The following is a 56,823-nucleotide window of genomic DNA, read 5'->3' on the forward strand; positions in this document are numbered from 1 at the left end:
TCCCGGCATTGAACTCCGAATCTTCCATCCACGATCCGATCTCGTCGAGATTTCGCATCGCATGCACGACAAACTGTTCCTGGTTGGCGACACGGCCGTGATCGGCAGTACCTCGATCTGGGATGCGAGCTTCCGTAACTGGCTCAGCGAGCGCGATCTGATGGTGTCGGGCGACGCCGGCCAGGATGCTTCCTCCCTGCACGCCATGTACCAGCATTTCGCCCTGTTCTGGAATAGCCCGGAAGTGGTTCGCCCCGAGCCGGAAAAATTCCTCAAAGTCGCAAGTCCTTATCGCGTCTCCGAGGGTTATGCGACGCTGGACCCGGCGCGCATCCATTATTGGCGCGAATGGCTGCTGGCTCCGCTCGATGCTGCAGCCCGGGCGACAGACCTGGACGTTACCGATACACCAACTGCCTCCGATACGCCCAATGATCCCGCCGCTCCGCCCGTTCCCGGGGCGTATTTTGATCCCGCCTGGATGCCGATCGCCTGCGAGCGCCTGCACTATGTCCACGACTGGCCCGACAAGCGCTCGCCAGGCACGTTGCAGGACATGCTACAAGCATTCGATACGGCGCAGCACGAAATCCTGATCATCAACCCCTACCTGATCCTGGTGCCGGAACTGCGCGAGGCGCTTGAGCGCAAGCGGCGCGAAGGTGTCCACGTGATCCTGGTGAGCGCCTCGCTGGCGAGCATCACGCAGGAATTCCCCGCAGTCGGGCGCGCCTATGCCGACGATCTGCCCGGCTTGGTGAATGCCGGGATCGAGGTGCGCGAATATTCCGACCAGGAGAACCGCATGATGCACGCCAAGCTGGTCCTCATCGACGGCCATCGATATTATCTCGGCAGTTTCAATTTCGATTCGCTGTCGGCCCGCCTGAATACCGAAAACGGCCTGTGGATAGATATCCCTGAGGACGGGCTCGATCCCTTGCAAGACAGCGTGGCGTACTTCCTGCGCAACTCAAGTTCGGTGAGCGACGCCAATGGCCGCCTTCTGGCGGATCCCGATGCGCGCTGCCGGGTCGCTGGCTGCGGCGGCGCCTGGTGGTGGGCGACGATGCTATTCAGGAACTTCCTCTGAGCGCGGCGTGCCCTGTTGCTAAACTACGTGGCCAGCTCGGGTCGCCGTCCGTACTGTGTCGCGCGCAGTAGTCGGCCACAACCGGTCCGCCACGCCAGCGAGCCGACAGTCACTCGACCGTCCGGTTTTGGCCTTTAAAGCGGACGCCACCTGGTCCAGCGGACAATCGGCGGCTCTGTTCTTCTGCGACGGCTCGTTGTCCGCTTCGGACATTTGACCAATATCCACGAAGCTTTCCTGAAGCTGGTCTGCTACGTCATAGAGTGGAAGCACATGTACACTCATTTTGGTAACGGCTGTTGATTCGCAGGACTGTCCAGATCCTGGAACAACTCATGCACCAGAACTCGCAACCAACGCACCGCAGCGTCGTCGTGAAAGCGCTTGTGCCAGTGTTGACGAAGTCGGAATGTCGGCGAATCGAACGGCAGAGCGTGCACTGCGACACCTCGAGCATTCCGGAATAACTCGCCTGTTTCCCGCGGCACGATGGCGATGAGATCCGACTGCGAGACAATCTCGAGCAGGCTCAGGAAGCGGGAAACCTGTAGCGGCACGTTGCGCACGATTTTCTTTTCCACCATGTGTCGCAGGATGATCTCTTGACTCCGGCCCGGAGTGGCCACGTCGACATGCGGGGCCTGCAGGAATCGGGTCATCGTCAGCTTGCCCTTCACATGGCGATTGTCCTTCGCCGCGATCGCAACAAAGTGACTCGTGAAAAGGCCTTGCTGATAAAAGTCTGCGCCGACGAGGTCGGGATAGTACCCAACAGCAAGGTCGACATCGCCAGACTCCAGCTGTTGCTCCAGCGCCGACGGTGTCAGTGAAAAAACCCGAAGCTGCAAATGTTGCCCGTGGCTCCGTAGTGCGCGCATCAACGGTGGCGTAAAGAAGCTTTCGCCCACATCGCTCGTAGCGATCCGGAATTCCCGATTCGAACTCGCTGGGTCGAACATCGCCGGGCTGAGCAAGCCGGACTGGATGCGTTGCAGGACGTCACGCACGGTGTCCACCATGGCTAGCGCCCGCGGTGTAGGCTGCATGCCCGACTTGACGCGCACAAACAGCGGATCATCAAAGGCCGCACGCATCTTTAGCAATGCATAGCTCATCGCAGGCTGGCTCAGCCCAAGCTCGCGCCCGGCAACCGTCACATTGCGGTGCCGGAACATCGCATCGAAGACAACCAGCAGGTTCAGATCTAGATTACCAAAATCCATAATTTGGATTGCGACTATTGAAGTTGCCTGATTGACGAATAATGGTCAGAAATCGATCATTCTGTCAACGGGTCATGGCGGAGCAGCCAGACCCCAAGTCAATCGCAGAAATACTGGAGACAGGCGTGGCGAACGCAAACCTTCCCCTCATCGTGGTCGGCGGCGGCCTCGGCGGACTGAGCCTTGCCCTGGCGCTGGGCCAGAACGGGCGCCGGGTGCATGTCCTCGAGCAGGCAGCCCAGATCTCGCCGATCGGCTATGGCATTCAGCTCGGACCGAACGTTTTCAAGGCCTTTGACCGGCTGGGGCTTTCGGAGACAGTTAAAGCCTCCGCAGATTTCCCGGTCTCTCTGGCCATGCCGGACGCGGACAGCGGTCAAACCCTTGTGCAGGTGCCTTTGACCTCGGAAAAATTCTACCGGCGGTTCAAGAATCCGTACATCGTCATCCACCGGGCTGACATTCACAACATCCTGCTGGAAGCCTGTCGTCGCACACCGGGCGTTGAACTGATAGTCAACGCTACAGCGGTGAACTTCGAAGACCGCGGCAGCGACGGTGTGCGCGTCACTTGCGCGGACGGGCGAACTTTCGAGGGTGCCGCGCTGATCGGTGCCGATGGCATCAAGAGCAAGGTACGGGAATATGTTGCTGGCGAGGAGCCTGCTCGTTCGGTCGGCTATGTCGCGCACCGCACCATCATCGACATGAAAGATGTTCCCGCTGATCTGCCTCATCAGCAGAACGTCGTGCTATGGGCCGGGCCTGGTTATCACGTCGTGCACTATCCGCTTCGAAACCGGACCATTTTTAACATCGTGGCAGTCTTCAAGGATCCTGCTCCCGGCCACGGTGATCTGCGGGTCACGCACGAGGAAGACGTCAAGCATGTGTACGCCAACGCACACCCTGCTCTAAAGAAGCTCCTGTCGATGATGGATCTCGAACGCCGCTGGGTTCTGGCCGACCAGGATCCGATCCGGCAATGGACGCGCGGACGCGTGGCACTGCTGGGCGACGCCGTGCATCCGACCCTGCAGTCATTGGCGCAGGGTGCCGGCATGGCAATCGAGGACGCCGTGTGCCTCGCGGACCTTCTGAACAGCACGGACTACGACTATGAGCGCGCGTTCAGCGAGTACCCGCGGCGCCGTCTCGTTCGCAGCGCGCGCATCCAGCTGGGCTCGCGCGAGCTCTGGGAGTTCTATCACGCCGAGGGCATCGCGCGCGAAGTGCGGGATGCGGGGTTGAAAGAACGCCGCGAGGACGACTACTACGACTGCCTCGAATGGATCTGGAAGGGCGACCCCTCCATCGTCGGGGCCTGACGGTCGCGTTACTGCTGTTTCAGTTTCCACCGATAAGGAACATATCATGAGCGCACAAGCCGAAGTCGCTGAGCAAAACAATCATGCAAACAATGCCGCCGCGTATCGCGAACAACTGGCGGCACTGAACGTCGCCCCATTGTGGGACGTACTGAAGGGGCTTGTCCCGAACGAGCCACGCCCGAAAGCCACGCCTCACAACTGGCAGTGGGCCGTGATGCGTGATCGGCTGATCGAGTCCGGTACCGTCGTGAGCGCCGAAGAAGCGGAGCGACGCGTTCTGATGCTGGAGAACCCCGGTTTGGGCGGTTTGCCGAATGCCACCGATACGATCTACGCGGGCTTGCAACTGATTCTTCCTGGCGAAATCGCACGCGCACATCGCCACACCCAGTCTGCATTGCGTTTTGTGCTTGAAGGCGTCGGAGGCTATACGTCTGTCGACGGCGTTCGCACCGAGATGCTTCGAGGCGATTTTATCGTGACGCCTGCGTGGACCTGGCACGACCACGGTAATGACGGCAACGGCCCCGTCATGTGGCTCGACGGGCTGGACGTGCCGCTCGTGACTTTCCTGCGCGCCGGATTCCGGGAGGAGTACGAAGCTGCCACGCAATTTCCTCGCAAAGGAGACTCCGATCAGGTGCTCGTGCGGTACGCCGACGCGCTGCTGCCGCTGGAGAGCAAGCATACGGGGTTGACCTCCCCGATCTTCAATTACCCGTATGTCCGGACCCGGGAAGTCCTCGATGAGCTTGCACGTAATTCGGACATCGATGCATGCCACGGTGTCAATGTTCGCTACGCCAATCCGCTGACCGGTGGTTGGGCGATGCCGACCATTGCTGCCTCGATGCGCCTCATCCCGCGCGGCTATACCACCGAATTCTTCCAGTCGGTGGAAGGCACGGTCCTCGTCGGCGTCGAAGGTTCCCCTTCGGTCGAGATTGAAGGTGTCGGCAGCTTCGACATCTCGGACAACGATGTATTCGTGGTGCCCGGCTGGAGCCGCTGGCGCATGAGCGCCGATGCGAGCGAAGACGCAGTGCTGTTCGTCTATTCCGATCGACCGGTCTACGAGAAACTCGGCCTTTACCGCGAAAAGCGCGGTTGACCCCCACCTTGACGCAGGATTAAGCCATGAAGATTTGCCGCTTTAACGATAACCGTATCGGAGTCATCCGCGGCGATGCGGTCTACGACATCACGCCCCTGTTCAAGTCGCTCGGCGAACCCGGCTGGCCGTATCCGTCTTACGACTGGATCATCGGGAATTTTCCCCGCGTCCAGGCACAGATCGAGCCGTTCCTGGCTCGTGCGACGACCCGCGCCCTGTCGGAGGTGACGCTTCAAGCACCCGTTGCGAACCCGGGCAAGATGATCGGTGCGCCGATCAACTACCGTGATCACATCGACGAGGCCAATGCCGATCAAGAGATTGCTAACGGCAAAACGTTCACGACGCTTGAACAGTTCGGTCTGTTTATCAAGGCGCCGACTGCGCTGAACGGCCCGGACGGCATTGTCGAGTTTCCGTTTCCGGAGCGCCGCACTGACCACGAGGTCGAACTGGGCGTGATCATCGGTAAACAGGCGAAGCGGGTACCGCGCGAGTGCGCTCTCGAGTACGTCTTCGGTTACTGCGTCGCGCTGGACATGACTGTGCGCGGCCCCGAATTCGCGGGATTCCGCAAGTCGGCCGACACGTTCGCGGTCATCGGGCCGTGGATCACGACTGCCGACGAGATTGCGGACCCGAACGCGCTTGATCTCGAACTGACGGTCAATGGCGAGCCGCGCCAGAAGTCCAATACTAAGTATCTGATCTACAACGTTCAGCACCTGATTGAATATGCGTCGGCGATGTACACGCTGCAGCCAGGCGATGTGATCATGACCGGAACCCCGGCAGGGGTTGGCCCTGTGAAGCCGGGGGATGTGATCAATGCCCGCGTGGCGAGCCTGGGCGAACTGACAGTGCGGATGGCACAGTCATGAAGGACAAGCCGACTCACCAGGCGAGCGAACCCACAGCGGATGCAATGCCGCTCGTGGGCGTCAAGGTGCTCGAACTCGGCTCGCTGATCGCGGGGCCAACCTCGCAATCCTTCGCATGACGCCGACGCAGTCGCTGGCCCAGTTCGCCGATATTGCTGTCGAATCTAACACTACGGGTCAAGGGAGCGCGTGATGGGAACGACTCTGGTCGAGAAACTTTGGCAACGCCATGTCGTGCACGAAGCGGTAGACGGGCCGGCATTGTTGTACGTCGATCGTCACCTGGTTTATGAGGTAACCAGCCCACAGGCGTTCGAAGGCCTGAGGTTGAGTGGACGCAAGCCGTGGCGCGCGCAGACAGTACTCGCCACCGCGGACCACAATGTGCCGACGACCGCGCGTTCCCAGGGGATCGCGGATCCGCTTTCGCGCATCCAGGTGGAACAGCTGAGCCGCAACTGCAAGGAGTTCGGCATCACCGAGTTCGGCCTGACGGATACGCGCCAGGGGATCATCCATGTGATAGGTCCCGAGCAGGGCGCGACGCTCCCTGGTATGACAGTAGTCGCGGGAGATTCGCATACGAGTACGCACGGTGCATTTGGCGCGTTGGCATTCGGTGTCGGCACGTCGGAGGTGGAGCACGTGCTTGCCACTCAATGCCTTTCGGTTGGACGGATGACGCCGATGCTGGTGCGTGTCGAAGGTGAATTGCCATCAGGCGTCACGGCAAAAGACCTGATACTGCACATCATTGGCGTGATAGGCACTTCCGGCGGCACGGGCTACGCCATCGAGTTTGGCGGCAATGCCATCAGGGCGCTGTCGATGGAGGGGCGGATGACGTTGTGCAACATGGCGATCGAGGCCGGTGCACGCGTTGGTCTGGTTGGTGTGGACCAGAAGACGATCGACTACCTCAAAGGGCGGCCCTTCGCTCCGCGCGGTGAGCAATGGGATCAGGCGGTCGCGTACTGGCGCACCCTGGTTAGTGATGAAGGCGCGAAATTCGACAGGACAGTCCAGATCGATGCGGCTGACGTGAAGCCCATGGTGACCTGGGGCACTTCGCCGGAAATGGTGCTGCCCATCGACGGGCAGGTGCCCGATCCCGCGCTCGAGCCGGATCCCGTGAAACGCGCCGGCATTCAGGCCGCACTCGCGTACATGGGACTCGAGCCGGGTACCGCCATCGAGTCAATCCAGCCCGCCAAGATATTCATCGGCTCGTGCACCAACGCCCGCATCGAGGATCTGCGCGCGGCGGCCGCCGTGCTTAAGGGGCGGCGCATTGCGCCGACGATCAAACTGGCGCTGGCCGTTCCAGGTTCGGGGCTTGTGAAGGCGCAGGCCGAAGCCGAAGGACTCGACCGCGTGTTCACTGACGCGGGTTTCGAGTGGCGCGAGCCGGGCTGCTCCATGTGCCTCGGCATGAACGAGGACAGACTCTCGCCAGGCGAGCGTTGCGCTTCGACCTCGAATCGTAACTTCGAAGGCCGCCAAGGCTCGGGTGGCCGAAGTCATCTCGTCAGTCCTGCCATGGCGGCGGCCGCAGCTATAGCCGGCCATTTCACCGATGTTCACCTGGAGTCGCACTGATGCAGCCCTTCACCACGCTGGATGGCCTCGTTGTGCCGCTTGACCGGGCCAATGTTGACACCGACGCGATCATCCCAAAGCAGTTCATGAAGTCGATCCGGCGTACCGGCTTCGGTGAGAACCTGTTCGACGAGTGGCGTTATCTCGATCGCGGCGAGCCGGGACAGGACTGCTCTGTGCGGCCACGCAACCCGGATTTCGTCTTGAACGAGGCACCCTATCAAGGGGCTTCGATCCTGCTGACGCGTGCCAACTTCGGCTGTGGCTCAAGCCGCGAGCACGCTCCCTGGGCGTTGCACGACTACGGTATTCGCGTGCTGATTGCACCGAGCTTTGCGGACATCTTCTACGGCAATTGCTTCAAGAACGGCATGCTGCCGATTATCCTGCCGGACCTGGAGGTGCAGTGCTTGTTTGAGCAGGTTACGGTGGTCCCGGGTTACCGACTCAGCGTCGACCTCCATACCCAGACCATTACCGGTCCGGACGGCTGGGTCATCGACTTCAATGTCGATCCGTCTCGCAGGCACTGTCTTCTCAACGGCCTGGATGACATCTCCTTGACCCTTGAACGGCAGGCTGATATTCGCCGCTATGAGGACTCCCGTCGTACGCTCGAACCCTGGATTTTCGACGCAAGCTGAAAGAGTGATCAGGATCATATTAAGGAGACTCCTAACAATATTAAGTATACCGAAGTAAATGGGTATAGCTGCCGGAAGACCGTTCGAAGAAACGTGTCGGCAGCATCTACTCTTAAAAAGGGTGACCGAGAAACGCCTTAGCCTATCGACGGACTAACCATACCGGAAGTCCGACTGCGCTACGCAACGTGTCTCATACATCACTGCGAAGCGCGCAGCCATACTGGAGGAAGACAATGAAGCAGGATCTCAAAGAGGCTATTAACGAGAGCCCAATGAGCTCGTTCCAGAAATTCGTGTTAGCCGTCTGCATTGCACTGAATATGCTGGACGGCTTCGATGTGCTTGCAGTCGCATTTTCCGCACCGCACCTTGCCGCAGACTGGCATCTGAGTGGGAAGGAACTCGGAACATTGCTCAGCGCAGGGCTGTTTGGTATGGCAGCAGGTGGGCTTTTCATTGCCCCATTCGCTGACCGCATCGGCCGACGGTTACTGGTATTGCTTTGTCTGTTCGCGATCGCGGCAGGAATGCTGGCATCTGCATTCGCCCAAACCCTGGACCAGCTTGTCGCCCTGCGTGTTGCCACGGGACTTGGGATCGGGGGCATGCTGGCTAGCATTTCCGTTATTGCTGCAGAGTACGCGTCGAACAAATGGCGAAGCGGCGCAATCAGCATGCTGTCGACTGGCTACACACTCGGCGCGACGATCGGTGGCGCTATAACCGGCCTGCTGTTGACGCATTACAGTTGGAGAAGCGCATTTCTGTTCGGCGGAGTCTGCACGTTGCTGATTATTCCCCTTGCGCTCTACGGGCTCCCGGAATCGCTAGATTTCCTCATCGCGAAACGCCCCAAGGCAGCGCTGTCCAGGGTCAATGCAATCCTCAAGCGCATGAAGCGCGATACCGTCAATGAACTGCCGGACGCGGATCGCATTGCACAAGTGACGCGCGCCCCGATGGCCGGGGTCGTGGTGCCGTCCCCCGTTATGGTTCTGCGCACCGTCCTCATCTGGATTGCGTTCGTATGTGTAATGGCCGGCTTCTATTTCGTAATGAGCTGGACGCCGAAGCTTCTGGTACAGGCTGGTATGTCCGCTTCGCAAGGAGTGACGGGCGGCGTACTACTGAACGTGGGCGGAATTGTCGGCTGCACGTTGTTCAGCCTGGTTTCCGGCCGGGTGAAACTCAACACCCTTCTTACGTCATTTCTGGTCGGGAGCGCCGTGTTTTTGGTGGTTTTCGGCGCGAATGCTTCACGACTTCAGTTCGCGATGCCTGCTGCGATTGTATTGGGCGCAGCGATTTCGGCATGCGTGGGTGGCCTCTACGCATTGACGCCCCTTCTTTACTCACCGACGGCCCGCGCAACAGGTGTGGGTTGGGCAGTCGGAATGGGACGTCTGGGTGCAATGGTAGCACCCGTGCTGGTAGGCGTGTTGATGGACAAGGGTTGGCAGGCTTCAAATCTGTATTACCTGTTTGCGGTCCCATTCCTGTTCGCGGTGCTACCGGTCAATGTGATCGCTTACACAATTAGAAAGCGGGACGCTGGCGTCACGATGACGCTATCGAAGCAGCATGAGATTTTATAAAAAAAGCGTATTGCCCATAAATATATTTGGTATGGAGACAAAATGAAGAAACTTAGCCTGCTCGCAGCTATTGCTGTTTGGGCATTATCCGGTGCAGCAAAGGCTCAAAGCTCTGTGACGCTATACGGCATCATCGACACCGGTCTCGAGTACGTCTCACATGTAGGCGCGAAGGGCGATGGACTCGTTAGAATGCCCTCCATCACCGGTTCGTTGCCCTCACGCTGGGGTGTTAGGGGTAGCGAAGACCTGGGCGAGGGGCTCAAAGCGATCTTCACGCTGGAAAGCGGGTTTAACGTCCGAGGTGGCGATATGGGTCAGGGAGGACGTCTTTTCGGACGCCAGGCCTGGGTGGGTCTGAGTTCGAACTACGGTGCGCTGACGTTCGGGCGCCAGTACACGATGACCTATGTGGCGCTGCTCGAAAATGACGTCATGGGGCCGGCGATCTACAGTCTCGGTTCGTTGGACAACTATATTCCGAATGCGCGGAGCGATAATACCGTTGCATACAAGGGAAAATTTGGCGGCGTTACCCTCGGTGGGACCTATTCGTTCGGCCGGGATTCGGCGGGAACCGGGAACTCGCCTGGACAGGGTACGTGTGCCGGATCCGTGCCTGGCGACTTTCAACAGTGTCACCAGTGGTCCTTAATGGCCAAATACGACGCGCAGAATTTTGGCGCAGTCGCAAGCTACGACCAGCAACGGGGCGGAACAAACGCGGCGGCAAATTTCTTCGATGGCGTTGCGCCGACAAAAATTACCAGCAGCGGTGATAAGGACACACGCGTTTTGCTCAACGCGTACGTCAAGTTCTCCGGTGCAACCATCTCGGGTGGGTGGCTTGGCCGCTGGGTTGAGCCTGCCGCACAGACCGTATCTAGCGTGAGGTCCAACCTTTTCTATCTCGGAGCCGGCTACCAGGTGACGCCTTTTTTCATCGTCGATGGAACAGTCTATCGAATTATCAATCGCGTTCACGACACGCGGGCAACGCTCAGTACAGTGCGCGCTACTTATCTGCTTTCGAAACGGACGGCAGTCTACGGACAACTGGGTTACATCACCAATAGTCCTCGGGCTAGCTACACGCTCAGCTCGGGCGGGGCAGGGTCAACTCCCTCCGCCGGTGCGAATCAGACGGGCGCGATGATCGGCATTCGCGAACTCTTCTGACGCACTTTCACGTCTTTGTACACCAAACGACACCCTGCTCCCGGCATGCAGCGGCATGTCGAGGGTTGGGCCGACGGAATCGACACAATCGAAAGACGCAGGATCAGCTTGCGCGAGAGCGAGAAAATCTTCATGGATAACATCCAGACAGCCACGATTCAGAGTGAGTTCGTTGGTCTTGAGGACACACGTTGCCATGCACTCGTCGAAGCGGATATCGAAACGCTTGACGAACTTGTTTCAAACGACGTCGTGCATGTGCACGGAAACGGCAAGGTGGACGACAAGAACACCTACATGAAAATGATGCGCGAGCAGGTTCGCTTTCTTAAGGCGGAGCGCGATCGTCTCGACGTTCGGGTATAGGGTGATATGGCAGTGGCAACGGGGCCGCTGCGGCAGTCGATCGAAATGGCGTACAGGACAGCGCATCGACATGCGCATCATGACGACGCAGGTCTGGCGGCGAAATGGCGGCTTGTGGAGGCAGATCAGCTTTCAGGCAACCAATCTGTAGGCGGGAATTTGAGCGGACCTCGCGATCGCCCCCCCGTACAACACAACCGTCGATACAGGTCAGATTCAAGGCGGGGATCGTGCACGCATCGGTTCAATGGCTGTCGCAATCCCGACAGTAGTCACTCAGCGCAATCGGTGCCGAGAGACCGCTTTGGGTCGATGTCTGCCGGCCGCATCGCGCAGCAATCGGCACGTTCCGACCTTCAGTGCGCTCGCTTAATTTGCCGACGCCAGGCGAAAAGCATCGACGGCCCACAATGCGTCGGCCTGGAGAAACGGTTGCGAACGCACGAGCCAATCGGCAAGCGACGTCAGGCTGATTCCTGGCCGCACAGGGTCGCCGAACGATTCCGAAACGAACGGCACATCGTCTTCCGGACGACGAACGATCTGAATAATGTGGGTGACACCGCGAACCCGTGGATGGTTTGCCGCCCAACCTGGCGCTCCCATCTTCAACCCGATGGTGGCGCATCGAGGAAGGCTGCATGCATTGATCTCGGATCCCGCAAGAATATATCCCGTCCGAACTGCGATTTCCTGAATGATGCGATCCGACCACGCTTGCATAGCTCGAATATCAGTATCAGTAAACATGACATGGCCAGCCGCATTATTCTCCGCGCACATGGCTTCTGTAAGCAGCAGGCCAGTCCACCCGGAACAGTCGATGACTGGAGGGTTCTCCAACAGCCCTTCGACCTTTGCGCCCCGCCGGTATCCGACTCGCCCTGTATAGCGTTGCACGAGCCGCCACATTGCGGTCTCCGCTGCCGATAATGTTATGATGACCAATGGTGAGTGTCAGTTGCCCGACCCCGGACGGCGAAATCGGGAGCGCGGGATTTCTGCAATCGCAGTGATCTCAATCATCAATTCCGGACGGTACAGGCGCTCGACCTGAACGGTAGTCGTAACCGGATAAGGTGCATCGAAGAATTCACTTCGAATGTCTCCAGCAGCCATGAATGCGTCGATATCCGTCGCGTAGTGAACGAGGGAAATCACGTCAGTCATTTGCCCTCCCATCGCCGCCATCACGTCGCGAATATTCTCGAGGACTTTGCGCACCTGTACTCGCATGTCGTTGGGTCCAACGACTCGCCCTTCCCGGTCGAGCGATACCTGGCCCTTCAAATGAACCACCTGGCCGTCGCCCTGGATAACCGCCATCGAGAACGCACCGAACGGCGACCAGACATCTGGAAGATTCACTGCATCCACCATTTCCGGACTCCTGTAGTCAGTTAGCTCCCGATTATGCGCTTGCCCACCAGCCTGCATCGACGATATCGGGTGATGGATGCCCTTGCTGTGGTACCAAGCCGCACGTTGGGCGGCGCCTGCGCGGCGCCCAACGTATTCAAGGCGCTGCCGCGATACCGAACACGTGCAACTTGCCTTCGTTGGACTGCCTCGGCAATGTGACGCTCGCCACCAGCTTGCCGGGTGTCAGCGGCACCGACTGCGCAAACAGATAGGTCTTGACGCCGTCGGTCGAACCGTTGCCGGCATTGCGATAGGCGGTGGTCAACGCGATCGGGGCCACCGGAGCCGCGCTGCCGCCATTGAGGGTCCAGTCGTCGAAGGCAAGCGTGAACGGCGTGGTCGTGCCGTCGGCATAGGTCACGAGCGCGGCGCCCGATCCGGGGCCGTTGTTGGCCGAACCCAGCAGAACCAGCGAATGACCGGCCGTGCCGGGCGGCATCGCAATCGTCTGTCCTACCGCGACCGCGTTGTCGAGCGGTCCACTGGACAGAACGAAGCTTGCTCCGCCGACGACGAGAGGTTCGCCCGGCGCCGCGCCGGCCGCCGCCAAGGCGGTCGACGAGTAGCTGAACAGAGAGCCGTCGAAGTCCGAACCGAGGCCGTCGGTGTCGCTGCTGCCGTCGGCACTGATGCCGTGGTTGTTAAAAGCATCCGCCACGTTACGTGCGACCGGCACCCCATAGGTCGGAGGCGCCTCGGCCGGGTTCGAGCCCCACTGCGAAGGTGACGAACCCATCACAAAGTTCAGCGTCGCGCCGTCGGCGAGTGCGTCAACGTCCAGCCAGGAACTATTGTGAGCCCTGCCATTGACGGTGAGCCCCTGCACATAATTCGCGCTGGGCGCACCGGGTGCATTGATGCGCAACGTCTTGCCGTTCCCGAGATGAACGACTATCGAGGAAAATTGCGGGCTGCCGATCGCAAAGCCCCCGACACCCGGGATCTCCGGATAGAGGCCCAGCGCGCCCCACACATACCAGCCCGACACGGCGCCCAGGTCGTCATTGCCGGGCAAACCGTTCGGCCCCGTGCCAAAGGCGCTCGCCATGATCTGCTGCACGACATTCTGCGTACCCGACGGCGAACCCGCCCAGTTATACAACCAGGGCACCTCGAAGGTCGGCTCGTTGCCCATATAGAAATTGGGCAGCGTCGTACCCGCGTTCAGCACGGTAAAGAACGTGTTCAGCCGCGACACCACCGCCGTATTTCCGCCAAGTTGTGCGAACAGCCCGGTCGGGTTGAACGGCACCATCCATGTGTACTGCTCAGCGTTGCCCTCCACGTAGTTGTCGGTGCTGCCCTGGTTCTCCGGAATCCACGTGCCGTCGGAGTTGCGTGCGGCGATCAGAGGCAGCGTCAAGGAAGTGTTGAGCAGGTTCTGCCAGTAGGCCGAGCGGCTACGCAGCATTTTCTGGATCGCCGTGTTACCTAGTGCACCGGCAAACTGTGAGATCGCGAAATCGCTGCTGCCGTACTCCAGCGTGGACGAAGCCTGCCCCCATTCACCGTTCGTGATGTAGCCGAACTGTAGATAGCTGGCGCGCCCGCCATTGGTCGTCACGCCGTTGCACGCGGTGCCGGGAATGTTGGCCATCTGGATCATATGGCTCAAGGCGCCCGCAGTATCAAACTTGCGCGCACCGAAAGCATATGCGCCCGCCACGATAATCGAGCCGGCGTCGCCCGGCATCACGCCGTCTTCGACGTTGTCATTCACCCAATGCGGAATTGCCCCGCACTGATCCGCATCGTTGACGAGCGACTGCGCCATATCGCTCGTTTCCTCAGGAAATAGCGTGGCTTTGAGCGGTATCAGCGAACGATAGATGTCCCACCCCGAAAAGCTGGTGTACTGCGCAGCGTGGCCAGCGCTGACCTGATGAACCTTCTGGTCGAAGCCGATATATTGACCGTTCACATCGCTGAATACGCTCGGTGCCCATGATGCGTGATAGAAAGCCGTGTAGAACTTTGTCAACGCTGTGGTATCACTGCTGCTTACCTGAATGGTGTTGAGGCGCTGATTCCATATCGCATCGGCAACCTTCCTGACACCGTCAAAATCCCAGGAGGGGTTTTCTTCCTGGAGATTATTTTTGGCGTTTGCGATGCTCACATATGAAATACCGATTTTCATCATGACAGTGGCGCCTTTGCCGAAATTCATCACGGCAACGCCATTGTTGAAGGATGAAGTCTTTACAAATGGCTGACTGAACTCCGCATAAAAGTACACCGGGACATTCGTTGAATTACCGCAAAAATGGCCACCCGTGGTACTGCCCGAAATGGTTCTCGCGTCGACCTGCGTGACCGAGCCGGCTACGCTCGTCTGCGTGTTTGTATACGTCGTGTTGAGCACGAGCGTCGAAGGCTGATTGTCAGGATAGGTGAAGCGGCCAAAGCCGGTACGCAGGGTTGCAGTCAACTCGACCTTGACCTGGTTATCGAGCACTACGGAATAGGCTCCCGCTACTGACTTCTCGTTGGTATGGCTAAACGTCTGCGTGAGCGGCCTGGTGGCATCGAGCGTCGGCATGACGGGGAATTCGCCGTCATTTCCGGAACAACCGGCGCCGCTCATATGGGTGAGACTGAAACTCTGGATCGAGCCGATGTCGTAGTAGTAACCGGCCGGCGAACCGGGCTCCGCGCTGTTCGAGGGAGCCGAGGTGGTATTCGTATCGGGTGCCCACTGCACCATGCCGTTCGGCAGTCCCGCTGCCGGCACCACACTGCCAGCCTGCCCTGCTGGCACGGGGTTCGGAGAGTTGCTGGCCAACGTGCCGATCAGCGGGTTGACATACCGCGTCAATTGCATGGTGCCATGATCGGAAGCGGGAGTTTGCCCGGCGGCGGCGACAGCCGCGTTGGCACTGCTGGAACCGGCACTGGGACTACCCTGAGTTGCTCCCTGAAGCTGGTCAGCCGCGACAGGGGCGGAGCCGGACTGGCCTGGACTATCTCCTCCACAACCCGCCAAAGAACCAATGATGATCATGGCGGCCGCAAGACGGCGTAAATCTATCATGGCTGTCTCCTGAGTATCACTACGCGTATCTGGTTTTGTTTAGTTATCCTGTTTATTCAGGTAGCATGTGGCATGTGGCTCGAAGTCATGCTATACGAGACATTTGAATGGCGTCAATTGATTATCTATTGGCGTTTTGTGTTTATCAGAAATTACTAAACAAGCGAATTCCTGACGAAACTTCGCATGTTAGGCGCTTCGCATAATCGGTCCAACATGTACGAGCATGTTCACGACGAAGACGGCTGAGTTCACGCGTGTCAGATTTTCATGCAGGCGCGCAATTACGCTAAAAGTGCCCGAACCGGTTATTCGGATCGCATGAGTGAACTCGGCTGGACGACGTGCAAATCGATCAGGCTGCGGCCATCGAGCAGGAACGTTCGATGCGTGCCGTTTTATCAGCCCATAGGTAGGAGCGAGCGCATGATTGAAGCTACTGACTTTCTGGCCATGACAGCTGCCTTACGCGACGGTTATCGCAATGAGGTCGTCACGACGGTCAACAATCACGACATTCACGTCAGCGTGATGGAAGTGCCGTATTTCTGGCATTTCCATCACGATTCCGATGAGACGTTCATCGGAATCGAAGGCGTATTGATCATTGATTTTGAAGAAGGCACGCTCGATCAACCTGACGGTGGAAAAAGCCAATGGCACGACGATCCGCTGTGACGCTCCCCGGGAAGGGTGACTACATTGCCGGTCAAACGACGGAGCAATCGAGGCCTGCACGTTATCCGGCGCCGCAAACGGCATCGCGCAAATCGATTGTGTATTGGCCATTCATGCCCTCGTACAGCGTGTTCGACAGCGAGACGACCGTCAGTCCAGGCAAATCGAAGTCGCCGGTCTGCACGCGCCCCATCTCGTCCACGAGCGCAGATGGAAGCAATGCCCCACCGCCCGCGCGCAGCGTGTCCAGCACCTTCAGCACGTCGCCCGCGGTGCCTACCATCCCGGCGCCACCAGATGCGAAAGCATGCGCGTCGAGCGCGCGAGCTGTTGAATATGTCACCCCAACCGTTCCTTCCACGACAGGCACGGTCTCGTTCTCGGCAAGCCGGTGCGGCTGTGGCGTGTCGTTCACGTACGGTGTCGCGAGCCTCGCGGGATCGAGCGCGACGAATGCCGTGTCGCGGGCGCCAGCGGACGAAGCACCAGCGCACTGACTGCATCGCCGAGCGGCATGCCACAGACGGCCTCGATCAGCGCGCCCGTCACGTCAAGCCCGACTGAATAGTTCCAGCTCGTTCCGGGCGCATATAGCAGTGGCGCGCGCGCGATCCGGCGTACGTTTTCGCCTAGCGTGACGGCTGTCCCGTCGAGCCCGTCCGATACGCCGGCGAGCGCATAGGGGCCGTTCGCATCGGCTTCCGCAAAGCGGTAACCAAGGCCCGCGCTATGCGTAAGCAGCTGACGCACCGTGATCACGGGCACGCGGCCGTCAGGGAGCGCCGGGCGAAAATCGGGCAGCCAGCGGGTAACATCATCACCGAGCGACAGCTTGCGTTGCGCAACGAGCACCATTGCAGCCGTCGAGACGATCGGCTTCGTCACCGACGCGAGCCTGAACAGCGTGTCCTCGCGCATCGGCGCGCGCGATTCGCGGTCCGCGAATCCGGCCGCGCGGTGATAGACGAGCCGTCCATTGCGCGACCAGCACTACGGCACCGACGAGACTCTGCGCGGCGATCGCCCGCGAAAGCACCGCATCGACACGCTCGGCGAGTACGGCATCGGTGGACGGTTGCAATGACGATGCTGGACTGAGCGGCATAGACGGCTCCTTCGTGATCGGTCTAGCCGTTATCTTAGGAGAATCCGGTTCGCGATCGCGATCAACCCATGCGCGGGAAAGGACATTCGGTGGTTTACATGCTCGACAGGCGAATGCTGTCATTTGCACTTCGGCTCCGCGCCACGCTGAACGTCCGCCCGGGGTCGACTACGATCGGACCCATCAGGCGGTATCCGATGGGGCCGATCAAGCAGTTTTACAGAACTGCCAGGTAATACGCAGCGCCAGTAACGGGCGTTGCGCTAGAGGCAAGCACTCGTGCCATCGCACCTCATACGCCCAGCAGGTCCTGAAGCCGCTGAATGACGTCCGGCCATCCCTTGCCCATACCCTGAAAGGCTGCCTTGCCGAGCGGCGAATCGAGATCGAAGCCCTTGTGCTCGAGTGACAGGCGGGTACCGCTTCCTTCGGCTGCGAGCCGCCAGGTGATCGTCGTGTTCAACGTGCCGGGTGCGAACGAACAGGACAGCAGCCGTTCATGCTCGACGGTGACGACCTCACAGGTCTGCAGGCCCCACGGCCCCATATCCAACGTGAAGCGATGCCCGACGACCGCGCGCACGTCGCCAGCCGCCCACCATCTGGCGTGAATGGCAGGGTCGGTCAGGGCAGTCCAGACCCTGGCCGGCGAGTGCGGAATGAAGCGAGTGAGCTGGATGAGTCCGGGTTCTGTCATTGCGTGTCCTTGTCGAGTATTTCAGTGAGTGCATCCAGGCGCTGCGCCCAATACTGCTCGAACGGATGCAACCACTCCGCGAGCTCCCTCAGCCTGCCTGCGTTCAATCCATAAAGGCGCTGACGTCCACGCGCCTGTTCCGTGACCAGGCCCGCAAGGCGCAAAACCTGCAAATGCTCGGAAACCGCCGGACGGTTCACGGCGAACGCGGACGCGATCTCCCCGGCTGCACGCGGGCCACCGCGCAGCATTTCGAGGATGCGTCTGCGCGTCGGGTTCGCAATCGCTCCAAAGACATCGGTCGTGGTCATTCGCAGAAAATACGTCGGAAATATCCGACGCGTCAATCGCCTGAAACCGCTCGTCCTCGTCCCAACAGACCCTATCGTGCGCTCACACCCCAAATATTCTCTTTGACAAACACTCTTACGATATATATCTTAAGACATGTTTTAAGACACTCACCAGACAAGGAGGCCCTATGCGCCACCATCCGCACTTTGGTCACACGGGCCGTCACGGCCACTCCGCGCGCGATCCGCGCGACTTCCTCGGCGGCCGCCACCCGGCCATGCAGGCGCTGCACGCGCTGCGCCACGCCATGGGCCGCCATCGCGGCGGCGAAGGTCCCGGCGACTTTGGCGATCGATTCGGCGAAGGTTTCGGCCGCGGTTTCGGCGACGGCGACGGTTTTGGCCGTGGCCGCAAGTTCACGTCCGAAGACCTGCAACTCATGCTGCTCGTGCTGCTCGCCGAGCGCCCGAGCCACGGCTACGAACTCATCAAGGCGCTCGACGCGCGTTCGAACGGCTTCTACAGCCCGAGCCCCGGCATGGTCTATCCGGCCCTCACGTACCTGGAAGAACTGGGCTATGTGAGCGTGACGCTCGAAGGCAACCGCAAGCGCTACGAGCTCTCGCCCGAAGGCCGCGCGTACCTCGAGACCAACCGCGAACGCGCGGACCTGATCCTCGCGAAACTCACGCACTTCGGCCGCAAGATGGAAGTCATGCGCCGCGCCATGGCCGGCGAAGATCCGGCCGAAGGCAGCGCCTGGGTGCGCGAGCTGATCGAGGCGCGCCGCGCGCTCAAGCGCGCGCTCCTGCGCCGCACCGACGCCGCGCCGGAGGAGCAGCGCCGCATCGCCGCGATTCTTGCGCGCGCCACCCAGGAAATCGAAAACGGCAGCGACGACAGCGAGGTTTGACAACCCGCTTCCACGCGCCACGCGGCGGCCCGTGCCGCGCCACCCCAACATCATCGGAGCCATACATGCAGAACCCGTCCCAACTCGAAGTCGTCCGTGTGCGTCACCCGCTGAAATTCCGACTGTTGCGTGTGGCGCGCGTCACGGCGCTCTCGCCCTCGCTCGTCCGCGTCACGCTCACGGGTGATCTGGGCGACTTCGTCTCGGCGTCGTTCGACGATCACATCAAGGTGTTCTTTCCCGCCGCCGGTGAGGAAAAGCCAGTACTGCCAACTTTCGGTCCAGACGGCGTCGTGTTCTCCGAAGGCGTCGTGCGCCCCGCCGCGCGCGATTACACGCCGCGCCGCTTCGATACGCAAGCGAACGAGCTCGATCTGGAATTCGCGCTGCACGAAGCCGGCCCGGCCACGGCATGGGCGGCACAGGCGCAGCCCGGCCAGTATCTCGGCGTAGGCGGCCCGCGAGGCTCCATGGTGATTCCCACGGGCTTCGACTGGCATCTGCTGATCGGCGACGAAACGGCGCTGCCCGCCATTCAGCGGCGCCTCACGGAGCTGCCGGCCGGCGCGCGCGTGGCCGTGGTCGTGGAAGTGGCGAATCGCGCAGCCCGCATCGCGTTGCCCACCGAAGCCGATCTTTACGCCACGTGGTGCTATCGCGACGAAAGCGAATCGGAGCAGCCGCTCGTAGACGGCGTGTCCGAAGTATGGCTGCCGCCGGGCGAAGGCTACGTCTGGGCCGCCGGCGAAGCCTCGGCGATCCGCGCGGTGCGCGCGCATTTGTGCAACGAGCGCGGCGTCGACAAGAAGCGCATTCGCGCTTCCGCCTACTGGCGGCGAGGCGCGCAGGCGGCCCACGAAACGATCGACGACTGATCGATCTCGCTGGCGCGGCAACACTGCCGCGCCTTTTTACTTTCAGGCTCCAAGCCCATACATGACCCCTTCTCTCACACCGCTGCGCGAACGCACCCTGCTCTGGCTGCTGGCGCTCACGCAGTTCACCGTCATCATGGATTTCATGGTGATGATGCCGCTCGGCCCGCAGATCATGCACGCGTTCGCGATCACGCCCGCGGCGTTCGCGACGGCCGTTTCCGCGTATTCGCTCTGCTCGGGTCTATCAGGACTCCTTGCTGCGACGTATATCGACCGTTTCGATCGCCGCCGCCTGCTGCAAGTGGCCTACGCACTGTTCGCGCTCTCCAATCTCGCCTGCGCGCTAGCCACGAACTTTCATCTCCTGCTCGCCGCGCGTGCGTTCGCGGGCCTCACCGGCGGCGTGCTGGGCTCGATCGTGATGGCGATCGTGAGCGACGTGATTCCCGCCGCGCGGCGCGGCGCGGCCACGGGCGTCATCATGACTGCGTTCTCCATCGCCGCCATCGCGGGCGTGCCGGCCGGCGTGCTGCTCGGCGCGCACTACGGCTGGAGCGCGCCGTTCCTGCTGCTCGTCGCGCTCTCCGTGGCGATCTGGCTCGCGGGCTCGCGCGTCGTGCCCCCGCTCACCGGGCATCTCGGCCAGCGCACGCCGCTCGCGCAAGTGCTGCCAACCCTTTGGCGACTGCTCACGCTGCCGCGCCACCTGAAGGCCTTTGCGCTCACCTTCACGATGATGGCCGGTCACATGCTCGTGATCCCATTTATCGCGCCGATGCTCGTCGGCAATCACGGCATCGCGCCGCAGCAGCTCTCCTGGCTCTATATGGCGGGCGGCGCGGCGACGTTCATGACCTCGCACGCGGTGGGCCGTCTCGCGGACCGCTATGGCAAGCGCCGCATCTTCCGCGTGATGGCGCTCGTTTCGCTCGTGCCGGTGCTGTTCGTCACACATCTGCCCGCGTTGCCTTTCCTCGCGCTCGTGGCGTTCTTCGCTCTGTTCATGATCTCGATGTCGGGCCGCATGGTGCCGATGCAGGCATTGCTCACGACGATTCCCGAGCCCGCGCGGCGCGGCGCGTTCCTGAGCGCCAACAGCGCGGTGCAGGCGCTCGGCACGGGCATCGGCGCGTGGCTGGGCGGCCAGTGGCTTACGAATGGCGCGAACGGCGCGATCATCGGCTTCGGGCAGAACGGCTGGATCGCCGCGGCGCTCACGTGCGTGGCGGTGCTATGGGTTTCGCGGGTGCGGGGGGCGTCGGAAGACGTGTCGAGTGACGTGGCCGCGCCTGCGGGCACAGCGCCTACGACTGCGGCTACGCAATCCTGAGCCGCAAAAGAAAAACCGGTTCGCAGGCCTGGCGCGCCTCATGAGCGTGCCACGCACCGCGAACCGGTCGTGCTTCAGGTAGAAAGCGGATGAAACCGCGGGCCTCGTGTAGCTTGCCCGCGTGCAGCGCGGGACCCGACCGGCCGATCGGGTGCTCGCGCGGCGTCGCTCCACGAGGGAGCGAGCCATTGATGCTTAGAAGCGGTGACGCAGACCCACCGTTGCGGCGACCTGGTTCTGCGAGGTCGACGGCGACAGCGTGTTGATCATCGCAACGTTCGCGCCGGCGTCGCCGAGTTCGCCCGAAGCGTGCTGGTACACGGCGCCGGCGTAGACATCGGTGCGCTTCGAGAGCGAGTAGTCAGCCGTCAGCGAGACGGTGTGCCACTTCGGATCGCCCGAACCGTTCGAACCCGTGACCTTGCCGTCCGTGAACGTGTACGACGCGTTCAGGGCGAGAGCCGGCGTGAGCGCGTAGGCGCCGTTCAGCTCGAAGTTGTCCATGTGCAGGTTCGTGCCCGACGGGATCGAGAACGTGTTGCCGCCCTGGCCGCCAGCGATCAGGTTTTCGTACTGCGTGTGCGTCCACACGAAGCCGACCGTTGCCGGGCCGTAGTTGTAGTTCACGCCTGCGCCGAAGGTGCGCTGCGTTTGTGCCGACAGATTGAAGTTATTGCCGTTCGATGCCGAATTCGCGCCGTTGCTGTTCGTGTTCGTCGGCGAGTTGTTCATCTGCAAGTAGGCAGCCGCGAAGTTCAGCGGGCCGTTGCCGTACGATGCGCCAGCGCTCCATGCGCGGTTGTTCGCGAACTGGCCAGCGTCGTTGCTGAAGCCGTACATGCCGCCGAACTTGAAGCCCTGGTAGTTGACGCTCTGGTACTTGACCGCGTTCTTGATCGAGAACGAGTGGTCGAGGTTGTCGTTGTCGAACGGGTGAGCGGCGAGGTTGTTGCCGTAGCCCGAGCCCGTTTCCGAAAGCGGGCCGAGGTAGTCGACCATCGAGTCATACTGGCGGCCGAGCGTCAACGTACCGAAGCGGTCGCTCTGCAGACCGACGAACGCCTGGCGGTTGAACATCGTGCCGCTCTCGGTGTCCTTGCCGTTGTTCAGGTTGAAGCCGTTTTCCAACGTGAAGATCGCATGCAGACCGCTGCCCAGGTCTTCGCTGCCCTTCAGGCCGAAGTACGTGTCGCCAACGGTGCCGCTACCCTGGTTCCATGCGGCGTGGCCGCCTGCATTGTTCGCGTAGACGATACCCGCATCCAGTGCGCCGTAGAGAGTAACGCTGCTTTGTGCGTGAGCGGAGGCTGCGAATGCGCCGAGGACGCCCGCGATAATCAAAGTATTCTTCATGACTTTCCTTATGACATTCAGACCGCACTGACGCGGCTCCGGGTATTGGAGCCACACCGGCAATCCCGGGCGAAGTCTACGTGTCAAAGGCTTTAAATCGCCTTGGCAATTGCTGTAACAGTTATTTGCTGAATCTGGAAATATCAGAATAATAATCCGTAAGTCCTTGTCTTCAATGGGAAATATGGAGTAATACATCGATCGGCCCGAATAGGCCGTGTGGCAAACACGCGACGCCCGGATCAGCGCGGCAATTCGATTATTGTGGAAAGTGGATTAATTGCGGGCGATTTGCAGCGATTAAAATTTTCGCGACCGGTGAAACTTTATGACCATGATCATAGTCTTGTCGCGCGCGTGCATTATTTCTCTATGCGACGATTATTATTGCGTGAAATCGCGATTATCAAACGAATGATTTTCGGCCTCCTCCGTGGCGCTCGACATCGCCCCTCGCGCGGCACGCGCGCAGGCGCGGGTGCGCGCATCCGTTAAAATCCCGGAACGCACGCGCACTGCGCGCGCACCACCCGCATCGACGCCACTTCTACCGAACGGCCGCGTCGCCCTCACCCGTCCGGCGCGAGACCCCGTCATGACAAACAAAGCCACTCCTACGCACGCCCAGCCCTTCAGCGAGCTGCCGCTCGCGCCCGCCATGCTCGCCAACCTCACGCGCCTCGGCTACGTCGACATGACGCCGATCCAGGCCGCGAGCCTGCCCATCGCTTTCGCGGGCCACGACCTGATCGCCCAGGCCAAGACCGGCAGCGGCAAAACAGCGGCCTTCTCGCTCGCGCTGCTCTCGCGTCTCGACCCGCGTCGTCAGGACGTGCAGGCCATGATCCTCTGCCCCACGCGCGAGCTGGCCGACCAGGTCACGCAGGAAATTCGCCGTCTCGCGCGCGCGGAAGAGAACATCAAGGTGCTGACGCTGTGCGGCGGCACGCCCATGCGGCCGCAGGCGGCGAGCCTCGAACACGGCGCGCATATCGTCGTGGGCACGCCGGGCCGCATCATGGACCATCTGGAGCGCGGCAACCTCGCGCTCGGCGCGCTCAATACGCTCGTGCTCGACGAAGCCGACCGCATGCTCGACATGGGCTTTTTCGACGACATTGCCACCGTGGTGCGCCAATGCCCCAAGGAGCGCCAGACGCTGCTCTTTTCGGCGACCTATCCCGAAGGCATTACGAAGCTGAGCCAGCAATTCCTGCGCAATCCGAAGGAAGTCAAGCTCGAAGAGCATCACGACGACAGCAAGATCCGCCAGCGCTTCTATGAAGTGACGGAAGACGAGCGCCTGCACGCCGTGGGCATGCTGCTCAACCACTACCGTCCCGTGAGCACGCTCGCGTTCTGCAACACCAAGCAGCAATGCCGCGACCTGCTCGACGTGCTGCGCGCGCAGGGCTTTCACGCGCTTGCGCTGCACGGCGAGCTCGACCAGCGCGAGCGCGACCAGGTGCTGATCCAGTTCGCCAACCGCAGCTGCTCGGTGCTCGTGGCGACCGACGTGGCCGCGCGCGGCCTCGACATCGCGCAGCTCGAAGCCGTGATCAACGTGGACGTCACGCCCGACCCGGAGGTGTACGTGCACCGCATCGGCCGCACGGGCCGCGCCGACCAGGACGGCTGGGCGCTCAGCCTCGCGAGCATGGACGAGATGGGCCGGGTGGGCGGCATCGAGCAGGCGCTCAAGCGCGAAGTCGAATGGAGCCCCCTCGCGGAACTCAAGTCCGCCAGCAACGCGCCGCTGTTGCCGCCGATGGAAACGCTGCAAATCCTGGGCGGCCGCAAGGAAAAGATCCGCCCCGGCGACGTGCTGGGCGCGCTCACCGGCGAAGCCGGCTTCAGCGGCGCACAGATCGGCAAGATCAGCGTGACCGATTTTTCGACCTACGTGGCCGTGGAGCGCAGCATCGCGCGCGACGCGCTGCGCAAGCTCAATGCGGGCAAGGTCAAGGGCAAGAAGGTCAAGGCCCGCATGATGGACGAATGAACTGACGAATCATCCACGCCGGGTGCGCACGCGACTTGCGCGCCCGCGCTGCACCGCGCCTCAGTTACCCCGCGTTCAACCGGATCAGGAAAGCCATGAAACAACCGCTCAGAATCGATTTCGTCTCCGACATCGCGTGCCCGTGGTGCGCAATCGGCCTCTCGTCGCTGAACCTCGCGCTCGAACGGCTGCGCGACACCGTCGATGCGCAGATCGTCGTGCACCCCTTCGAACTGAATCCGCAGATGGGCCCGGGCGGCGAATCCGTGGTCGAGTATCTCAGCAAGAAGTACGGCCGCACGCCCGAGCAGATCGCCGAAACGCAGGCCATGATCCGCGAGCGCGGCGCGAGCGTCGGTTTCGCGTTCGGGCCGCGCGAGCACATCTACAACACCTTCGACGCACATCGTCTGCTGCACTGGGCCGGCATCGAGGGCAAGCAGTTGCCGCTCAAGCTGGCGCTGCTGCGTGCGTATCACGGTGAGGGCAAGGACACGAGCGACCACGCGGTGCTCGTCGCGGCGGCGCAGTCCGTGGGGCTCGACGCGGATAAAGCGCGTGCAGTCCTGGAAAGTGGCCAGTATGCCGACGAAGTGCGCGCCGAAGAGCACGAATACCAGTCGGCCGGTGTCCAGTCGGTCCCAGCGATCATCTTCAACCAGCAGTATCTGGTCAGCGGCGGCCAGCCCGTCGAAACCTTCGAGCAGGCGATCCAGCAAATCCTGGCCGAGAGCGCCAAGGCCTGAACGGCTCAGGCATCTGAAGCCCCCGCGCGGCGCGGCCTCGCGCCCGCGAATACTCCGCTTTCACGGGCCGCCGCGCCGTCGTTCAGGCGCCCGGCAGACGGCCGATGCCGGCCGCCCCCTCGCGGGCGTGTAAACTAGCGGGTTTTTTGCCCAGGTGGAAAAGTGCTAGCCCCGCAACGCCTCGCGTTGAGCGGCCCGACGCTCGTTCGCTTACTTGCCCGCTTCGGCGATGCCGAAGTGCCCGAATCCCGGCAATCGATCTCGGACCATCTGAGCCAGTGGCTCGGCTGGACGGACGCCATCGCGCTTTCAACGGCGCTGAGCGTGCAGACGCCGGGCGGCGAGCCAGCCACGCGCGTGGGCGCCAGTTCCGAACAAAGCCAGAGCGAGCGCGTGCGCGCGGCGCTGAGAAAGGCCATTGCGGGCGAAGGCGGGCCTGCGCGGCGCGACGGACGACGCACGCAGGCCGCCAGCCAGCCAGCCGATGTGGAACCCGATTTCGCGGATTTCCGCCAGCGCTACGTCGCCCTGCAGCAGGCGATGGAGACCGACATCGCCACGCTGCGCGCCCGTCTGCGTGCCGCGCTGGCCGCCCGTGCGCCTGCGCTCGCGCGCCTCGCGACGGTGGACGCCGTGATGGAGCAGGCGCTAGGCGCGCGCGAGCGCAGCCTGCTCGCCGGCGTGCCCGCGCTGCTCGGGGCGCATTTCGAGCGGCAGCGCGCAGCGGCCGCGGCGCAGTCCGCCGGAGAAAGCGCCGCGCCTCACGCCTGGCTCGCCGGCTTTCGCAAAGATATGCAGAGCGTGTTGCTCGCCGAACTTGAGATTCGGTTTCAACCGGTGGAGGGGCTGCTTGCTGCCCTTCGCACCAGCTAACCCAAACGCTATGTCCCGCGCTATGTCCCGATTTCGCATTGAATCTGTTGTCTTCGTCGTGGGTCTCGCCGCCGTGTGCTGGATCGGCGCCGGCTACGCGGTCACGAACCCGCTTGCGAGCGCCGTCACGCTGCTAATCGGCGCGTGCTATGTCACAGGCGCGTGGGAGCTGTATCGCTTCCAGCAGGCCACGACCACGCTCGCCCAGGCCGTCGCGCAACTGAACACGCCGCCCGCGCGCCTGGCCGACTGGCTCGACACGCTGCATCCGGGCCTGCGCAATGCCGTGCGCGCGCGCATCGAAGGCGAGCGTGTGGCCCTGCCGGGCCCGGCACTCGCGCCCTACCTCACGGGCCTGCTCGTGCTGCTCGGCATGCTCGGCACGCTGCTCGGCATGGTCGTCACGCTCAAGGGCACGGGCGCGGCGCTGGAAAGCGCCACCGACCTCGATGCCATCCGCGCCTCGCTCGCCGCGCCGGTGAACGGCCTCGGCTTCGCGTTCGGCACTTCGATCGCGGGTGTGGCCACCTCCGCGATGCTCGGCCTGCTCTCCGCGCTTTGCCGCCGTGAACGCATCGAAGCCGCGCAGCAGCTCGACGCGAAGATCGCGACGACGCTGCGCGCCTTCTCGCCGGTTCATCAGCGCGAAGCCTCGTTCAAGCTGCTGCAGCGCCAGGCCGACGCCATGCCCGCGCTGGTCGACAAGCTTGGCGCGCTGATGACGTTGATCGAACGCCAGGGCGCCGCGCAGCACGAACAGCAGATCGCGACCCAACAGACCTTTGCCGCGAACGCCGAAGCCGCCTGGAGCCGCCTCGCGGCTTCCGTGGGCCAGTCGCTCAAGTCGAGCGCCGCCGAAAGCGCACGCGCCGCGGGCGCGGCGCTGCAGCCCGTCGTCGAAGCGACCATGGCGGGCCTCGCGCGCGAATCGGCGTCGATGCAGGGCGCGCTCACGCAGGCGGTGCAGCAACAGCTCGAAGGGCTCTCGCGCGGCTTCGAGGCCTCGACGGCAAACGTCGCCGAGATCTGGAACCGCGCGCTCGCGCAGCACCGCCAGACCAACGAGGCGCTTGCCGCCGACCTGGGCGGGGCGCTGGAGCGCTTCAACGCAAGCTTCGAGCAACGTGCCTCGGGCCTGCTCGATGGCGTGTCGACGCGCTTCGAGAGCGCATCGGGAACGATGTCGCACGCGTGGCAGGCCGCGTTCGAACAGCAAGCACGTGCCGGCGAAAAGCTCGCCGCAGACAACCAGCAAGCGCTCGCCACGGCGGCGGCGACGTTCGAGCAGCACTCGGCGTCGCTGCTGCGCGCGGTCGATGCATCCCACGCGGAGCTGCAGACGAAGCTCGGCGCGCGCGACGAAGCGCGGCTCGCAAGCTGGGCCGATGCGCTCGCGGCGATGGCCGCCACCTTGCGCACGGAATGGGAAGCGACCAGCGCGGTTTCGGCCCAACGTCAGCAGGAAATCTGCGCGACGCTCGCGCAGACCGCGAACGATATCGCCGCGCAGTCGCAGCAGCACGCGAGCAAGACGATCGCCGAGATCGATCGCCTCGTCGATGCCGCTTCGGAAGCGCCGAAGGCCGCAGCAAACCTGCACGCGGAAATCTCCGCGCGCGACGAGCAACGCATCGAAACATGGACCGCATCGCTCGCGACGATGGCCGCCGGGCTGCGTCAAGAGTGGGAAGCAACGAGCGCTCACACGGCGCAACGTCAGCAGGTAATCTGCGCGACGCTCACGCAAACCGCGAACGATATCGCTGCGCAGTCGCAACAGCACGCCAGCAAGACGATTGCCGAGATCGATCGTCTGGTCGAAGCGGCCGCCGAGGCTCCAAAGGCCGCAGCAAACCTGCACGCGGAAATCTCTTCGCGCGACGAGCAACGCCTCGAAGCATGGAGCGCGTCGCTTGCCACGATGTCGGCGGCCTTGCGCGAGGAATGGGAAGCCACGAGCGCGGCCACCGCGCAGCGCCAGCAGGAAATCTGCGCAACGCTCGCCCAAACCGCCAACGACATCACCACGCAGTCGCAGGCGCACAACGCCAGCACGATCGCCGAAATCGGCAGCCTCGTGCAGGCCGCGTCGGTCGCACCGCAGGCAGCAGCCGAAGTCATCGCCGAACTGCGCCAGAAACTGTCGGACAGCATGGTCCGCGACACCGCGATGCTCGACGAGCGCAACCGCCTGCTCGCCACGCTCGAAACACTGCTCGACGCCGTGAACCGCGCCTCCACCGACCAGCGCTCGGCGATCGACGCGCTCGTCTCCACATCGTCGGAGTTGCTTACGCGCGTGGGCGGCCAGTTCAGCGCGAACGTCGAAGCCGGGAGCGGCAAGCTCGGCGCGATCGCCGCGCAGGTGAGCGGCAGCGCCGTGGAAGTGGCGAGCCTCGGCGACGCGTTCGGCGCGGCCGTGCTCGTGTTTGGCGAATCGAACGACAAGCTCGTGGCGCATCTGGAGCGCATCGAGGCCGCGCTCGACAAGTCGCTTGCGCGCAGCGACGACCAGCTCGCCTACTACGTGGCCCAGGCGCGTGAGGTCATCGACCTGAGCATGCTGTCGCAGAAGCAGATCGTCGAGAACCTGCAGCAGCTCGCGAACCAGCGCGCCACCGCCGGAGCGGACGCGGCATGAACGACGAAATCGACGGCGGCGCGGCCCCCGCTGCGCCGGTCTGGCCCGCATTCGCCGACCTGATGTCGGTGCTGCTGGGCGCGTTCCTGCTGATCCTCGTGGGCGTGGTCGGCATGCAGCTCGAACTGTCGAGCCGGCTCGCGAACGAGGTGAAGCAGCGCAAGGCGGAAACCGAGCGCCGCAAGACGCTCGAAGAGGCGCTCGCGGGCCCGCTCGCGGCGGGCCGCGTGACGCTCGTGAATGGACGCATCGGCATTAGCGGCAGCGTGCTGTTCGCGCTGAACTCGGACCAGTTGACGCCGCAAGGCCGCGATCTGCTCAAGAGCCTCGCCGGGCCGCTCACGGCGTATCTGAAGAGCCGCGACGAAATCCTGATGGTGAGCGGATTCGCCGACGACCAGCAGGTGCACGCAGGCAACCGCCGCTTCGCCGACAACTGGGAGCTTTCGGCCGAACGCGCGCTGACGGTCACGCGCTCGTTCATCGACGCCGGCGTTCCCGCGTCGTCGGTGTTCGCGGCGGCGTTCGGCTCCGAGCAGCCGGTGAGCGCCAACACGGACGAGGCCGGCCGCGCGAAGAACCGCCGCGTGGAGATCGCGCCGGTGCCGCGGCCGACCGTCGGCGAGGGCAAGCATGGTCAATGATGCGGGCCCGCGGTTCTCGCAAGCAGCCGCACCAGCCGCCTCGCCTGACGCCCGCGCCCTGCTCGACGCCTGGCGCGCCCGCGGCGCGGACCAGCTCGACCCGGTGCGCTTTCACTTCATCGAGGCGCTGGAACGCCGCGCCGCCGCACACGCAGGCGAAGCGCGCCGGCTCATCGACGCGCGACTCGCACAACTGCTCGACGCCTTCGCCGACGACCTCGCGCGCGAGACATCGAACATCACGCACGGGCTCGGCGACGAGACGGCGAGAAGCGAACTGGGCCGCCTCGTCGATTCGCTAGCGCGGCCGGAACCGGCACAACCGGCGACGCGCGTGCGGCACGAGCCAGACCCGGAGCTGGTCGAATACTTCCGGCAAACGTGGTCGCGCGTGCGCTCCGAAAAGCAGCTGCGGCAGTCATTGGACCAGGTGCCCAGAAACGCGGGGCCGCTCAATTCGAGCAGCCTCGTGCATCGCGCGCTCTCGCTCATGCGCGAAGTGTCGCCGGGGTATCTGCAGCAATTTCTCGCCTATGCCGATGCGCTTTCGTGGCTCGAGCAGTTGAATGCGAGTGTGGGGGTTGCGGCGCCGGTGAGGGAGGCGCCGCGGGCAACGTCAGCGAAGAAAGGGGCGCGCAAGGGGCGTTAGCGCCCTCACCCCGCCTTGCGGCGCTCCCGCACCGCCTGCGCCAGCCCGTCCAGCACCGGCGCCGTCTGTGCCCAGCTAATGCACGCGTCGGTGATCGACACGCCGTGCTTGAGCGGCACGCCCGGCTTCTGCTCCTGGCGCCCCTCTTCGAGATGGCTCTCGATCATCACGCCGACAATGCGCTTGTCGCCGGCCGCCAGCTGCTCGCCGATATCGCGCGCCACGTCGATCTGGCGCTGATGCGCCTTGTTCGAGTTCGCATGCGAGCAGTCGATCATGACCTGCTCGCGCAGCCCCGCCTTCGCAAGCGACGCGCAACACGCCGCCACGGAAGCCGCATCGTAGTTCGGCCCGCTCTTGCCGCCGCGCAGGATCACGTGGCAGTCGTCGTTGCCGCGCGTTTCGAAGATCGCGGCCATGCCCATCTTCGTCATGCCCATGAACGCGTGGCTCGCGCGCGCCGCGACGATGGCGTCGGCGGCCACCTGCACGCCGCCGTCGGTGCCGTTCTTGAAGCCGATCGGGCATGAGAGGCCCGAGGCAAGCTGCCGGTGGCTCTGGCTTTCGGTCGTGCGCGCGCCGATCGCGCCCCACGCCACGAGGTCGGCGATGAATTGCGGGCTCAGCAGATCGAGGAATTCCGTGGCTGTGGGCAGCCCGAGCGCGTTGATGTCGAGCAGCAGCTGGCGCGCGGCGCGCAGGCCCTCGTTGATGCGGAAGCTGCCATCGAGACGCGGGTCGTTGATATAGCCCTTCCAGCCCACCGTCGTGCGCGGCTTCTCGAAGTACACGCGCATGACGATCAGCAGGTCGTCCTCGAGCGTATCGGCCTTCGCCTTGAGCAGCTTTGCGTATTCGATCGCCTGGTCGTGGTCGTGGATCGAGCACGGGCCCACCACCACCACGAGCCGGTCGTCGCGCTGCGCGAGCACTTCGGCGATCTCGCCGCGGCTCGTTTCGACGAGCGTTTGCGTCTCCTGCGGCACCGGCAGCTCGTCGAGCAGCAGCGCGGGCGAGATGAGCGGGCGCACGGCGCCGATGCGCGTGTCGTCGATGCGGGTCGTGTCCTGGGTGGCGTCGGCCACGCCGACTTCCTGGTCGTGCTGCGGATTGTCGATACGGCTCAAGATGTTCTCCAACTGCGCTTTTGACGCGCGCATCATGCATGTGTGGGGATGAATGCGCGATTATCGCATCCGGCGCGCCGGCCGCATCCCGAAACGTCAGCCTGAAACGAAACGAGGCGGCCCGAAGACCGCCTCGCATGAGGAACGACAACGAACGCAGCGAAGCTCAGCGCGCCGCGTCCCCCAGCGGATACCCCTTGCCCGCGAGGCGCCGTGCGATGCGCACCAGGGCAAACCACTGCTGCGCGAGCAGGCCTTCACCATAGTTCGCGCCCCGGCCGTGCGGCGCAGGCAACTGGTCGCGAATGCCGGTAGGCTCATGTTCCTTGTTCCACGACGCCGTGCGGAACATCACGTCCCACCACGGAAACAGCACGCCGAAGTTGCAGCCATAGCGCGTGCCTTCGTGGCCATAGCCGATCGCATGATGGCGGCGATGAAACGCCGGGCTCACGACGATGCGCTCGAGCAGCCAGCCGAAGTCGAGCCGCGCGTTCACGTGTTGCACGCTCTGCATGAAGTTGCTCACCGCCACGAGCACGACGAACTGCGCGGGCGGCACGCCGATAAAGAGCGAAATACCCGCAAAGAACGCAGCCTGAACGATGTCGTCGAGGAAATGGTTGCGATCGTCACACCACAGCGACATCTGCTGCTGGCTGTGATGCACGGCGTGCAGTTCCCACCACACGCCGAAGCGGTGCTGCCAGCGGTGATACCAGTAGCCCGCGAAGTCGAGCACGACGAGATAGATCAGGAACGACACGAGCGGCTTGTCGGTCACGCCGGGCCAGAGGCTGTCCACGTCGATGTTCGGCACGCTGTAGATCGCCATCAGGCTCTGCCAGTGATTGAACAATGGCGTGAGCAGGAAGAAGAACGCGATGTTCAGAATGCCGAGTTTCGCGATCCACGTGTACCAGACGTCGGCGCGCAGCGCGCGGCGATTGCCCCAGTCTTCCGCGGGCCGCAGCGCTTCGAGCGGGCGCAGCAGCACATACGAGGCGCAGATCTGAAGCGCGCCGACGATCACCCAGTAGAGCGCGTCGTAGGTGTCCTCGTCGTAGCCCATCAGGCCGACCTTGTAGAAGATCGGCTGCACCACGTCCACGTAGACGAGCGTCTGCAGCCACGAAACGAGGTTGTCGGCCTGCGAAATCAGCGTATCGAGCATCGGGACTCCTCAATCAATCCGGGTTCGGCGCGTATACCGGCGCGCTGTTCGCGAAGTAGATGCCGTGCGGCGAGCGGCCCACTGCGATCGTATCGATCAGCTTGCGCGTGTTCAGGTCAATGATGCCCACGTGCTTCGCGAAACGGAACGTCACCCAAAGGTAACGCTTGTCCGCCGAAAGTTCCATGTCGTCGGGACCTGGGCGCAGGCCCGTGATGTCGGCGACTTTCGTGAGCGTCGTGTAGTCGAGAATGCTGATCGTGCTCTCCACGCGATTCGACACGGCGATATGTTTGCCATCGTCCAGGTTGCGGAAGTTATGCGCGCCGCGGCCGGTCTGGATCTTTTTCACGACCGTGCGGTTGTGCCAGTCCACCACGGCCACGTTGTCCTCGCCCGTCATGCCCACCAGCAGGTACTTGTCGCCCGGGGTCATCCACAGGCCGGCGGGCGTGTTGCCCACTTGCAGCTTCCAGAGCACCGTTTGCGTCGGCAGGTCGATGGCGGCCACTTCGCCCGTGTCCTGCAGCGTGACAAACGCCGTTTTGTTGTCGGAGGCGAACGTGATGTGGCTCGGCGTTTTCCCGAGCGGAATGCGCTTTGCGATCGTGAGGTTCTGGCCGTCGTAGTGATAGACGTCCACGCGGTCGAGCCGCAGGCCCGCGGTCACGAACCATTTGTGGTCGGGCGAGAAGCCAAGCTGATACGGATCTTCAATGCCTTCCAGGCGGCGCTGTATCTGCCCCGTATGCGGGTCGAGGAACAGCAGGTCGTTCGACACCGAATCGGCGACGATGAGGGACTTGCCATCGGGCGTGATCATCAGGTGATGCGGTTCCTTGCCCGTGGGCTCGGTGCCGACCACGGTGCGGCTTGCCTGGTCGATGAGCGAGAGCTTCGCCTCGCCCGAGTCGAGCACGATGACCTTGTCGTCGGCGTGGGCGAGCGTGCCCCATGCGAGGCCGCTCATCAGCAGCGCAGTCGCGAGCGTTTTTTTCATGTGAGCCGGTGTAAACGAAAAGATCGGGAATTCAGGCATTTCGTAAGGGAAAGAGAGCAGCGAAGGCGCGCCGCGCCGGTTTGTGCTGAGATAGTGCCAAGGCAGGCGCGCGGATTGCCTGCTTAACGCGTGAGGGCCCGATTCCGATGACGCACTTTCAACGTATTCGCAAATGTTCGATGCGTGCCATAGGGCGATGGGCTGCGCCTACAGACCCCGGATCGCGCGAGAAGTTGCATGGATCATCGCACCCGCGATGACGAGGCGCAGCGCGCCCCCGACGGCCTCACCCGCAACACGGCCGCCGCGGTGCGCGAAGCGCTCGAAGGACGCCGCCGCGGCGTCGCCCTTCTGCTGCCGCTCGCGGGTCCGGCCGTGGTCGTCTCGGTGGCCTATATCGACCCCGGCAATATCGCGACCAACATCCAGGCCGGTGCCCGCTACGGCTACGCGCTGCTATGGGTCGTGCTGCTGGCCAACGTCATCGCCATGCTGTTTCAGGGACTTTCCGCGAAACTCGGCATCGCCACCGGGCGCAATCTCGCCGAACTGTGCCGCGACAGCCTGCCCGCGCCGCTCGTGTGGCTCATGTGGATCGTGAGCGAGATCGCGGCCATGGCCACCGATCTCGCCGAATTCCTCGGCGGCGCGATCGGCCTTGCGCTGCTCTTTCATTTGCCGCTGCTCGCCGGCATGGCGGTGACGGCCGTCGTGACCTACGCGCTGCTGTTTCTCCAGCGCGCGGGCTTCCGGCCGCTCGAACTGCTGATCGGCGCGCTCGTGGGCGTGATCGGCATTTGCTATGTTCTGGAGCTTTTCATCACGCCGATCGAGTGGCAAAGCCTGCTGCGCCACCTCGCCACGCCGCGCCTGCCCGACGCGCAAGCCGTGACGATCGCGGTGGGCATCATTGGCGCAACGGTCATGCCGCATGCACTCTTTCTGCACTCGGGGCTCACCCAGGCGCGGGTGCTCGCGCGCAACGACGCCGAACGCAAACGCCTCGTGAAGTTTTCTAACGTCGAGGTCGTGGTCGCGCTTTCGGTGGCCGGGCTCATCAACATGGCGATGGTGGTGATGGCCTCCGGCGCGTTCCACCAGGGCTACGCGGATGTCGCCGAAATCGAGACCGCCTACCGCACGCTCGCGCCGCTGCTGGGCGCGGCGGCCGCCAGCATCTTCCTCGTCTCGCTGATCGCCTCGGGCATTTCGAGTTCGGTGGTCGGCACGCTCGCGGGGCAGATGATCATGCAAGGCTTCGTGAACTTTCGCATTCCGCTGTGGCTGCGCCGCGCGGTGACGATGGTGCCGAGTTTCATCGTGGTGGCGCTGGGCGCAAACGCCACCGACGCGCTCGTCATGAGCCAGGTCGTGCTGAGTCTCGCCCTGCCGTTCCCGATGGCCGCGCTCGTGTGGTTCACGTGCCGCGGCGACGTGATGGGTCCCCATCGTAACCGCGCGCTCACGGCTGCGGGAGCCCTGGCGGGCGCGGCCGCGGTGCTCTCGCTCAATGTCGTGCTGGTGCTCACGACCCTCGGCGTGGCGGTGCCGGGGCTCGGGTAAAGATCGGCGCAATGCCACGCGATGCATGCATGAACGGCCGGTCGGATTATCGACGAAGACGTCTCGCGCAACGCCTCGTTCGCGCCATGCGTGCAAACTCGCGCGAAACCATGCACCATTAGTGTTTTCGCCGCGCCCCGCTCTTGCGACCGGTGCGGGTTTTGCAACCGCGCGCTAGTGGTCGTGCTCAACCACGCTGCCCGAGCGCGCGTCACCTCCGACCTGCCATGACGAATCAGCCTGCCCAAGCCTTGCCCGAACAGCCCGTCGACATGATCATTTTCGGCGGCGGAGGCGACCTGGCCGCGCGCAAACTGCTGCCGGCGCTCTACATGGCGCACCTGCATGGCAACCTGCCGCCGGAAACGCGCATCATCGCCGTGGGCCGCAAGAACTGGACGATCGACGACTATCGCAAGTTCATGGAAGAGCAGTCGCGTCCGTTTATCGACGCGAAAGCGTTCGACGCGCAAGCGTGGGACCGCTATCTGAACCTGTTCCAGTACGTGATCATCGACGTGAACGATCCCGTCAATTACGCGAACCTGAAGGCGGCGTCGCGCGAGCATGCCCTGCGCGTGTTCTATCTCTCGACTTCGCCGGAACTGTTCACGACGATTTGCGACAACCTCACGGCGGGCGGTCTGATCGACGGCAGCTCGCGCGTGGTGCTCGAAAAGCCGCTCGGCCACGATCTCGCCTCGGCCAAGGAGATCAACGAGTCGGTGGGCCGGCATTTCTCCGAATCGCAGATTTACCGGATCGACCACTATCTGGGCAAGGAAACGGTGCAGAACCTGATGGTGCTGCGCTTCGGCAATCCGATCTTCGGGCCGTTGTGGCAGGCGCCGTATATCCGCAGCGTGCAGATCACGGTGGCGGAAACGGTGGGCGTCGGCAGCCGTGCGGGCTTCTACGATCACACGGGCGCGCTGCGCGACATGGTGCAGAACCACCTGCTGCAACTGCTGTGCATCGTGGCGATGGAGCCGCCCGTCTCGCTCGACCCGGACGCCGTGCGCGACGAAAAGCTCAAGGTGCTGCGCTCGCTGCGCCCCATGTCGCTCGCCGATATCGCGCGCGACACCGTGCGCGGCCAGTACGCGGCGGGCGCCGTGGACGGCCAGCCGGTGAAGGGTTATCTGCAGGAAGACAACGTGCCGCCCGACAGCAAGGCGGAAACGTTCGTGTCGCTGCGCGCGCACATCAACAACTGGCGCTGGGCCAACGTGCCGTTCTTCCTGCGCACGGGCAAGCGCATGCAGAACCGCCAGTCGGAAATCGTGATCGAATTCGCGGACCTGCCGTTCTCGATCTTCCCGAGCGGCCCGCGCCACTACGGCAACCGTCTCGTGATCCAGCTTCAGCCGGAAGAGTCGATCCAGTTGCAAATGCTCGCGAAGGAGCCGGGCAGCGGCATGAATATGCTGCCCGTGAGCCTGAATCTCGATCTGCAGCAGGCCATTCCCGAGCGCCGCGCGGAAGCCTATGAGCGCTTGCTGATCGACGTAATCCGCGGCCGCCTCACGCACTTCATGCGCCGCGACGAACTGGAAGCCGCATGGACGTGGGTCGAGCCGATTCTCAACGGCTGGAAAGAACTGAACGACCGCCCACGCACCTACACGGCAGGCACGTTCGGGCCGGCGGCATCGTCGGCGCTGCTCGCGCGCGAAAACATGTCGTGGGCCGAAGAGATGTAATGTGAAGGACCGCGAGCGCCGCGTGCTACGCGCGGCGCTCGCAGCATGGCGTTACTGGTCGGCCGAATCAGGACGAAAGAGGTCGAATCCGGCGAACACGATCACACCGCTGAGCGCAATCAACGGCACCGAGTGGCGCCCGAGAAAAAGAACCGCGGCCGCAAGCCAGGTTGAAAGACAGAAAGCGCCGATGCGCCGCATGATGCAACTCCCTACTCTTTAATGCCCTTCTGAAGCGTGGCTGCGCATAACGCGCGCCGCGCGCTTTCAGCCCAAGGTGGCCCGCGCCGTGCGCAGGCGCGACACCGTATCCACAAACGCCTCCCCGCCGAGCGTGCGCTTCAGGCGGCTCGCGACCGTCGCGCTCGCGGCATTGAGCGCCTCGCGAATCGCCACGGCCTGCGCCGTGGGCACGATCGCCACTTCGCGGCCGTCGCCCTCCGTGCGCTGGCGCTCCACGTAGCCGCGCGCCTCCAGGCCGTCGAGCACGCGCGTGGCCGTGGGCCGCGCGATGGAGAGCAGATCGGCCAGTTCGCGCTGCGGCAAACCGGGACGCTCCAGCACGGCGCGCAACATGAACCCCTGCGGCGGCGTCAGCTCGAAGCGCTCGAAGGCTTGCGCCCATTCGCGCTCGAGGCGCCGCGCGAGCGCCGTGGTGTTGAAGTAAAGGCAATGATCGAACATGCGCACAGGATAACCCAATATAGTTAGCTATGCAACGATCTGCGCCGAATGCACACGTCTGCCTGCTGAGGAATCAAGCGCACAGCAGCAAAAATAGAACGACCGGACGAATTTAAATCGCATCGGCTATGATGCGAAGACGCCGCTTTTCGCCTGGCTGTGTCTGGCCGCCGTACACAACACTCACGGAGACATCGATGCAAATGCGCTGTTACTGCGTTATCCATCACGGCAAGCCGCTCGAACTGGTCGAGCGCGACGTGCCCGAGCCCAGGGGCACCGAGGTATTGCTGCGCGTGAAGGCCGCGGGCCTGTGCCATTCCGATCTGCACATCTGGGAAGGCTATTACGACCTGGGCGGCGGCAAGAAGCTCTCGCTCGCCGACCGCGGCATCAAGCTGCCGCTCACGCCGAGCCATGAAATCTGCGGCGAGGTCGTGGCGCTCGGCCCCGACGCGCAAGGCGCGCCGGAGGCGCTCGCGGCGGGCACGGCGGCAGTCGTGCATCCGTGGATCGGCTGCGGCGAATGCGCGGCCTGCCAGCGCGGCGAAGAAAATATCTGCGCGAAGCCGCAGTCGCTCGGCGTGCTGCGTGACGGCGGCTTTGCGGATTACGTGATTGTGCCGCATCCGCGCTATCTCGTGGATCTCGCCGGCCTCGATCCCGTGAAGGCCGCGCCGCTTGCCTGCGCGGGCGTGACGACGTATTCGGCCGTGAAGAAGTTCGGCGCGCGCATCCACGAAGGCCCCGTGGTCGTGATCGGCGCGGGCGGCCTCGGCATGATGGCGCTCGAAGTGCTCAAGGCAATGGGCGCACAAGGCGCGATCGTCGTGGACGTGGACCCCGCCAAGCGCGAAGCCGCGCTGGCGGCGGGCGCGCTCGCGGCCATCGACGCGCGCTCGGACGACGCCCTGCAGCAGGTCATCGCCGCAACGGGCGGCGGCGCACGCGCGGTGCTCGACCTCGTGGGCGCGACGCCCACCGTCAAGCTCGCGCTCGACGCCTGCGCGCGCGGCGGCCACGTGGTGATCGTCGGGCTGATGGGCGGCGACCTCACGCTCTCGCTGCCCATCATCCCGATGCGGCCTCTGAAGATCGAGGGCAGCTACGTGGGCACGCTGCCCGAGCTGCGCGAACTCGTGACGCTGATGCGCGAAGGCAAGATGCAGCCCTCGCCGGTCTCTGTGCGGCCGCTCACGGAAATCAACGAGGCGTTCGAAGCGCTCGTACGGGGCTTGGTGGTCGGGCGGCAGGTGCTGGTGCCCTGATGCGTGCCATCGCGCGCGGCCTGGTTCGGCGCGCGATGAAGAATCGTTCGGAATTCGAATCAATCGGCAAGATCGGTTCACGGCGACGATCCCCCGTCTGCACGCGCAGGCGCTTGAAACGCTTACGCGCCTATCCACGGCGCTCGCCCCATTTTGCAAGCCATCTGCAAGGTTTTCCGGGCCAGATGCGCTTATCGTCCGAATAAGCGCACCGGATGCGCTCAATTCGCGCCGTTGACTGAGCACGAGCTGTCGTAATCTCGACACTGCCGCATTGTCCGTGTCGCCCACGCGCCGCGCCCCGTCTCTTACGATTTTCACTGTGACCATTTCGACGCCCCTCGCGCCCGCCCCCGACGACATCCTGCGCGAAGCCAATGCGCACTGCGAAGCGCACCGCTTCGCCGACGCGCTCGCGTTGCTCGAACCGCATGTCGGCGGCCAACCCGGGGCAACGGACGACGCCGCGCTCGCGCCGGCGCTCAATCTCGCGGCCCTGAGCGCGATGGGCACGGGCGACGCGGCGCGCGCCCAGGCGTTGTGGCAGCGCTGCCTCGCGGCAAAGCCCGACTTCGCGCAGGCGTACAGCGGCCTCGCCGCACTCTTTGCGGCGCTCGGCGTCCTCGATCAAGCCCAGGCGCTCTATGAACGGCTGCTGAGCCTGGCGCCCGCCGACGCCGACGCACGCAGCAATCTGGGCGTCGTCCTGCAGCGCCAGACGCGCCACGCCGAAGCGGAAGCTGCCTTTCGCGCCGTGCTCGCGGACTGCCCGGCTCACGCCGACGCCCACTACAACCTCGGCCTCCTGCTGCAGGGACAAGGCCGCCACGCAGAAGCCGAAAGCGCGTTTCGCGGCGCCATCGCCGCGAATGTGCGCCATGCGAAGGCGTATAACGCGCTGGGCACACTGCTGCAGGATCAGGCGCGCGGCGACGAAGCCGCCGAGGCCTTTCGCCAGGCCCTGTTGATCCACCCGCAGTATCCAGAGGCGCTCAACAATCTCGCCACGCTGCTCAAGGCGTCCGGCAAGCTCACCGAAGCGGAACTCGCGGTTCGCCTCGCGCTGCAGATTCGCCCCAATTTCATCGATGCGCTGAACAACCTCGGTTGCGTGCTCACCGACCTCAAGCGCGTGCCCGAGGCGGAGGTGGCGTTCCGCCAGACGCTCGCACTCGCGCCGAACCACGCGGAAGCGCAGTACAACCTCGGCGTCGCGCTGCATACGCTCGAGCGGCTGCCCGAGGCCGAGGCGGCGTATCGCGAGACGCTGCGCCGCCTGCCGGGTCGCGTCGAGGCCTATAACAATCTCGCCTGTGTGCTGATGGCGCTCGGGCGCCGCGCGGAAGCGCTCGAGGTGCTCCACGAAGCCGTGGCCGTGCGGCCCGATTTCGCCGAGGCGCACTTCAATATCGCGAGCCTGCACAAGGAATACGGCCGGCTTGACGAAGCGGAGGCCAGCTACCGCCGCGCGCTCGACGCGAACCCGGAATACGGCGATGCGAAATTCCGTCTCGCCACGCTGCTCATCAGCATGGGCCGCTTCGAAGAAGGCTTCGCGCGCTACGAATGCCGCTACTCCATGCCCGGCTTCGTGCATCACGCGACGCAGCGTCTGCTGCAGTGTCCCGCCTGGCAGGGCGAGCCGCTCGCTGGCAGATCGCTGCTGCTGTGGCAGGAAGACGGCCTCGGCGACATGCTGCAATTCGGGCGCTATGCGCATGTGCTCAAGGCGCAGGGCGCGGCGCACGTCGCGTTCGCCTGCCAGCCGCCCCTGCATCGGCTCTTTCGCGGCGTGGAAGGCATCGACGCCGTGCTCGACCACGAAGCCGGCGCAGCTGCAGCCGGCCAGTTCGACTACTGGGTGAGCCCGATCAGCGCGCCGCACCGTCTAGGCACGACGTTAGAGACGATCCCCGCGCCGCTCGTCTATACGCCCGAGCCCGCGCTCGTCGAGCACTGGGGCGCGCGCCTTGCCGCGCTCTCGCCAGGCCGGCGCATCGGCATCGTCTGGAAGGGCAACCCGAAGCATTTCAATGACGCGCACCGCTCGCTGCCCTCGCTTGCCGCGCTCGCTCCGCTCTGGAACCTGCCGGGCGTGCAGTTCGTGAGCCTGCAAAAAGGTCAGGGAGAAGACGAGGCGCAGAATCCGCCTGCGAGCCTGCCGCTGCTGCACCTCGGCACCGACGTGGGCGATTTCGTCGATACCGCGGCGATCATCGCGCAGCTCGATCTCGTGATTTGCGTGGATACGTCCACGGCGCATCTGGCGGCGTCGCTCGGCAAGCCGTGCTGGGTGCTGCTGCCGCAGTACGACCTGGACTGGCGCTGGATGCACGACCGCGAAGATTCGCCGTGGTATCCGGGCACGATGCGCCTGTTCCGCCAGCGCATGAACGAAGCATGGAGTGCCGTTGTGGAGCGAGTGCGCGCGGCGTGCGCGGAGCGCTTCGGCGTTTGAAACGGGATTTGAAAATCCGGGGGATGCGAGAGGTGCTCGCGCGCCTCAATCCCAGATGTTGCGGAACGCCACGGCGGCGATCACCGGCACGCACATCACGAGCGGAATGGCGAAGTACGGAATCTCCAGATCGACGACCCACTTGTAGACGATCCAGCCGATACCCAGCGCGAGCGTGAGCACGCCAACGAGCGCCGTGAGAGTGTTCAGCAGCCACGTGGGCGGCTGCTTGCGCGCGGGTTTATTCTCGGGTGACGGGTTCATGGCGGCGGTGGCGAAAAGCGAAAACGTCTCGATCCGAAATTCGGATGATGGGTATTTTACTCTCAGATATGTTGGGCGATTGAGCCGCGTGACCATGGATATCTGTCTGGAGATCGCTGCTCGAACCTGAGCGGATCTTAGCGCTCGACGCTCCGTTCATCGACATCGCACTCCGACGTCATCACGGTCAGCCTCGGGCCGCCATGCCCTGGCGCTTTGACCAGTAGTAGCGCCAGATTTTGACTATCGTCGCATATAGAAGAAGCGAAACGACGAGTTCTGAAATTAGCATCACTGGAATATAGAGATCGTCCGGATCCCGAATACCCATGCGGTTTGAAACAGATAGCCACACGGAAAGCTGGCTCTCAGGCATCCGCAGCGGATACGTATGGACATAGCGAACGGAAAGCAAAAACAGGCCGACGAACAATGTCACTTTAGCGAGCCTACGGGCAAGTGTCGCCATATGCTATTACCTCGATGGTTCCATACGCGCGAAGCCCCGAGTCACGAGCCGAGACGGCAGGTGTGTGCAACAGAGCCTGCCGGATCCTCGCGAAATCCGCGTAGCTCGGCAAAGTGATGCAGCCTAACGAGATACCGCGGCCTCCAGCCGGATGCAAGCGGAAGTGTCCGCGCTCTATGCCTTTAACCCAGGTGAAATCGTCAATCTTGCCGTCGTCGCGGTAGAGCGCGAACCACTCCGAATGATGGGAAGGGATACCGGTAACGGTATTTTTGACTCCGTGACTGAAGCTGATAATTTCGATACTCCCTTCACGACTGTCAACCGTCGACGAGCCCTTGATATCCGCACCACCATCATCTTTAAGCCACAAATGAGCAGGAATTGGCATACCGAAATACTCCCTTGAAAAGCGAATGAAACGGTGAACTCTAATTTCTACCCGAGGGATCTCCCTGTGCAATGAAAATGCAATGGGAATTAGGTAATTCATTCCTTGGCCCGACACAGGTCAAGAAAAAACTCCCGAGAGACGCTAGATCGACGACGCTCAACAGCGAGGAAGACCCGGCGCAGCGGCGCCTTTACCTCGCAGGTAATCGATCCGCTGCCCCGCGCGCCCTATTCTCGTAAGCGTTGACCCGCCCTTTCACGCTCACGAGACCTGCCATGACCGCCTACGCCATTGCCCATCTGCGCGACGTCGAACCTTGCCCCGCCATCGTCGAATATCTGGAGAAGATCGACGCCACGCTCGCCCCTTTCGGCGGCCGTTTCATCATTCACGGTGGACGCGTGGAGCAGCTCGAGGGCAAGTTTTCCGGCGACCTCATCATGATCGAATTCGCCAGCCGCGAGATCGCGCGCGCGTGGTATCGCTCCAGCGCCTATCGAGCGATCCTGCCGCTGCGCGCGGAGCACTCGCGCGGCGAAGTGTTCCTGATCGATCAAGTCGCGATGCCGCATCGCGCGACCGACGTGCTGCGTCCCGCTCACGAAGACGCCCCCGCCAAGTGAAAGCATTTCGTTAACTGCCGACCGGCAGCGATTGGTTTCGCACCGCACGTTTGCAAAGGAAATTCATCGCCTGCAAACGTTTTCGTGCGTTTCACAATTCTTTCTTCATCGACGGCGAAACTGTGCGCGACCCATCCCCACAGAACGGATGCGCCCATGAGAATACGCCTTCCCAACCGCGTGTCGACGACCTTGCCGACCGCGGCGATCGTTGTACTCGCAACCATCATGCTCGATGCATGCGGCCCGGGCTACGGCACGTCGGCGGCTTCGTCGACGCCGGATACATCGGAAAGCCAGAGCGCCGCAACGCAATCGGCGTTGGCGAATAGCGCGCGGATAATGCCGTTGCCAACGGCCGACACGAACACTTCGGCGAGCACATCGGCGAACGCCTCGACGAACCCGAGCGCCACACCCGCTTATGGCGCGAACGCGGCCACTGCCGCGAACACCGCGAGCGACCCCGTGCAAGGCGCACAGGCCAGCCTCGCCGCCGACAGCGACCAGGTCACGCCAGTCTTGAGCTACGCGCCTCGAGACAGCGCGCAGACCCAGGCCAACAACGGCAACGATTCAAGCAGTCCCGCAACGTCCAGCCATTGAAGCATTGCACCTGCGTGCCCGTGGGCCAGTACACCGTCGGGCACGACACTCCAACCCCAAGCAGAAAGGTGAGCAACAATGACGTTAAACAGCCGTCGCCGTTTCCTGCAGACCGTCGCGCAATCGGGCGCCGCCGCCGCAGCGATGACCGTTCTTCCCGAGTCGATCCGCAATGCGCTGGCCATTCCGGCCAATTCGCGCACGGGCACGATCCGCGATGTCGAGCACATCGTCGTGTTCATGCAGGAGAACCGTTCGTTCGACCACTACTTCGGCCATATGCGCGGCGTGCGCGGCTATAACGACCGCCTGCCCATTGCGCTGCCGGGCGGCCTGCCGGTGTGGTATCAGCCGTCGAAGGAAGACGCCACGAAGCCCGTGCTGCCGTTCCACCTCGATACGTTCAAGACGAGCGCGCAATGCGTGGGCGACCTCGACCACTCGTGGTACCCCACGCAGTACGCGATCAACAACGGTCTGTACAACCAGTGGCCGCAGTACAAGACCGACATGACGATGGGCTATTACCTGCGCGCGGACATCCCGTTCCACTACGCGCTGGCCGACGCCTTCACGGTGTGCGACAACTACTTCTGCTCGCTGCCTGGCCCGACGCACCCGAACCGGTCGTATCTCATGACCGGCATGGTCGATCCGACCGGCACGATGGGCGGCCCGCTGCTCGATAACAACGACTTCGTGGACGGCGACGTGCCGCCCACGTATCAACTGCTTTCGTGGACGACCTACCCCGAGCGCCTGCAGGCCGCCGGCATCTCCTGGCAGATCTACCAGCAGGGCACGAACGGCAGCGACCCGCTGAACGGCAACTACGGCACGAACATCCTGCAGAACTTCGCGAACTTCATCAACGCGCAGCCCGGCTCGGCGCTCTATCAGCGCGCGCAAACGGCGCGCACCATCGCCGACCTGAAAAACGACGTACTCCAGAACAATTTGCCGCAAGTCTCGTGGCTGCTGCCGCCGGCGGCGTTCTCGGAGCACCCGAAGTACACGCCGGCCTATGGCGCGGAATACACCTCGCAGATCATCGAAGCGCTGACGTCGAACCCCGACGTGTGGAGCAAGACCGTGCTCTTCATCATGTATGACGAGAACGATGGCTTCTTCGACCATATCGTGCCGCCGCAGCCGCCCACGACGTCTACGCAGGGCAAGTCGACGGTGAGCGTGGACGGCGAGATCCACAACGTGGTCAACCCGCTGCGCGGCGGCAAGTACACCGCAGACGGCCTGCCCTACGGCCTCGGACCGCGTGTGCCGATGACGGTCGTCTCGCCGTGGACCAAGGGTGGCTTCGTCTGCTCGCAGGTGTTCGATCACACTTCGGTGATCCGCTTCATCGAGGCACGTTTCGGCGTGCAGGAGCCCAACATCACGGCGTGGCGCCGCGCGGTGTGCGGCGACCTCACCACGTGCTTCGACTTCCGCACGCCCGACGCCACGATGCCCACGCTGCCCGACACGAGCAACTACATGACGCTCGCCGACAACCAGTGCTCGGCCAACTCGGCGCCCACGGTGCCGGCCACGCCGCTGCCGATCGACGCGCAGGAGCCCGGCGTGCGCTACGCGCGCGCGCTGCCCTACGAGCTTCATGTGAACGCGAAGCCCGAAGCGCAGAACAACACGCTTTCGATCACGTTCGCGAACAAGGGCCGTCAGGGCGCGCACTTCTACGTGTACGGCACGAACCGCAGTGACGGCCCGTGGCGCTATACGGTCGAAGCGGGCAAGTCGCTCGACGACACGTGGGACCTGAGCGTGACGAACGGCGTCTATGCGTTCGAGGTGCATGGCCCGAACGGCTTCCTGCGCCGCTTTGCGGGTACGGCCGCGCAATCGGGTCCGGGCAAGTCTGGCCGCGCACCGGCGCCTGCCGTGACTGCGCACTACGACGTGGCCAACGGCAACCTCTTCCTCAGGTTCTCGAACGCGGGCAGCAGCGTCGCGCACCTGAACGTGAGCGACAACGCCTATGGCGCGCACGAGCGCAACGTGGTCGTGCCGGCCGGCGCTCAAGTCGACGAAGTCTGGGTCCTCGCCGCGAGCCATCACTGGTACGACCTCACGGTCACGAGCCGCGACGACGCCACGTTCGCCTGGCGCTTCGCCGGACACATCGAGAACGGCCGGCCGAGCATCAGCGACCCCGCGGCCGTTGCGCCGGTCACGAAGCTGAGCTGAGCCCGACGCGAGACATGGCCTGACGATTCCTTTTCTGTTTCCCTATTTGCGGCGCCTTCGGGCGCCGCTTTTTTTTGCCTTTGCGCAGAGGATCCGTTCCTTCTCATAGTGTGGGTTAAAAAGGGCCAACGTATCCTTCGCAATGGCACGCCCTGCAGCATCTGCGAACCAGTGGCACAATGGGCGCTCCGCATTTTCCGGCTCCCGCCTGCGCGCTTTGCCGTGCGCGCGGCGGGAGCCTGTCGTTGAACCGTTGAAAAGGATCGTCCCATCATGAGTTCCAGCGTGAAGCCCTATCCCAACACCCAGATCTACATCGACGGCGCATGGCGCGCCGGCGCGAAGACGATTGCTGTGATCGACCCCGCGACCGAAGCGGAAATCGGCCGCCTGAGCCTCGCAAGCGAGCAGGACCTTTCGGATGCGGCCACCGCAGCCGAGCGCGCCTTCCGCGAATGGCGCAAGGTCTCGCCGCTCGAGCGCAGCAAGCTCATGCGCCGCGCCGCGCAACTGCTGCGCGATCGCGCAGACGACATCGCCGCGATCATGACGCGCGAGCAGGGCAAGCCGTTTGGCGAAGCGAAGCTCGAAACGCTCGCAGGCGGCGACACGATCGACTGGTTCGCCGAAGAAGGCCGCCGCACGTACGGCCGCGTGATCCCGTCGCGTTCGGACGCCGTTCGCCAGATCGTCACGCGCGAGCCGGTGGGTCCGGTCGCCGCGTTCACGCCCTGGAACTTCCCGCTCAACCAGGCCGTGCGCAAGGTGTCGGCCGCGCTCGCCTCGGGCTGTACCGTCGTGCTCAAGGGACCGGAAGAAACGCCGGCCAGCTGCGCCGAACTCGTGAAGGTGTTCGCCGACGCGGGCCTGCCCGCAGGCGTGCTGAACCTCGTGTTCGGCGTGCCTTCGGAAGTGTCGTCGTACCTGATCGCGCATCCGGCGATCCGCAAGATCTCGTTCACGGGCTCGACGCCGGTGGGTAAGCTGCTCGCCTCGAAGGCCGGCGAGCACATGAAGCGCGCGACGATGGAACTGGGCGGCCACGCCCCCGCCATCGTGTTCGCCGACGCCGACGTGCCGCGCGCCGCGAAGCTGCTCGCGAGCGCGAAGTTCCGCAACGCGGGTCAGGTTTGCATCTCGCCCACGCGCTTCATGGTGGAAGACGCCGCGTATGACGAGTTCGTCGAGCACTTCGTCGCGACGACGCGCGCGATCAAGGTAGGCAACGGTCTCGAAGACGGCGTGCAGATGGGCCCGCTCGCGAACGACCGCCGCCTCGCCGCCATGGAACGTCTCGTGGCCGACGCGCGCGAACAGGGCGCGAAGGTGCTGACGGGCGGCGAGCGCGTGGGCCGCGAAGGCTACTTCTTCGCGCCGACCGTGCTCACCGACGTGCCGCTCTCCGCGCGCATCATGAACGAAGAGCCGTTTGGCCCGATCGCGCCGATCTCGCGTTTCTCGAGCTACAAGGACGCGATCGTCGAAGCGAACCGTCTGCCGTACGGTCTCGCCGCGTATGCCTACACGCGTTCGAGCGCGACCTCGGCCGCACTCTCCGACGACGTGGAAACCGGCATGCTGTCGATCAACCATCACGGCCTCGCCCTGCCGGAAACGCCGTTCGGCGGCGTGAAGGATTCGGGTTACGGCTCGGAAGGCGGCAGCGAGGCGATGGAAGCCTATCTCGTCACGAAGTTCGTTACCGAGCATCGTTGATCGCTGCACGCTGACAACGCGCGCTTTTCCGGCTTACGGTCCGGGAAGCGCACGCGGATATTGCGGCAAGCCGTCCGCGAGTTGCACCCAGGCCAGCTTTTGCGAGGTCCAGCTGTGATTGTCGGGCGGCGCGTCGTCGGGACGATCGAGCGTGCCGGTCGCGACGTCGATCTCGCCCGCGAACGCCGCATGCCGGTAGGTGAGAGGCGTGCCGCAATCGGCGCAGAACGCGCGCTCGACACCCGGACTCGACGCATGCGTTTTGGTTGCGCCCGCAACGAGCCGGAACGCACTCCACGGCACGCTGAGCCAGCCGACGAACGGCGCGCCCGTTGCGCGCCGGCAATCCACGCAATGGCATACCGTGCTGCCAACCGGCGCAGCCGAAATCTGGTAGCGGACCTTGCCGCATAAACAGCCGCCAGTCAGCATCGCTCTCTCCTTCGGGCACCTGGCCTGCCCAACGCTTTCAGCACTGTAAGCACGATCGCCCGGGCATGGTTGCACGAATTCGCTTCACGCATGGAATAAAACGCAGTGAGGTGTTGTTGACGCCAGTAACGGCCCTCGGGCCATCGACTGGATTCATCATGCATACACTCGCACAGATTGCGCTTTCGCTTGCGTTGCAGCGCGCGCACACGGGAGCCCGCCCGTGAACCGCGCCCCGATCTGCGTGCCGTGCCGGCTCGCGGCGATTGCGGTGGTGGTGGGTTGCGCTGGCGCGGCATTTGCATGGACGGCGGGCTGGCTCACGCCGAAGCGCATCACCGCGCCGCATATCATCAATACGTTCGAGTCGAACTACGGCATCCATACGGGTTATCGGCGCAATCACGCCAAGGGGTTCTGCGTGGAAGGCTGGTTCGAAAGCAACGGCAACGGCGCGCAGGTCTCGCGCGCGGCGGTGTTCGCACCCGGACGCACGCCCGTGATCGGACGCTTCGCCATTCCCGGCAGCAACCCTGGCGCGCCGGACGCGAGCACGCCCGTGCGCAGCATGGCGCTGCTGTTCCAGTTGCAGGACGGCGAGCAGTGGCGCACCGGCATGAATTCCGTACCGATCTTCGTCGTTCGCACCCCGAAGCAGTTCTATAGCCAGCTGGTCGCCTCGAAACCGGATCCGGCAACGGGCAAGCCCGACCCCGCGAAGCTCGCCGCCTTCTTCCAGGCGAACCCGGAAACGCTGCCGTTCCGCCAGTGGCTGAAGGCGCACCCGCCCTCCTCCAGTTTCGCGAACACGGCGTTCTACAGCGTCAACGCGTTCATCGCGACCGATGCCGCCGGTAACCAGCATGCCGTGCGCTGGCAGAGCGTGCCCGAAGTGGCTTATGCACCGCAAACGCCGGCAGAAAAAGCCGATCCGAATTTCCTCGCCGACGACTTCACCACGCGTTTCGCCGGAGGGCCCGCAGCGACCCCGTTACGCTGGCATCTTGTGCTCACGGTCGCCGCACCCGGCGACCCGACGAACGACGCCACGCAGTCATGGGCCGCGGACCGCCAGCAGATCGACGCCGGCATCCTGGTCTTGCAGCGCGCCGAACCGCAAGCCAACGGCATGTGCCGCGACGTGAACTACGATCCGACCATCCTGCCCAACGGCCTGAAGCCTTCGGACGACCCCTTGCTCGCCGCCCGTTCGGCAGCGTATGCCGTTTCGTTCAATCGACGCACGCGTGAAGAAGCCAACCTCGCGCAAACGCATGGAGGCGCGCAGCCATGAAACAACCGGGCCAGCACTTCAGCGCACTCCAGCGCCTGCTGCATTGGTCGATGGCAGTCCTGATCGTCACGATGCTGTTCGTCGGCGTGGGGATGGTATCGACCGTCTCGCGGCTGCATGACACCCTGCTCGCGCTCCACCGCCCGTTAGGTATCGCGCTGCTCGCGCTCGTGCTCCTGCGCCTGGCCGTACGGCTCACGCGCGGCGCGCCGCCCTTGCCCGCCGATCTGCCCATCTGGCAGCGCCTCGGCGCTCACGCCTCGCATCTCGTGCTCTACGCATTGATGATCGCCATGCCGCTGATCGGCTGGTCGATGCTATCGGCGGGCGGCTATCCGATCGTGATGTTCGGCGGCGTGCACCTGCCGCCGATCGTGCCGCATGACGTCACGCTCTATGCATGGCTGCGCGCCGCGCATACGTGGCTTGCCATGGCGCTCTACGCGACCGTGCTGTTGCATCTGGGCGCCGCGCTCTTTCACGCGCTCATTCGCCGTGACGGCGTGCTCGCCAGCATGGCGCGCGGCGAGGCACGCAGCTGACGCAAGGTTCCTGCGCGTGCAAAGCGCGCGGGAACCTCGCCTGTGAATCAGACGTGCGCGTCGCGCCCCGCCACGGGCGGCACGGGCGGTTCCATGAGTTCCTGAAGCAGCGCATCGCGCGCGCTGCGGCGGCGCGCCCACAGCGCCGTGAGCATCGGCACGAGGATCGCGGTCACGAGGCAGGCGGTGGCGACCATCGCCGTTGCCGCCGGCACGAGCGGCTTGAAACGCGGAATCATCTCGCCGATGATGGCCGGATTCGCTACCGCCGCACCAGCCGTGGACGAAGCCGCGAGCCCCGCCGCACCGTTGCCGCCTGCGATCAGGCGATCGGCAAGAATCAGCGGAATGCCGGTCACGACGATGACGCCAAGGCCAAGCAACACGCCCGGGATGCCGCTCGTGACGATCACGTTGAGATCGATGCCGTTACCAAGCGCAAAGCCAAAGAACGGAATGAGCGGATGCACGCAGCGGCCGAACAGTTCGCGCAGATCGCGATCGAGATTGCCCGCAGTGCTGAACATTCTTCCGCATGTGCGCGAGCAAGGCTACGGCGAAGACAACGAAGAGCAGGAAGACGGTTTGCAGTGCCTGGCGGTGCCGGTGTTCGACCGTTTCGGCCACGTGATCGCCGGCCTCTCCATCTCGTTTCCGACCATGCGCTGCGGCGCGGACACGAAAGCGCACTACGTCGCCCTGCTCAAGCGCGCGGGCGCGGCAATCTCGGCGCGGCTCGGCTATCGCGAGCCGGCCGCGCACGAGCACGCGCCTGCCGAACCCGATTAGCCCGGCGTAGCGGCGGTCGCCGCCGTGGCCGTCGCGGTGGTCTGCCAGCCGAGACCCAGGCTCTTCTGCAGCGACACGAAGTCCTTGAGCAAATCGGCCTGGCCCGACACCACGTTCTGCTGCGCGGCGAATTCCGTGCGCTGCGTGTCGAGCAGATCGACGAGGCTCGACGCCCCCGCGCGATAGCGCTGGCGCATGAGCGTCGCGGAGCGCTCGGCGGAAACCTGCACCTTCTGCAAGGTCACCAGATGCTCGCGCTGATAGCCATAGCGCGAGAGCGACGCGTTCGCGTCCTGCAGTGCCGCAAGCACGGCCTTTTCGTAATGCGCTTCGGCTTCGTCACGCGAAGCTTGCGCGCCGTGCACCGCGCCCAGCGTGCGCCCGAAGTCGAACACGTTCCACTGCAGATACGGCGCCCCCACCCAGCTGAAATTGCTCTTGCGGAACAGGTGCCCCGGCTCCGCGGCCGAAAAGCCGAGGTCGCCGAACAGCGTGAGCTTGGGCAGGAAGTCCGCCACGTGCTCGCCGATCTGCGCGTTGCTCGAGGCGAGGCGCCGCTCCGCCGCGCGAATATCGGGGCGCTGCGCGAGCATCGTGGTGGGATCGCTCACGGGCACGCTTGCGGGCATCGTGGGCAGCGGCTGCACCGTTGCCAGTTCCGCGTCCAGCGCGCCTGGCGCCTGGCCGGTGAGCACCGCCAGTTGATCCAGCGATATTTCGACTTGCGCCGCAAGCGGCGTAATCGTCGAGCGCGTGTTTTCCACCTGGGTGGTGAGCCGCTCCACGTCCACCTCGGCCGCCGTGCCTCCCGCGCGGCGCTGCTCGGTGAGCGTGAGCATCTCCTGCTGCAGTTGCGCCGTGCGTTGCGCGATGGCGAGGCGCTGCTGCTCGTCGCGCAGGTCGATGTAGGCTTGCGCGACTTCGGCCGCGAGCGATACCTGGGTGTCCGCAAGATCGGCGTCCACGGCGTCGGCCTCATCGCTCGCCGCTTCCACGGCGCGCCGCGTGCCGCCGAACAGGTCGATTTCCCACGAGGCGTCGAACCCCGCCGTATAGAACGTGATCGGACCGCCACCGGAAGAGCCACCCTGACCCGAGCTGCTGCTCGACGATGTCAAGGCACTCAGGTCCGGCTGGCGCATGCGGATCGCCGCCGCGCTCGCGCCGACCTTCGGCAGTTCGGCGGCGCGTTGCTGCTGCAGCTGCGCGCGCGAGGCGCGCAAACGCGCCTGCGCCGCGCGCACATCGGGATTGTGGGCGAGCGCCGCTTCGATCAGCGTGTTCAGTTGCGGGTCGTTCAGCGCGAGCCACCATTGGCTCGGTGCCCGCGCGGGCGTCACGCCTTGCGCCGGCGTGCGCAGAAACGAAGCGGCGTTCGCCGCTTCCGGCGCGACAGCCGGTGCGCCGCGATAGTCGGGGCCGACGGTGCAGGCGGCGAGCGCGCAGGCAGCGGCGAACGCGCTCAGCGCGGCGTAGGAGATTCGGGAGTAACGGGTTGCCGTCATGAGTCAGTGATAATCTTCAGTGGCCGCCAGACGACGCTTGTGCGCCGGGCTGCGGCTTCTTGAGCAGGAGCGCGAGCGGCACGCACGTCGCCAGCGCGATGCCGAGCACCCAGAATGTTTCGGAGTACGTGATGACCATCGATTGCTGCGTGATCTGCGCCGCGATCTGGCCGAGCGCCTGCAGTTGCGAATGCGCCATGTCGCCCGTCTGCGTGAACCAGTTGGCCGCGCTCGCGGCCACACGTTCCTGGCCGATGACCGAATTGGCGCTGAGCGATTCGCGCAGCACGGCCGTGTGGAACGCCTCGCGCCTGTCGATGAGCGTGCCGATGATCGCAAGCCCCACCGAGCCGCCCAGATTACGCGCCATGTTGTAGAGACCGGCCGCGTCCCCGGAATCTTCGCGCGACACCGCCGCCATCGAGGCCTGGTTCAGCGGCATCATCGCGAGCATTTGCGCCACGCCGCGCACGAGCTGCGACCAGACGAAATCGTGACCGACGCTCTGCGCCGTGAGCGAAATGTCGAGCATGCAGCTCAGCGTGAAGAGCAGCAACCCGGACACCACCAGGATGCGAAAGTCCACCTTGCCCAGCAAGCGCGGCAGAATCGGCATGACGAGGAACGCGGGCAGCCCCGAAAGCAGCATGATCGCGCCGGACTGCTGCGCGTTGTAGCCGGCAACGAGGCTCAGAAACTGCGGCAGCAGGTACGAAATGCCATAAAGCCCGGCGCCCACCGCGAACACGATGATGATGACGCTCGCATAGCGCGGATTGCGCATGAGCGACAGACGCAGAATGGGCTTTTTCGCGGTGAACTGCGAAAGCGCGATGAGCACCATGCCCGCGAGCGAGACCCACGTGAGCGTGACGATGAAGCTCGATTCGAACCAGCGTTCGCGCTGGCCCTCTTCGAGCACGACGGTCAGCGAACTCAGGCCCACTGCCAGCCCGGCAATGCCGAGCCAGTCCGCCTTGAGAAAGGCTTCCCAGTGCGGCCGGTCGGGTTCGAGCCCGACCAGAAGCAGCGTGATGAGCGCGAGACACACCGGCAAATTGATGAAGAAGCACCAGCTCCAGCTGATGTTTTCCGCGAGCCAGCCGCCCACCACGGGCCCGAGCAGCGGACCGAGCAGCACGATCAGACCGAACACCGTCATGCCCACGGGCAGCTGCGAAAGCGGCAGTCGCGTGCGGATGATGGTCTGGCCGGTAGGGATCATCGCGCCGCCCGTGAAACCCTGGCCAATGCGCCCGGCGATCATCATGCCGAGCGTATTCGACCAGCCGCACATCATCGAAAAGGCGATGAAGAGCGCCGAGTTCGCGAGCAGGAAATTTCGCAGTCCGAACACCCGCGTGAGCCATGCGGCGAGCGGAATCATCACGATTTCGGACATCAGATAGCCCGTGGAGATCCACGTGCCCTCGGTGCCCGTGGCGCCAATCTGCCCCTGGATCTGCGGCAGCGCCGAGTTCGTGATGGAGATGTCGAGCGTGGCCATCAACGCGCCAAGCGCACCCGCCGCGACGGCGATCCAGTCGGCCACGCTCGCGCGCTCGCCATGCGGATGCGGCACCGCTGCGCGAGCCGTATTAGCCACGGTGGTTCTCTTGGTCGATACGGCGGTCGTCCTCACGCGCGGAGCGCGTGTCGACATCGACCGTCACCGACATGCCCGGCAGCAGCACGCTGCGCGTTTCAGGCCCGGTTTCGAGGCGGATGCGCACCGGCACGCGCTGCACGATCTTCGTGAAGTTGCCGGTGGCGTTCTCAGGCGGCAAGAGCGCGAACTGCGCGCCCGTACCCGGCGAGAAGCTGTCCACCACGCCGTGCAGCGTGTGGCCGGGCAACGCGTCGACGTGCAGTTCCACGGGCTGGCCCGCGCGCATGCGGCCGATCTGCGTTTCCTTGAAGTTCGCCGTGAGGTACGTGCGCTGCACCGGCACGACGGTCAGCATGCGCGTGCCCGGCTGCACGTACTGGCCCACGCGCACGGTGCGGTCGCCCACCCGGCCCGCCAGCGCGCTCTTTACCACGGTGTTGTCGAGGTCGAGTTGCGACTGCGCGGCGTTCGCACGCGCCGCCTCGAGCTGCGCACGGGCCTGCGAGAGCTGCGCGTTCAGCGCCGAAATCTGCGAGCGCGCGGACGTGACGGCGGCTGCGTCGGCGGCGAGCGTGGCTTGCGCCTTGTCGCGTTCGCTCTTGAGTTCGGCAAGCCGTTCGGTCGTTTCCGCACCCGTGGCCGCGAGCGGCGCGTAGCGCGCCACTTCGTCGTTCGCGTGGCGCAGGCTCACCTGGGCGACTTCCTGCTGCGCCTGGGTCTGGGCGACGTTCGCTCGCTGCTGCTCGATCTGCGCCTGCGCATGCTCGATGTCCGCCGTGCGCGCATCGACGGTGGCCTGCGCCTGGTCGAGCGCCACCTGATATTGCCGCGCGTCGAGCTTCACGAGCGGATCGCCCGCCTTCACGGCCTGGTTGTCGGCCACGTAGACGTCCGTCACATAGCCGCTCACCTTCGGGGCGATCGTCACGCTGTCGGCCTGCAGATAGGCGTCGTCAGTGGATTCGATGAAGCGCCCGACAACCCACCAGTGACCCAGCCACACCGCTGCGGCGACGAGCGCTGCCAGCCCCAGCAGGATCAGAAGGATTCGTTTCGCGCCGCTCCGCGCAGGCGCAGCGGCGGCGTCCGGCATGTCGCGTCCGGGCGCGCCTGCAGTCGTAGACATGTTGTTGTTTCTCAATTTATTCCAGTCGGCAAAATTATTCCACCTGGAAAAACTGTGTCAAGTGTTATATTTCGCAGGGTTACGAAAGGAAATGCATGAGCGAAGGTAAGAAACTGCGACGTTCGCCCGAAGGAGGCTATGCGCGTGGCGACGAGACACGTCGCAAGATCATCGAGGCGGCCATCAACCTGTTCGGGCAGCACGGCTTCGACGGCGCCTCCACGCGCGACATCGCCGCGCACGCGGGCGTGAACGCGCCGGCGCTGCAGTATTACTTCGAGAACAAGGAAGGCCTCTACCGCGCCTGCGCAGAGTCGATCGCCGACGAATCGTGGCAGTCGTTCGAGCCGGCCGTGCTGCGTGCACGCGAAGCGCTCGCGCGCAACGCGGACACCGAAGCGCTGATCGACGCCTTCATCGACATCCAGTCGGCCGTGGCCGACCGTTCCTTCGTCAAGCAGCACGGGCCGGACCAGCGTCTATTCTTCGCGCGCGAACAGGGCGGCGGCGAACCGGAGATCGGCTCGGAAATCCTGCGCGAGCGCGTACGCTCGCCGCTGAACACCATCAACGTGGAACTGCTCGAACGCATTACCGGCATGCCGGCCTACGATCCGCTCACCGTGGTGCGCATGTTCAGCCTGTATGGGCAGTTTCTGCTTTTCTTCATCGCGCGACGCACCACGCTCACGATGCTCGGCTGGGACGACATCGACAGAGCGAAGGCCGATTTTCTGAAGGTGAGCATCGCGGAACAGACGCGCGTGCTGCTGCACCACTGGAATCGCGAGCGCGACAAGCACAATCGCTCAAGATAACCAGGCACTATTCAGGCGGCTGGCACGATCACGCGGCACCCGTGGGGAGCCCTCGCGGCGCATCCGCGCGCATGTTAGTGTTCGAAATTCCCTCCTGCATGGAGCCGCCAGCATGTCTCCCCTCGCCGCCGTTGCCAGCATTCTCCTCGCTGTTCTACTCGGGGCCATGAGTCCCGGCCCGAGCTTCGTGCTCGTCGCGCGCAACTCGATCGGTCTCTCGCGCCGCGACGGCGTCGCCACTGCGCTGGGCATGGGCACGGGTGCAATCTGCTTCGCGGGCATCGCACTCGCCGGGCTCTACACCCTGCTCGCCACCGTTGCCTGGCTGTATGCCGCGCTCAAGATCGCAGGCGGCGCCTATTTGCTCTACATCGCTTCGCGCATCTGGCGCGGCGCCGGCTCGCCCGTCACGGTGAGCAGGACGGCCACACCGGACGAGCGCCCCGGCAAGTCGTACTGGAGCGGCCTGACCACCCAGTTGAGCAACCCGAAAACGGCCATTGCCTACGGCGGCATCTTCGTCGCGCTGCTGCCGCATAACCCGCCGCTGTGGTGCTACTTCGCGCTGCCGCCGCTCGTCTTCGCGATCGAAACCGGCTGGTACACGGTCGTCGCGCTGTGCTTTTCGAGCCAGCGTCCGCGCGATCTTTATCTGCGCGCCAAGAGCTGGATCGACCGCATTGCTGCCGGCGCGATTGGGGCGCTGGGCCTGCGCCTCATTTTCAGCGCCGGGCATCGCGGGATCTGACGTCGCCCCGCCGGACGCGGCCAGGAGGTCGCGCCCGGCGCACCGGAAGATTTTTTCGTGAGGCGCTTGACAATCTATCTTCCAGTAGATACATTAGCGCCCATGGATACGAAGTTGACAGTGCGCGAGCAGGTTCTCGACCACGCCATCACCCTCATGATGCTGCGCGGCTACAACGGGTTCAGCTATCGCGACCTGTCGGAGTTGGTGGGCGTGAAAACGTCGAGCATCCACTATTACTTCCCGTCGAAAGACGACCTGGTGCTGGAAGCGGTGAGCCAGTACAGCGGTGAAGTCATGGCGGGATTGCAATCGATCGACGCTACGCTCCCGGCGCGCGAAAAGCTCGCTACGTACACGCGGCTCTTCGGCAAGACGCTGGGCGACGGCAACCAGATCTGTCTGTGCGGCATGCT

General features: G+C 63.8%; 53 protein-coding genes and 3 pseudogenes (1 of these 56 only partly in view). 35 read left to right on the forward strand and 21 right to left on the reverse strand.

The features are described from left to right. Positions 1-1,093, forward strand: a 1,093-nt coding sequence (locus tag M3I56_RS27960) for a phosphatidylserine/phosphatidylglycerophosphate/cardiolipin synthase family protein (protein WP_254356717.1), incomplete at its 5' end; no start/stop codon positions are given. A 281-nt stretch (positions 1,094-1,374) separates the two neighbouring features. Here the strand turns inward: M3I56_RS27960 and M3I56_RS27965 are convergent. Next, entirely contained in the window at positions 1,375-2,316 is a 942-nt protein-coding gene (locus M3I56_RS27965; protein ID WP_254356718.1) for a LysR family transcriptional regulator, read from the reverse strand. 125 nt (positions 2,317-2,441) lie between these two features. On the opposite strand from M3I56_RS27965, the gene M3I56_RS27970 reads away from it, so the two are divergent. The 9 genes from M3I56_RS27970 to M3I56_RS28005 all read left to right on the forward strand — a co-directional run bounded on the left by M3I56_RS27970 (position 2,442) and on the right by M3I56_RS28005 (position 11,028). Continuing rightward, positions 2,442-3,644 carry an FAD-dependent monooxygenase gene (locus M3I56_RS27970; RefSeq protein ID WP_254356719.1) on the forward strand — a complete coding sequence of 401 codons (1,203 nt, stop codon included), beginning with the start codon at positions 2,442-2,444 and terminating at the stop codon, positions 3,642-3,644. 46 nt (positions 3,645-3,690) lie between these two features. Then, positions 3,691-4,758, forward strand: a complete 1,068-nt coding sequence (locus M3I56_RS27975; protein WP_254356720.1) for a cupin domain-containing protein — start codon at positions 3,691-3,693, stop codon at positions 4,756-4,758. Positions 4,759-4,784: 26 nt separating this feature from the next. Further along, a complete protein-coding gene (locus M3I56_RS27980) occupies positions 4,785-5,642 on the forward strand; it encodes a fumarylacetoacetate hydrolase family protein (RefSeq protein ID WP_254356721.1) in 858 nt (285 codons plus the stop codon). Continuing rightward, positions 5,639-5,761 carry a hypothetical protein gene (locus M3I56_RS41155; RefSeq protein ID WP_302057030.1) on the forward strand — a complete coding sequence of 41 codons (123 nt, stop codon included), beginning with the start codon at positions 5,639-5,641 and terminating at the stop codon, positions 5,759-5,761. Before M3I56_RS27980 ends, M3I56_RS41155 begins: the two co-directional genes overlap by 4 nt. A gap of 73 nt (positions 5,762-5,834) precedes the next feature. Next, entirely contained in the window at positions 5,835-7,241 is a 1,407-nt protein-coding gene (gene leuC / locus M3I56_RS27985; protein ID WP_254356722.1) for a 3-isopropylmalate dehydratase large subunit, read from the forward strand. Further along, entirely contained in the window at positions 7,241-7,885 is a 645-nt protein-coding gene (leuD, locus tag M3I56_RS27990; RefSeq protein WP_254356723.1) for a 3-isopropylmalate dehydratase small subunit, read from the forward strand. The genes leuC and leuD overlap by 1 nt, the downstream gene beginning before the upstream one ends. Positions 7,886-8,121: 236 nt before the next feature. Continuing rightward, the gene (locus M3I56_RS27995) at positions 8,122-9,483 is read left to right on the forward strand and encodes an MFS transporter (RefSeq protein ID WP_254356724.1); all 1,362 of its coding nucleotides are present in this window, start codon (positions 8,122-8,124) and stop codon (positions 9,481-9,483) included. Between the two features lie 42 nt (positions 9,484-9,525). After that, positions 9,526-10,662 (forward strand): porin, encoded by a 1,137-nt coding sequence (locus tag M3I56_RS28000; RefSeq protein ID WP_254356725.1) that lies wholly within the window; start codon positions 9,526-9,528, stop codon positions 10,660-10,662. Positions 10,663-10,794: 132 nt separating this feature from the next. Then, positions 10,795-11,028, forward strand: coding sequence for a nuclear transport factor 2 family protein (locus M3I56_RS28005; RefSeq protein ID WP_254356726.1), 234 nt, complete (start codon positions 10,795-10,797; stop codon positions 11,026-11,028). Between the two features lie 369 nt (positions 11,029-11,397). On the opposite strand, the gene M3I56_RS28010 is transcribed toward M3I56_RS28005, so the two are convergent. From M3I56_RS28010 to M3I56_RS28020, 3 genes are all read right to left on the reverse strand, one after another. Continuing rightward, the gene (locus M3I56_RS28010) at positions 11,398-11,940 is read right to left on the reverse strand and encodes a hypothetical protein (protein WP_254356727.1); all 543 of its coding nucleotides are present in this window, start codon (positions 11,938-11,940) and stop codon (positions 11,398-11,400) included. Between the two features lie 45 nt (positions 11,941-11,985). Beyond that, on the reverse strand, positions 11,986-12,408 hold the full coding sequence (locus M3I56_RS28015) for a RidA family protein (RefSeq protein ID WP_254356728.1): 423 nt from the start codon (positions 12,406-12,408) through the stop codon (positions 11,986-11,988). A gap of 136 nt (positions 12,409-12,544) precedes the next feature. Beyond that, complete coding sequence (locus tag M3I56_RS28020; protein ID WP_254356729.1) at positions 12,545-15,484, reverse strand: GH92 family glycosyl hydrolase; 2,940 nt, start codon at positions 15,482-15,484, stop codon at positions 12,545-12,547. Positions 15,485-15,910: 426 nt separating this feature from the next. Between M3I56_RS28020 and M3I56_RS28025 the strand changes: the two genes are divergently transcribed. Continuing rightward, positions 15,911-16,162: a hypothetical protein gene (locus tag M3I56_RS28025; protein ID WP_254356730.1), complete on the forward strand. Its 252-nt coding sequence runs from the start codon at positions 15,911-15,913 to the stop codon at positions 16,160-16,162. A gap of 61 nt (positions 16,163-16,223) precedes the next feature. Here the strand turns inward: M3I56_RS28025 and M3I56_RS28030 are convergent. The 3 genes and pseudogenes from M3I56_RS28030 to M3I56_RS28040 form a co-directional block, all read right to left on the reverse strand. Next, positions 16,224-17,267: pseudogene (locus tag M3I56_RS28030) on the reverse strand (serine hydrolase domain-containing protein). 292 nt (positions 17,268-17,559) lie between these two features. Further along, positions 17,560-17,964: an SRPBCC domain-containing protein gene (locus M3I56_RS28035; RefSeq protein ID WP_254356731.1), complete on the reverse strand. Its 405-nt coding sequence runs from the start codon at positions 17,962-17,964 to the stop codon at positions 17,560-17,562. After that, positions 17,961-18,275, reverse strand: coding sequence for a metalloregulator ArsR/SmtB family transcription factor (locus M3I56_RS28040; RefSeq protein WP_254356732.1), 315 nt, complete (start codon positions 18,273-18,275; stop codon positions 17,961-17,963). The genes M3I56_RS28035 and M3I56_RS28040 overlap by 4 nt, the downstream gene beginning before the upstream one ends. Before the next feature lie 170 nt (positions 18,276-18,445). On the opposite strand from M3I56_RS28040, the gene M3I56_RS28045 reads away from it, so the two are divergent. The 3 genes from M3I56_RS28045 to M3I56_RS28055 all read left to right on the forward strand — a co-directional run bounded on the left by M3I56_RS28045 (position 18,446) and on the right by M3I56_RS28055 (position 21,379). After that, the gene (locus M3I56_RS28045; protein WP_375541804.1) at positions 18,446-19,171 is read left to right on the forward strand and encodes a helix-turn-helix transcriptional regulator; all 726 of its coding nucleotides are present in this window, start codon (positions 18,446-18,448) and stop codon (positions 19,169-19,171) included. Between the two features lie 65 nt (positions 19,172-19,236). Next, positions 19,237-20,046, forward strand: coding sequence for a siderophore-interacting protein (locus tag M3I56_RS28050; protein WP_254356733.1), 810 nt, complete (start codon positions 19,237-19,239; stop codon positions 20,044-20,046). Positions 20,047-20,107: 61 nt separating this feature from the next. Then, positions 20,108-21,379: an MFS transporter gene (locus tag M3I56_RS28055; protein ID WP_254356734.1), complete on the forward strand. Its 1,272-nt coding sequence runs from the start codon at positions 20,108-20,110 to the stop codon at positions 21,377-21,379. A 195-nt stretch (positions 21,380-21,574) separates the two neighbouring features. Here the strand turns inward: M3I56_RS28055 and M3I56_RS28060 are convergent, their stop codons facing one another. Continuing rightward, positions 21,575-22,732, reverse strand: coding sequence for a porin (locus tag M3I56_RS28060; protein WP_254356735.1), 1,158 nt, complete (start codon positions 22,730-22,732; stop codon positions 21,575-21,577). A 219-nt stretch (positions 22,733-22,951) separates the two neighbouring features. On the opposite strand from M3I56_RS28060, the gene M3I56_RS28065 reads away from it, so the two are divergent. From M3I56_RS28065 to M3I56_RS28095, 7 genes are all read left to right on the forward strand, one after another. Beyond that, positions 22,952-23,227: a hypothetical protein gene (locus M3I56_RS28065; protein ID WP_254356736.1), complete on the forward strand. Its 276-nt coding sequence runs from the start codon at positions 22,952-22,954 to the stop codon at positions 23,225-23,227. A 100-nt stretch (positions 23,228-23,327) separates the two neighbouring features. Then, positions 23,328-24,734, forward strand: a complete 1,407-nt coding sequence (dbpA, locus tag M3I56_RS28070) for an ATP-dependent RNA helicase DbpA (RefSeq protein WP_254356737.1) — start codon at positions 23,328-23,330, stop codon at positions 24,732-24,734. 95 nt (positions 24,735-24,829) lie between these two features. Next, positions 24,830-25,480: a DsbA family oxidoreductase gene (locus M3I56_RS28075; RefSeq protein ID WP_028206114.1), complete on the forward strand. Its 651-nt coding sequence runs from the start codon at positions 24,830-24,832 to the stop codon at positions 25,478-25,480. Positions 25,481-25,642: 162 nt separating this feature from the next. Next, the gene (locus M3I56_RS28080; protein ID WP_254356738.1) at positions 25,643-26,353 is read left to right on the forward strand and encodes a DUF3348 domain-containing protein; all 711 of its coding nucleotides are present in this window, start codon (positions 25,643-25,645) and stop codon (positions 26,351-26,353) included. Positions 26,354-26,375: 22 nt separating this feature from the next. After that, a complete protein-coding gene (locus M3I56_RS28085; RefSeq protein ID WP_254356739.1) occupies positions 26,376-28,994 on the forward strand; it encodes a DUF802 domain-containing protein in 2,619 nt (872 codons plus the stop codon). Continuing rightward, complete coding sequence (locus M3I56_RS28090) at positions 28,991-29,638, forward strand: OmpA family protein (protein WP_028206117.1); 648 nt, start codon at positions 28,991-28,993, stop codon at positions 29,636-29,638. Before M3I56_RS28085 ends, M3I56_RS28090 begins: the two co-directional genes overlap by 4 nt. After that, entirely contained in the window at positions 29,628-30,287 is a 660-nt protein-coding gene (locus M3I56_RS28095) for a DUF2894 domain-containing protein (protein ID WP_254356740.1), read from the forward strand. Before M3I56_RS28090 ends, M3I56_RS28095 begins: the two co-directional genes overlap by 11 nt. A gap of 5 nt (positions 30,288-30,292) precedes the next feature. Here the strand turns inward: M3I56_RS28095 and M3I56_RS28100 are convergent, their stop codons facing one another. The 3 genes from M3I56_RS28100 to M3I56_RS28110 all read right to left on the reverse strand — a co-directional run bounded on the left by M3I56_RS28100 (position 30,293) and on the right by M3I56_RS28110 (position 33,588). Continuing rightward, positions 30,293-31,414, reverse strand: a complete 1,122-nt coding sequence (locus M3I56_RS28100) for a 3-deoxy-7-phosphoheptulonate synthase (RefSeq protein ID WP_254356741.1) — start codon at positions 31,412-31,414, stop codon at positions 30,293-30,295. A 166-nt stretch (positions 31,415-31,580) separates the two neighbouring features. Then, the gene (locus M3I56_RS28105) at positions 31,581-32,588 is read right to left on the reverse strand and encodes a sterol desaturase family protein (protein WP_254356742.1); all 1,008 of its coding nucleotides are present in this window, start codon (positions 32,586-32,588) and stop codon (positions 31,581-31,583) included. A gap of 13 nt (positions 32,589-32,601) precedes the next feature. Continuing rightward, positions 32,602-33,588, reverse strand: coding sequence for a beta-propeller fold lactonase family protein (locus tag M3I56_RS28110; protein ID WP_375541805.1), 987 nt, complete (start codon positions 33,586-33,588; stop codon positions 32,602-32,604). 237 nt (positions 33,589-33,825) lie between these two features. Between M3I56_RS28110 and M3I56_RS28115 the strand changes: the two genes are divergently transcribed. Both M3I56_RS28115 and zwf read left to right on the forward strand, forming a co-directional pair. Beyond that, positions 33,826-35,151, forward strand: coding sequence for an Nramp family divalent metal transporter (locus tag M3I56_RS28115; protein WP_254356743.1), 1,326 nt, complete (start codon positions 33,826-33,828; stop codon positions 35,149-35,151). Positions 35,152-35,378: 227 nt separating this feature from the next. Further along, positions 35,379-36,854, forward strand: coding sequence for a glucose-6-phosphate dehydrogenase (gene zwf / locus M3I56_RS28120; RefSeq protein ID WP_254356744.1), 1,476 nt, complete (start codon positions 35,379-35,381; stop codon positions 36,852-36,854). 51 nt (positions 36,855-36,905) lie between these two features. Here the strand turns inward: zwf and M3I56_RS28125 are convergent, their stop codons facing one another. Both M3I56_RS28125 and M3I56_RS28130 read right to left on the reverse strand, forming a co-directional pair. After that, a complete protein-coding gene (locus M3I56_RS28125) occupies positions 36,906-37,055 on the reverse strand; it encodes a hypothetical protein (RefSeq protein ID WP_254356745.1) in 150 nt (49 codons plus the stop codon). Positions 37,056-37,121: 66 nt separating this feature from the next. Continuing rightward, positions 37,122-37,538: a MarR family winged helix-turn-helix transcriptional regulator gene (locus M3I56_RS28130; RefSeq protein WP_028206125.1), complete on the reverse strand. Its 417-nt coding sequence runs from the start codon at positions 37,536-37,538 to the stop codon at positions 37,122-37,124. 203 nt (positions 37,539-37,741) lie between these two features. Here M3I56_RS28130 and M3I56_RS28135 point away from each other — a divergent pair, with 203 nt between their 5' ends. Beyond that, a complete protein-coding gene (locus M3I56_RS28135; protein ID WP_254356774.1) occupies positions 37,742-38,806 on the forward strand; it encodes an alcohol dehydrogenase in 1,065 nt (354 codons plus the stop codon). Between the two features lie 322 nt (positions 38,807-39,128). Beyond that, positions 39,129-41,264 (forward strand): tetratricopeptide repeat protein, encoded by a 2,136-nt coding sequence (locus M3I56_RS28140; protein ID WP_254356746.1) that lies wholly within the window; start codon positions 39,129-39,131, stop codon positions 41,262-41,264. A gap of 45 nt (positions 41,265-41,309) precedes the next feature. Here the strand turns inward: M3I56_RS28140 and M3I56_RS28145 are convergent, their stop codons facing one another. The 3 genes from M3I56_RS28145 to M3I56_RS28155 form a co-directional block, all read right to left on the reverse strand. Continuing rightward, entirely contained in the window at positions 41,310-41,528 is a 219-nt protein-coding gene (locus M3I56_RS28145) for a hypothetical protein (RefSeq protein WP_028206128.1), read from the reverse strand. Between the two features lie 187 nt (positions 41,529-41,715). Beyond that, entirely contained in the window at positions 41,716-41,997 is a 282-nt protein-coding gene (locus M3I56_RS28150; protein ID WP_254356747.1) for a hypothetical protein, read from the reverse strand. Continuing rightward, complete coding sequence (locus tag M3I56_RS28155; RefSeq protein WP_254356775.1) at positions 41,978-42,388, reverse strand: tlde1 domain-containing protein; 411 nt, start codon at positions 42,386-42,388, stop codon at positions 41,978-41,980. The genes M3I56_RS28150 and M3I56_RS28155 overlap by 20 nt, the downstream gene beginning before the upstream one ends. 278 nt (positions 42,389-42,666) lie before the next feature. Here M3I56_RS28155 and M3I56_RS28160 point away from each other — a divergent pair, with 278 nt between their 5' ends. The 4 genes from M3I56_RS28160 (at position 42,667) to M3I56_RS28175 (ending at position 47,544) form a co-directional block, all read left to right on the forward strand. Further along, the gene (locus M3I56_RS28160; protein WP_254356748.1) at positions 42,667-43,014 is read left to right on the forward strand and encodes a DUF1330 domain-containing protein; all 348 of its coding nucleotides are present in this window, start codon (positions 42,667-42,669) and stop codon (positions 43,012-43,014) included. 156 nt (positions 43,015-43,170) lie between these two features. Continuing rightward, on the forward strand, positions 43,171-43,620 hold the full coding sequence (locus M3I56_RS28165; RefSeq protein ID WP_254356749.1) for a hypothetical protein: 450 nt from the start codon (positions 43,171-43,173) through the stop codon (positions 43,618-43,620). A gap of 78 nt (positions 43,621-43,698) precedes the next feature. Next, entirely contained in the window at positions 43,699-45,828 is a 2,130-nt protein-coding gene (locus M3I56_RS28170; RefSeq protein ID WP_254356750.1) for a phosphocholine-specific phospholipase C, read from the forward strand. Positions 45,829-46,101: 273 nt separating this feature from the next. After that, complete coding sequence (locus M3I56_RS28175; RefSeq protein WP_254356751.1) at positions 46,102-47,544, forward strand: NAD-dependent succinate-semialdehyde dehydrogenase; 1,443 nt, start codon at positions 46,102-46,104, stop codon at positions 47,542-47,544. Between the two features lie 33 nt (positions 47,545-47,577). Here M3I56_RS28175 and M3I56_RS28180 read toward each other — a convergent pair whose 3' ends face one another. Continuing rightward, on the reverse strand, positions 47,578-47,976 hold the full coding sequence (locus M3I56_RS28180) for a GFA family protein (protein WP_254356752.1): 399 nt from the start codon (positions 47,974-47,976) through the stop codon (positions 47,578-47,580). Positions 47,977-48,199: 223 nt separating this feature from the next. Between M3I56_RS28180 and M3I56_RS28185 the strand changes: the two genes are divergently transcribed. Together M3I56_RS28185 and M3I56_RS28190 are read left to right on the forward strand one after the other, a co-directional pair. Next, positions 48,200-49,270, forward strand: coding sequence for a catalase family peroxidase (locus M3I56_RS28185; protein ID WP_309249194.1), 1,071 nt, complete (start codon positions 48,200-48,202; stop codon positions 49,268-49,270). Beyond that, entirely contained in the window at positions 49,267-49,812 is a 546-nt protein-coding gene (locus M3I56_RS28190; RefSeq protein WP_254356753.1) for a cytochrome b, read from the forward strand. The genes M3I56_RS28185 and M3I56_RS28190 overlap by 4 nt, the downstream gene beginning before the upstream one ends. Before the next feature lie 47 nt (positions 49,813-49,859). Here M3I56_RS28190 and M3I56_RS28195 read toward each other — a convergent pair. Next, positions 49,860-50,330, reverse strand: a pseudogene (locus M3I56_RS28195) (2-keto-3-deoxygluconate permease); the annotation flags it as partial. Between M3I56_RS28195 and M3I56_RS28200 the strand changes: the two are divergent. Then, positions 50,326-50,601: pseudogene (locus M3I56_RS28200) on the forward strand (IclR family transcriptional regulator C-terminal domain-containing protein); the annotation flags it as partial. The pseudogenes M3I56_RS28195 and M3I56_RS28200 sit on opposite strands and share 5 nt — an antisense overlap. Here M3I56_RS28200 and M3I56_RS28205 read toward each other — a convergent pair. From M3I56_RS28205 to M3I56_RS28215, 3 genes are read right to left on the reverse strand one after another with little or no spacing between them, the layout of a single operon-like run. Continuing rightward, a complete protein-coding gene (locus M3I56_RS28205; RefSeq protein WP_254356754.1) occupies positions 50,598-52,106 on the reverse strand; it encodes an efflux transporter outer membrane subunit in 1,509 nt (502 codons plus the stop codon). The pseudogene M3I56_RS28200 and the gene M3I56_RS28205 overlap by 4 nt on opposite strands. Positions 52,107-52,122: 16 nt before the next feature. Beyond that, positions 52,123-53,769 (reverse strand): MDR family MFS transporter, encoded by a 1,647-nt coding sequence (locus M3I56_RS28210; RefSeq protein WP_254356755.1) that lies wholly within the window; start codon positions 53,767-53,769, stop codon positions 52,123-52,125. Next, positions 53,705-54,841, reverse strand: coding sequence for an HlyD family secretion protein (locus M3I56_RS28215; RefSeq protein ID WP_375541806.1), 1,137 nt, complete (start codon positions 54,839-54,841; stop codon positions 53,705-53,707). Before M3I56_RS28215 ends, M3I56_RS28210 begins: the two co-directional genes overlap by 65 nt. Before the next feature lie 95 nt (positions 54,842-54,936). Here M3I56_RS28215 and M3I56_RS28220 point away from each other — a divergent pair, with 95 nt between their 5' ends. The 3 genes from M3I56_RS28220 to M3I56_RS28230 all read left to right on the forward strand — a co-directional run. After that, on the forward strand, positions 54,937-55,659 hold the full coding sequence (locus M3I56_RS28220; RefSeq protein ID WP_254356756.1) for a CerR family C-terminal domain-containing protein: 723 nt from the start codon (positions 54,937-54,939) through the stop codon (positions 55,657-55,659). Positions 55,660-55,771: 112 nt separating this feature from the next. Continuing rightward, entirely contained in the window at positions 55,772-56,407 is a 636-nt protein-coding gene (locus M3I56_RS28225) for a LysE family translocator (protein ID WP_254356757.1), read from the forward strand. Positions 56,408-56,509: 102 nt separating this feature from the next. Next, positions 56,510-56,823, forward strand: partial view of a TetR/AcrR family transcriptional regulator gene (locus M3I56_RS28230; RefSeq protein ID WP_254356758.1) — the 5' portion only. It continues 253 nt past the right edge of the window; the window shows 314 of its 567 coding nt (coding positions 1-314); it begins with the start codon at positions 56,510-56,512; the stop codon falls past the right edge of the window.

The sequence above is a fragment of the Paraburkholderia sp. CNPSo 3281 genome (assembly GCF_024206515.1).
GTDB classification, from domain to species: Bacteria; Pseudomonadota; Gammaproteobacteria; order Burkholderiales; family Burkholderiaceae; genus Paraburkholderia; species Paraburkholderia nodosa.

Coding starts and splice junctions, on each gene's coding strand:
- M3I56_RS27965 (WP_254356718.1), bottom strand. CDS start 2,316: ATGGATTTTGGTAATCTAGATCTGAACCTGCTGGTTGTCTTCGATGCG.
- M3I56_RS27975 (WP_254356720.1), top strand. CDS start 3,691: ATGAGCGCACAAGCCGAAGTCGCTGAGCAAAACAATCATGCAAACAAT.
- M3I56_RS27980 (WP_254356721.1), top strand. CDS start 4,785: ATGAAGATTTGCCGCTTTAACGATAACCGTATCGGAGTCATCCGCGGC.
- M3I56_RS41155 (WP_302057030.1), top strand. CDS start 5,639: ATGAAGGACAAGCCGACTCACCAGGCGAGCGAACCCACAGCGGATGCA.
- leuC (WP_254356722.1), top strand. CDS start 5,835: ATGGGAACGACTCTGGTCGAGAAACTTTGGCAACGCCATGTCGTGCAC.
- leuD (WP_254356723.1), top strand. CDS start 7,241: ATGCAGCCCTTCACCACGCTGGATGGCCTCGTTGTGCCGCTTGACCGG.
- M3I56_RS27995 (WP_254356724.1), top strand. CDS start 8,122: ATGAAGCAGGATCTCAAAGAGGCTATTAACGAGAGCCCAATGAGCTCG.
- M3I56_RS28000 (WP_254356725.1), top strand. CDS start 9,526: ATGAAGAAACTTAGCCTGCTCGCAGCTATTGCTGTTTGGGCATTATCC.
- M3I56_RS28005 (WP_254356726.1), top strand. CDS start 10,795: ATGGATAACATCCAGACAGCCACGATTCAGAGTGAGTTCGTTGGTCTT.
- M3I56_RS28010 (WP_254356727.1), bottom strand. CDS start 11,940: ATGTGGCGGCTCGTGCAACGCTATACAGGGCGAGTCGGATACCGGCGG.
- M3I56_RS28015 (WP_254356728.1), bottom strand. CDS start 12,408: ATGGTGGATGCAGTGAATCTTCCAGATGTCTGGTCGCCGTTCGGTGCG.
- M3I56_RS28020 (WP_254356729.1), bottom strand. CDS start 15,484: ATGATAGATTTACGCCGTCTTGCGGCCGCCATGATCATCATTGGTTCT.
- M3I56_RS28025 (WP_254356730.1), top strand. CDS start 15,911: ATGATTGAAGCTACTGACTTTCTGGCCATGACAGCTGCCTTACGCGAC.
- M3I56_RS28035 (WP_254356731.1), bottom strand. CDS start 17,964: ATGACAGAACCCGGACTCATCCAGCTCACTCGCTTCATTCCGCACTCG.
- M3I56_RS28040 (WP_254356732.1), bottom strand. CDS start 18,275: ATGACCACGACCGATGTCTTTGGAGCGATTGCGAACCCGACGCGCAGA.
- M3I56_RS28045 (WP_375541804.1), top strand. CDS start 18,446: ATGCGCCACCATCCGCACTTTGGTCACACGGGCCGTCACGGCCACTCC.
- M3I56_RS28050 (WP_254356733.1), top strand. CDS start 19,237: ATGCAGAACCCGTCCCAACTCGAAGTCGTCCGTGTGCGTCACCCGCTG.
- M3I56_RS28055 (WP_254356734.1), top strand. CDS start 20,108: ATGACCCCTTCTCTCACACCGCTGCGCGAACGCACCCTGCTCTGGCTG.
- M3I56_RS28060 (WP_254356735.1), bottom strand. CDS start 22,732: ATGAAGAATACTTTGATTATCGCGGGCGTCCTCGGCGCATTCGCAGCC.
- dbpA (WP_254356737.1), top strand. CDS start 23,328: ATGACAAACAAAGCCACTCCTACGCACGCCCAGCCCTTCAGCGAGCTG.
- M3I56_RS28075 (WP_028206114.1), top strand. CDS start 24,830: ATGAAACAACCGCTCAGAATCGATTTCGTCTCCGACATCGCGTGCCCG.
- M3I56_RS28085 (WP_254356739.1), top strand. CDS start 26,376: ATGTCCCGATTTCGCATTGAATCTGTTGTCTTCGTCGTGGGTCTCGCC.
- M3I56_RS28090 (WP_028206117.1), top strand. CDS start 28,991: ATGAACGACGAAATCGACGGCGGCGCGGCCCCCGCTGCGCCGGTCTGG.
- M3I56_RS28095 (WP_254356740.1), top strand. CDS start 29,628: ATGGTCAATGATGCGGGCCCGCGGTTCTCGCAAGCAGCCGCACCAGCC.
- M3I56_RS28105 (WP_254356742.1), bottom strand. CDS start 32,588: ATGCTCGATACGCTGATTTCGCAGGCCGACAACCTCGTTTCGTGGCTG.
- M3I56_RS28110 (WP_375541805.1), bottom strand. CDS start 33,588: ATGAAAAAAACGCTCGCGACTGCGCTGCTGATGAGCGGCCTCGCATGG.
- M3I56_RS28115 (WP_254356743.1), top strand. CDS start 33,826: ATGGATCATCGCACCCGCGATGACGAGGCGCAGCGCGCCCCCGACGGC.
- zwf (WP_254356744.1), top strand. CDS start 35,379: ATGACGAATCAGCCTGCCCAAGCCTTGCCCGAACAGCCCGTCGACATG.
- M3I56_RS28125 (WP_254356745.1), bottom strand. CDS start 37,055: ATGCGGCGCATCGGCGCTTTCTGTCTTTCAACCTGGCTTGCGGCCGCG.
- M3I56_RS28130 (WP_028206125.1), bottom strand. CDS start 37,538: ATGTTCGATCATTGCCTTTACTTCAACACCACGGCGCTCGCGCGGCGC.
- M3I56_RS28135 (WP_254356774.1), top strand. CDS start 37,742: ATGCGCTGTTACTGCGTTATCCATCACGGCAAGCCGCTCGAACTGGTC.
- M3I56_RS28145 (WP_028206128.1), bottom strand. CDS start 41,528: ATGAACCCGTCACCCGAGAATAAACCCGCGCGCAAGCAGCCGCCCACG.
- M3I56_RS28150 (WP_254356747.1), bottom strand. CDS start 41,997: ATGGCGACACTTGCCCGTAGGCTCGCTAAAGTGACATTGTTCGTCGGC.
- M3I56_RS28155 (WP_254356775.1), bottom strand. CDS start 42,388: ATGCCAATTCCTGCTCATTTGTGGCTTAAAGATGATGGTGGTGCGGAT.
- M3I56_RS28160 (WP_254356748.1), top strand. CDS start 42,667: ATGACCGCCTACGCCATTGCCCATCTGCGCGACGTCGAACCTTGCCCC.
- M3I56_RS28165 (WP_254356749.1), top strand. CDS start 43,171: ATGAGAATACGCCTTCCCAACCGCGTGTCGACGACCTTGCCGACCGCG.
- M3I56_RS28170 (WP_254356750.1), top strand. CDS start 43,699: ATGACGTTAAACAGCCGTCGCCGTTTCCTGCAGACCGTCGCGCAATCG.
- M3I56_RS28175 (WP_254356751.1), top strand. CDS start 46,102: ATGAGTTCCAGCGTGAAGCCCTATCCCAACACCCAGATCTACATCGAC.
- M3I56_RS28180 (WP_254356752.1), bottom strand. CDS start 47,976: ATGCTGACTGGCGGCTGTTTATGCGGCAAGGTCCGCTACCAGATTTCG.
- M3I56_RS28190 (WP_254356753.1), top strand. CDS start 49,267: ATGAAACAACCGGGCCAGCACTTCAGCGCACTCCAGCGCCTGCTGCAT.
- M3I56_RS28205 (WP_254356754.1), bottom strand. CDS start 52,106: ATGACGGCAACCCGTTACTCCCGAATCTCCTACGCCGCGCTGAGCGCG.
- M3I56_RS28210 (WP_254356755.1), bottom strand. CDS start 53,769: ATGTCGACACGCGCTCCGCGCGTGAGGACGACCGCCGTATCGACCAAG.
- M3I56_RS28215 (WP_375541806.1), bottom strand. CDS start 54,841: ATGTCTACGACTGCAGGCGCGCCCGGACGCGACATGCCGGACGCCGCC.
- M3I56_RS28220 (WP_254356756.1), top strand. CDS start 54,937: ATGAGCGAAGGTAAGAAACTGCGACGTTCGCCCGAAGGAGGCTATGCG.
- M3I56_RS28225 (WP_254356757.1), top strand. CDS start 55,772: ATGTCTCCCCTCGCCGCCGTTGCCAGCATTCTCCTCGCTGTTCTACTC.